Origin of the sequence: Paenibacillus sp. BSR1-1 (genome assembly GCF_030403775.1) — a bacterium.
In the GTDB taxonomy this organism is placed as follows: domain Bacteria; phylum Bacillota; class Bacilli; order Bacillales; family Cytobacillaceae; genus Neobacillus.
Map to the genome: position 1 here is coordinate 1 of NZ_JAQMWQ010000004.1, position 57,671 is coordinate 57,671.

General features: G+C 39.0%; 58 protein-coding genes, 7 tRNA genes, 1 rRNA gene, 2 other RNA genes and 1 pseudogene (1 of these 69 running past the window's edge). 8 read left to right on the top strand and 61 right to left on the bottom strand.

The features are described 5' to 3' along the window. Together PH210_RS07880 and PH210_RS07885 are read right to left on the bottom strand one after the other, a co-directional pair. Positions 1-280: ribosomal RNA gene (locus PH210_RS07880) — 16S ribosomal RNA — on the bottom strand; the annotation flags it as partial. A gap of 435 nt (positions 281-715) precedes the next feature. Further along, the gene (locus PH210_RS07885) at positions 716-889 is read right to left on the bottom strand and encodes a hypothetical protein (RefSeq protein ID WP_289984442.1); all 174 of its coding nucleotides are present in this window, start codon (positions 887-889) and stop codon (positions 716-718) included. Between the two features lie 357 nt (positions 890-1,246). On the opposite strand from PH210_RS07885, the pseudogene PH210_RS07890 reads away from it, so the two are divergent. Both PH210_RS07890 and PH210_RS07895 read left to right on the top strand, forming a co-directional pair. Next, positions 1,247-1,427: pseudogene (locus tag PH210_RS07890) on the top strand (IS1595 family transposase); the annotation flags it as partial. A 95-nt stretch (positions 1,428-1,522) separates the two neighbouring features. Continuing rightward, complete coding sequence (locus PH210_RS07895) at positions 1,523-2,134, top strand: class I SAM-dependent methyltransferase (protein WP_289984443.1); 612 nt, start codon at positions 1,523-1,525, stop codon at positions 2,132-2,134. An 83-nt stretch (positions 2,135-2,217) separates the two neighbouring features. Here PH210_RS07895 and ffs read toward each other — a convergent pair. From ffs to PH210_RS07935, 8 genes are all read right to left on the bottom strand, one after another. After that, positions 2,218-2,303, bottom strand: an RNA gene (ffs, locus tag PH210_RS07900) — signal recognition particle sRNA small type. Further along, positions 2,303-2,374, bottom strand: a tRNA-Asn gene (locus tag PH210_RS07905). The genes ffs and PH210_RS07905 overlap by 1 nt, the downstream gene beginning before the upstream one ends. A 156-nt stretch (positions 2,375-2,530) precedes the next feature. After that, positions 2,531-2,604 (bottom strand) — tRNA-Gly (locus tag PH210_RS07910). 6 nt (positions 2,605-2,610) lie between these two features. Further along, positions 2,611-2,686 (bottom strand) — tRNA-His (locus tag PH210_RS07915). A 21-nt stretch (positions 2,687-2,707) separates the two neighbouring features. Then, a tRNA-Arg gene (locus PH210_RS07920) sits at positions 2,708-2,784 on the bottom strand. A 40-nt stretch (positions 2,785-2,824) separates the two neighbouring features. Beyond that, positions 2,825-2,916: transfer RNA gene (locus PH210_RS07925), tRNA-Ser, on the bottom strand. 74 nt (positions 2,917-2,990) lie between these two features. Next, a tRNA-Leu gene (locus PH210_RS07930) sits at positions 2,991-3,075 on the bottom strand. Between the two features lie 24 nt (positions 3,076-3,099). Next, positions 3,100-3,190, bottom strand: a tRNA-Ser gene (locus tag PH210_RS07935). 398 nt (positions 3,191-3,588) lie between these two features. Here PH210_RS07935 and rnpB point away from each other — a divergent pair. Continuing rightward, positions 3,589-3,972, top strand: an RNA gene (gene rnpB, locus PH210_RS07940) — RNase P RNA component class B. A gap of 116 nt (positions 3,973-4,088) precedes the next feature. Here the strand turns inward: rnpB and PH210_RS07945 are convergent. The 3 genes from PH210_RS07945 to PH210_RS07955 all read right to left on the bottom strand — a co-directional run bounded on the left by PH210_RS07945 (position 4,089) and on the right by PH210_RS07955 (position 4,969). Beyond that, positions 4,089-4,445, bottom strand: a complete 357-nt coding sequence (locus tag PH210_RS07945) for a globin domain-containing protein (RefSeq protein ID WP_289984444.1) — start codon at positions 4,443-4,445, stop codon at positions 4,089-4,091. A gap of 139 nt (positions 4,446-4,584) precedes the next feature. Further along, entirely contained in the window at positions 4,585-4,728 is a 144-nt protein-coding gene (locus PH210_RS07950; protein WP_289984445.1) for a hypothetical protein, read from the bottom strand. 70 nt (positions 4,729-4,798) lie between these two features. Continuing rightward, complete coding sequence (locus PH210_RS07955; protein WP_289984446.1) at positions 4,799-4,969, bottom strand: hypothetical protein; 171 nt, start codon at positions 4,967-4,969, stop codon at positions 4,799-4,801. 121 nt (positions 4,970-5,090) lie between these two features. On the opposite strand from PH210_RS07955, the gene PH210_RS07960 reads away from it, so the two are divergent. After that, the gene (locus PH210_RS07960) at positions 5,091-5,270 is read left to right on the top strand and encodes an H-type small acid-soluble spore protein (protein ID WP_223596576.1); all 180 of its coding nucleotides are present in this window, start codon (positions 5,091-5,093) and stop codon (positions 5,268-5,270) included. 121 nt (positions 5,271-5,391) lie between these two features. Here the strand turns inward: PH210_RS07960 and PH210_RS07965 are convergent, their stop codons facing one another. From PH210_RS07965 to PH210_RS08070, 22 genes are all read right to left on the bottom strand, one after another. After that, positions 5,392-5,661 carry a hypothetical protein gene (locus PH210_RS07965; protein WP_289984447.1) on the bottom strand — a complete coding sequence of 90 codons (270 nt, stop codon included), beginning with the start codon at positions 5,659-5,661 and terminating at the stop codon, positions 5,392-5,394. Between the two features lie 139 nt (positions 5,662-5,800). Further along, complete coding sequence (locus PH210_RS07970; protein WP_289984450.1) at positions 5,801-6,130, bottom strand: DUF1904 family protein; 330 nt, start codon at positions 6,128-6,130, stop codon at positions 5,801-5,803. A gap of 30 nt (positions 6,131-6,160) precedes the next feature. Beyond that, complete coding sequence (locus PH210_RS07975; protein WP_289984453.1) at positions 6,161-7,237, bottom strand: NAD(P)/FAD-dependent oxidoreductase; 1,077 nt, start codon at positions 7,235-7,237, stop codon at positions 6,161-6,163. Beyond that, positions 7,238-7,576, bottom strand: a complete 339-nt coding sequence (locus PH210_RS07980) for a (2Fe-2S)-binding protein (RefSeq protein WP_483312090.1) — start codon at positions 7,574-7,576, stop codon at positions 7,238-7,240. 24 nt (positions 7,577-7,600) lie between these two features. Then, positions 7,601-8,689: an NAD(P)/FAD-dependent oxidoreductase gene (locus PH210_RS07985; RefSeq protein ID WP_289984455.1), complete on the bottom strand. Its 1,089-nt coding sequence runs from the start codon at positions 8,687-8,689 to the stop codon at positions 7,601-7,603. Next, positions 8,679-9,002, bottom strand: coding sequence for a (2Fe-2S)-binding protein (locus tag PH210_RS07990; protein ID WP_289984456.1), 324 nt, complete (start codon positions 9,000-9,002; stop codon positions 8,679-8,681). Before PH210_RS07990 ends, PH210_RS07985 begins: the two co-directional genes overlap by 11 nt. A 16-nt stretch (positions 9,003-9,018) precedes the next feature. After that, positions 9,019-9,819: an ABC transporter permease gene (locus PH210_RS07995; protein ID WP_289984458.1), complete on the bottom strand. Its 801-nt coding sequence runs from the start codon at positions 9,817-9,819 to the stop codon at positions 9,019-9,021. Beyond that, a complete protein-coding gene (locus PH210_RS08000; protein ID WP_289984460.1) occupies positions 9,816-10,739 on the bottom strand; it encodes an ABC transporter permease in 924 nt (307 codons plus the stop codon). Before PH210_RS08000 ends, PH210_RS07995 begins: the two co-directional genes overlap by 4 nt. A gap of 11 nt (positions 10,740-10,750) precedes the next feature. Then, positions 10,751-11,809 (bottom strand): ABC transporter ATP-binding protein, encoded by a 1,059-nt coding sequence (locus tag PH210_RS08005; RefSeq protein ID WP_289984463.1) that lies wholly within the window; start codon positions 11,807-11,809, stop codon positions 10,751-10,753. Positions 11,810-11,824: 15 nt separating this feature from the next. Continuing rightward, positions 11,825-12,907, bottom strand: coding sequence for an ABC transporter substrate-binding protein (locus tag PH210_RS08010; RefSeq protein ID WP_289984465.1), 1,083 nt, complete (start codon positions 12,905-12,907; stop codon positions 11,825-11,827). Positions 12,908-13,125: 218 nt separating this feature from the next. Continuing rightward, positions 13,126-13,842, bottom strand: coding sequence for a GntR family transcriptional regulator (locus PH210_RS08015; protein WP_289984467.1), 717 nt, complete (start codon positions 13,840-13,842; stop codon positions 13,126-13,128). Positions 13,843-13,971: 129 nt separating this feature from the next. After that, on the bottom strand, positions 13,972-14,850 hold the full coding sequence (locus PH210_RS08020) for an aldose 1-epimerase family protein (RefSeq protein WP_289984469.1): 879 nt from the start codon (positions 14,848-14,850) through the stop codon (positions 13,972-13,974). Positions 14,851-15,008: 158 nt separating this feature from the next. After that, entirely contained in the window at positions 15,009-15,581 is a 573-nt protein-coding gene (locus PH210_RS08025) for a hypothetical protein (protein WP_289984471.1), read from the bottom strand. Between the two features lie 243 nt (positions 15,582-15,824). Beyond that, a complete protein-coding gene (locus PH210_RS08030) occupies positions 15,825-16,562 on the bottom strand; it encodes a DUF2161 domain-containing phosphodiesterase (RefSeq protein WP_289984472.1) in 738 nt (245 codons plus the stop codon). Between the two features lie 167 nt (positions 16,563-16,729). Then, positions 16,730-17,926, bottom strand: coding sequence for a methyltransferase domain-containing protein (locus PH210_RS08035; RefSeq protein ID WP_289984474.1), 1,197 nt, complete (start codon positions 17,924-17,926; stop codon positions 16,730-16,732). Between the two features lie 184 nt (positions 17,927-18,110). Beyond that, positions 18,111-19,028 carry an RCC1 domain-containing protein gene (locus PH210_RS08040; protein ID WP_289984476.1) on the bottom strand — a complete coding sequence of 306 codons (918 nt, stop codon included), beginning with the start codon at positions 19,026-19,028 and terminating at the stop codon, positions 18,111-18,113. Between the two features lie 169 nt (positions 19,029-19,197). Further along, positions 19,198-19,926, bottom strand: a complete 729-nt coding sequence (locus PH210_RS08045; protein WP_289984478.1) for a CBS domain-containing protein — start codon at positions 19,924-19,926, stop codon at positions 19,198-19,200. A 36-nt stretch (positions 19,927-19,962) separates the two neighbouring features. Further along, a complete protein-coding gene (locus PH210_RS08050; protein ID WP_289984480.1) occupies positions 19,963-21,489 on the bottom strand; it encodes a hypothetical protein in 1,527 nt (508 codons plus the stop codon). Positions 21,490-21,677: 188 nt separating this feature from the next. After that, entirely contained in the window at positions 21,678-21,992 is a 315-nt protein-coding gene (locus PH210_RS08055; protein WP_289984481.1) for a Zn-ribbon domain-containing OB-fold protein, read from the bottom strand. Between the two features lie 2 nt (positions 21,993-21,994). Further along, on the bottom strand, positions 21,995-23,131 hold the full coding sequence (locus tag PH210_RS08060) for a thiolase C-terminal domain-containing protein (protein WP_289984483.1): 1,137 nt from the start codon (positions 23,129-23,131) through the stop codon (positions 21,995-21,997). Positions 23,132-23,225: 94 nt separating this feature from the next. Next, the gene (locus tag PH210_RS08065; protein ID WP_289984485.1) at positions 23,226-24,533 is read right to left on the bottom strand and encodes an MFS transporter; all 1,308 of its coding nucleotides are present in this window, start codon (positions 24,531-24,533) and stop codon (positions 23,226-23,228) included. A gap of 93 nt (positions 24,534-24,626) precedes the next feature. Next, entirely contained in the window at positions 24,627-26,201 is a 1,575-nt protein-coding gene (locus PH210_RS08070) for an AMP-binding protein (RefSeq protein WP_289984487.1), read from the bottom strand. Between the two features lie 298 nt (positions 26,202-26,499). Between PH210_RS08070 and PH210_RS08075 the strand changes: the two genes are divergently transcribed. Then, positions 26,500-27,108: a TetR/AcrR family transcriptional regulator gene (locus PH210_RS08075; RefSeq protein ID WP_289984490.1), complete on the top strand. Its 609-nt coding sequence runs from the start codon at positions 26,500-26,502 to the stop codon at positions 27,106-27,108. A gap of 63 nt (positions 27,109-27,171) precedes the next feature. Here the strand turns inward: PH210_RS08075 and lipP1 are convergent, their stop codons facing one another. The 4 genes from lipP1 to PH210_RS08095 form a co-directional block, all read right to left on the bottom strand. After that, positions 27,172-29,778 carry a LipP1 family hormone-sensitive lipase gene (lipP1, locus tag PH210_RS08080; RefSeq protein WP_289984492.1) on the bottom strand — a complete coding sequence of 869 codons (2,607 nt, stop codon included), beginning with the start codon at positions 29,776-29,778 and terminating at the stop codon, positions 27,172-27,174. Between the two features lie 206 nt (positions 29,779-29,984). Continuing rightward, entirely contained in the window at positions 29,985-30,164 is a 180-nt protein-coding gene (locus PH210_RS08085) for a transposase (protein ID WP_289984493.1), read from the bottom strand. Positions 30,165-30,314: 150 nt separating this feature from the next. Next, on the bottom strand, positions 30,315-31,283 hold the full coding sequence (locus tag PH210_RS08090) for an NAD(P)-dependent alcohol dehydrogenase (protein ID WP_289984495.1): 969 nt from the start codon (positions 31,281-31,283) through the stop codon (positions 30,315-30,317). A gap of 143 nt (positions 31,284-31,426) precedes the next feature. After that, complete coding sequence (locus PH210_RS08095; RefSeq protein ID WP_289984496.1) at positions 31,427-32,014, bottom strand: Crp/Fnr family transcriptional regulator; 588 nt, start codon at positions 32,012-32,014, stop codon at positions 31,427-31,429. Positions 32,015-32,435: 421 nt separating this feature from the next. On the opposite strand from PH210_RS08095, the gene PH210_RS08100 reads away from it, so the two are divergent. Beyond that, on the top strand, positions 32,436-33,143 hold the full coding sequence (locus PH210_RS08100; protein WP_289984498.1) for a DNA alkylation repair protein: 708 nt from the start codon (positions 32,436-32,438) through the stop codon (positions 33,141-33,143). Positions 33,144-33,187: 44 nt separating this feature from the next. After that, a complete protein-coding gene (locus PH210_RS08105) occupies positions 33,188-33,493 on the top strand; it encodes a DUF3870 domain-containing protein (RefSeq protein ID WP_289984499.1) in 306 nt (101 codons plus the stop codon). Positions 33,494-33,693: 200 nt separating this feature from the next. Here PH210_RS08105 and PH210_RS08110 read toward each other — a convergent pair whose 3' ends face one another. The 4 genes from PH210_RS08110 to PH210_RS08125 form a co-directional block, all read right to left on the bottom strand. After that, complete coding sequence (locus PH210_RS08110) at positions 33,694-34,362, bottom strand: lysoplasmalogenase (protein WP_354669969.1); 669 nt, start codon at positions 34,360-34,362, stop codon at positions 33,694-33,696. 121 nt (positions 34,363-34,483) lie between these two features. After that, a complete protein-coding gene (locus tag PH210_RS08115; protein WP_289984503.1) occupies positions 34,484-35,314 on the bottom strand; it encodes a hypothetical protein in 831 nt (276 codons plus the stop codon). A gap of 206 nt (positions 35,315-35,520) precedes the next feature. Next, on the bottom strand, positions 35,521-36,732 hold the full coding sequence (locus PH210_RS08120) for an acyl-CoA dehydrogenase family protein (RefSeq protein ID WP_289984505.1): 1,212 nt from the start codon (positions 36,730-36,732) through the stop codon (positions 35,521-35,523). Between the two features lie 27 nt (positions 36,733-36,759). Next, positions 36,760-37,947 (bottom strand): CaiB/BaiF CoA transferase family protein, encoded by a 1,188-nt coding sequence (locus PH210_RS08125; protein WP_289984506.1) that lies wholly within the window; start codon positions 37,945-37,947, stop codon positions 36,760-36,762. A 385-nt stretch (positions 37,948-38,332) separates the two neighbouring features. Between PH210_RS08125 and PH210_RS08130 the strand changes: the two genes are divergently transcribed. After that, positions 38,333-38,695 (top strand): hypothetical protein, encoded by a 363-nt coding sequence (locus PH210_RS08130; protein WP_289984508.1) that lies wholly within the window; start codon positions 38,333-38,335, stop codon positions 38,693-38,695. 213 nt (positions 38,696-38,908) lie between these two features. On the opposite strand, the gene PH210_RS08135 is transcribed toward PH210_RS08130, so the two are convergent. The 18 genes from PH210_RS08135 to PH210_RS08220 form a co-directional block, all read right to left on the bottom strand. Then, positions 38,909-39,892 (bottom strand): MBL fold metallo-hydrolase, encoded by a 984-nt coding sequence (locus PH210_RS08135; protein ID WP_289984510.1) that lies wholly within the window; start codon positions 39,890-39,892, stop codon positions 38,909-38,911. A gap of 144 nt (positions 39,893-40,036) precedes the next feature. Next, entirely contained in the window at positions 40,037-40,489 is a 453-nt protein-coding gene (locus PH210_RS08140) for a MaoC/PaaZ C-terminal domain-containing protein (protein WP_289984511.1), read from the bottom strand. Between the two features lie 35 nt (positions 40,490-40,524). Continuing rightward, the gene (locus tag PH210_RS08145; protein WP_289984513.1) at positions 40,525-41,523 is read right to left on the bottom strand and encodes an NAD(P)H-dependent flavin oxidoreductase; all 999 of its coding nucleotides are present in this window, start codon (positions 41,521-41,523) and stop codon (positions 40,525-40,527) included. A gap of 164 nt (positions 41,524-41,687) precedes the next feature. After that, on the bottom strand, positions 41,688-43,382 hold the full coding sequence (locus PH210_RS08150; RefSeq protein WP_289984514.1) for an AMP-binding protein: 1,695 nt from the start codon (positions 43,380-43,382) through the stop codon (positions 41,688-41,690). Positions 43,383-43,471: 89 nt separating this feature from the next. After that, complete coding sequence (locus PH210_RS08155; RefSeq protein WP_289984515.1) at positions 43,472-45,055, bottom strand: class I adenylate-forming enzyme family protein; 1,584 nt, start codon at positions 45,053-45,055, stop codon at positions 43,472-43,474. Positions 45,056-45,229: 174 nt separating this feature from the next. Next, entirely contained in the window at positions 45,230-46,417 is a 1,188-nt protein-coding gene (locus PH210_RS08160) for a thiolase C-terminal domain-containing protein (protein ID WP_289984517.1), read from the bottom strand. Then, positions 46,410-46,823 carry a Zn-ribbon domain-containing OB-fold protein gene (locus PH210_RS08165; RefSeq protein WP_289984518.1) on the bottom strand — a complete coding sequence of 138 codons (414 nt, stop codon included), beginning with the start codon at positions 46,821-46,823 and terminating at the stop codon, positions 46,410-46,412. Before PH210_RS08165 ends, PH210_RS08160 begins: the two co-directional genes overlap by 8 nt. 23 nt (positions 46,824-46,846) lie before the next feature. Continuing rightward, on the bottom strand, positions 46,847-48,004 hold the full coding sequence (locus tag PH210_RS08170; protein ID WP_289984519.1) for an acyl-CoA dehydrogenase family protein: 1,158 nt from the start codon (positions 48,002-48,004) through the stop codon (positions 46,847-46,849). Positions 48,005-48,021: 17 nt separating this feature from the next. Further along, on the bottom strand, positions 48,022-49,572 hold the full coding sequence (locus tag PH210_RS08175; RefSeq protein ID WP_289984520.1) for a class I adenylate-forming enzyme family protein: 1,551 nt from the start codon (positions 49,570-49,572) through the stop codon (positions 48,022-48,024). A gap of 88 nt (positions 49,573-49,660) precedes the next feature. Then, entirely contained in the window at positions 49,661-50,446 is a 786-nt protein-coding gene (locus PH210_RS08180; RefSeq protein WP_289984521.1) for an enoyl-CoA hydratase/isomerase family protein, read from the bottom strand. Between the two features lie 54 nt (positions 50,447-50,500). Then, positions 50,501-51,301, bottom strand: coding sequence for an SDR family NAD(P)-dependent oxidoreductase (locus PH210_RS08185; RefSeq protein WP_289984522.1), 801 nt, complete (start codon positions 51,299-51,301; stop codon positions 50,501-50,503). Between the two features lie 31 nt (positions 51,302-51,332). Next, complete coding sequence (locus PH210_RS08190; RefSeq protein ID WP_289984523.1) at positions 51,333-52,496, bottom strand: CaiB/BaiF CoA transferase family protein; 1,164 nt, start codon at positions 52,494-52,496, stop codon at positions 51,333-51,335. A 26-nt stretch (positions 52,497-52,522) separates the two neighbouring features. After that, entirely contained in the window at positions 52,523-53,278 is a 756-nt protein-coding gene (locus tag PH210_RS08195; RefSeq protein WP_289984524.1) for an SDR family NAD(P)-dependent oxidoreductase, read from the bottom strand. After that, positions 53,278-54,423, bottom strand: coding sequence for an acyl-CoA dehydrogenase family protein (locus PH210_RS08200; RefSeq protein ID WP_289984525.1), 1,146 nt, complete (start codon positions 54,421-54,423; stop codon positions 53,278-53,280). The genes PH210_RS08195 and PH210_RS08200 overlap by 1 nt, the downstream gene beginning before the upstream one ends. Before the next feature lie 97 nt (positions 54,424-54,520). Further along, complete coding sequence (locus tag PH210_RS08205) at positions 54,521-55,666, bottom strand: acyl-CoA dehydrogenase family protein (protein ID WP_289984526.1); 1,146 nt, start codon at positions 55,664-55,666, stop codon at positions 54,521-54,523. A 285-nt stretch (positions 55,667-55,951) separates the two neighbouring features. Next, positions 55,952-56,653, bottom strand: a complete 702-nt coding sequence (locus tag PH210_RS08210; protein WP_289984527.1) for an ABC transporter ATP-binding protein — start codon at positions 56,651-56,653, stop codon at positions 55,952-55,954. Continuing rightward, positions 56,637-57,413: an ABC transporter ATP-binding protein gene (locus tag PH210_RS08215; protein ID WP_289984528.1), complete on the bottom strand. Its 777-nt coding sequence runs from the start codon at positions 57,411-57,413 to the stop codon at positions 56,637-56,639. The genes PH210_RS08210 and PH210_RS08215 overlap by 17 nt, the downstream gene beginning before the upstream one ends. After that, positions 57,400-57,671: the end of a branched-chain amino acid ABC transporter permease gene (locus tag PH210_RS08220; protein ID WP_289984529.1), read on the bottom strand. It continues 718 nt past the right edge of the window; 272 of the gene's 990 nt are visible here — the last part of the coding sequence; its start codon lies off the right edge, out of view; the stop codon is at positions 57,400-57,402. The genes PH210_RS08215 and PH210_RS08220 overlap by 14 nt, the downstream gene beginning before the upstream one ends.

Consider the following 57,671-nt stretch of genomic DNA (forward strand, 5'->3'; position numbering starts at 1 on the left):
CGCATCGTCGCCTTGGTGAGCCGTTACCTCACCAACTAGCTAATGCGCCGCGGGCCCATCTGTAAGTGTCAGCCGAAACCGACTTTCAGCTTTTCCTCATGAGAGGAAAAGGATTATCCGGTATTAGCACCGGTTTCCCGGTGTTATCCCAGTCTTACAGGCAGGTTGCCCACGTGTTACTCACCCGTCCGCCGCTAGACTCCGAAGAGTCTCGCTCGACTTGCATGTATTAGGCACGCCGCCAGCGTTCGTCCTGAGCCAGGATCAAACTCTCCAAGAAAGTTGATTAGCTCATAAAATAAAACGTTGGCTCGTTTCCAAAAGAAACGAATATTATTGTTTGTTGACGTTTTTGTTTGTTTAGTTTTCAAAGAACAATCTTCTGCACTCATTTGAGCGACAGGAAATATATTTTATCATCTTTCTACTAAAATAACAATTATAAATTATTACCAATTTTGAAAGGAATAATAAAATTTGATACTTTTTCAAAAGCGACTTTTATATCATACCACCAGAATGGTTATCGTACAAGTGAGACATTTTTCCAATTTCTCAGTATGAGAAACAAACCATTGTGTTATAAATTGGATGTTTTTGGTCACTCGTTAATGTGACAGGAATAATAATATATCTCGTTTTAATTTTATTTTCAACAGGAAAGTATTCCCACTATCAAACTAAAAGCCCGATTTGGGCCTTTAGTTAAATTTATTTATAATCCTCCACAAGTAGGATTAATATTTTTTTGTTGAAGGTTGTGTTTACCTTCTTCAGATTCTTCAGTTACTGATTCTAATCCATATCCTGTTGAGCTAATTTCTAAAGATTCTTTACTCCCTTTATTAATTATAGAAAAATTATCTTCTTCCTTATTTATAGTTGACATAGGATCACCTCATTGTAAATTTTCATTGGTATCATGTTTTTTGTTCCTGGGTATTTCATACTTGTCACTTTTCCCACATTTACCGCTTAAAGATCCAAGTGTATAATAGTTTACCTTTTTAAATAAAGACTATGTTAAAGGTAACTGTTTATTTTTGATACTTGCCAAATTCTTGATAAAATCATGCAAGAACGAATGTTCTTGAGGTAATCAAGGTGAACACAGTGTTCAGTAACTTGTTAAGGTATATCGACAAATTACCCCCATACCAAAATGAACAAGTTCTATCAATGGGGTAAACGCTATAATGAACCTTCCTCCTCTGCTGGTGTTCGTTTAATCAATGAAATGTCCAATGAAAAAGTGCTTGTAACCGATGCATGGAGGGCATACAAAACCTATGCAAAAGAAAAGGGTTTGGCATTATTGGATAAAATCAGACGATTGTAAACACGTTACTAAGGGCTTGTATCACATTAAAAATGTTAATGGTCTCCATTCTCGTTTAAAACGATGGATAGGGCGCTTTAAAGGTGTATTAGTTGAATTGTGATATGCAGAATCGCATCCTAAATAATGACAAGTTTTTTTAGTGTATAGGTTTGTTTATTAAGCCTGATTGGAGAGATAATAATGGGAAATACTGATAAGTTTGAAATGATAGCTAATAAATATGACACTCCTGAAAGAATCCAAATTGCAAAGATTTCATCAGATGCCATCCGTAATTATTTAGTTGACGCTAAAAGTAAGAATGCTATTGATTTTGGGTGTGGAACTGGACTTGTCGGAATGAACTTGTTAAACGAGTTTAATTCTATGCTTTTTCTGGATACGTCACAAAACATGATTAATCAAATAAAGCAAAAAATAAATAATTTTAATATTCATAATATAGGTACATTATGCTTTGATATTGAAAAGGAAAGTCTATCGGATTTACATGCCGATTATATTTTTATGGCTCAGGTTCTTCTCCATATTCATGATGTTGAATTAGTTTTATCAAGATTATTTGATGTTCTTGATGAAGGAGGACATCTACTGGTCGTAGATTTTAATAAAAATGAAAAAATAATTTCAGATATTGTTCATAACGGATTTAATCCAGAAGAGCTAACCGGCATTATGACTAAAATAGGGTATAGGGATATTCAATTCAAAACTTTTTATACAGGAAATAAAATATTCATGGGACAAGATGCGTCTATGTTTATTCTTGATTCAAAAAAGGGGCATAGGTAAAGGTGTGACATGGAAATTTCTTATACAAAAGAAAAGCGCTAAACTCAAATAAAGATAGAGTTTAGCGCTTTTCTCTTTTTGTCTATGTAATAGTCCACACAATTTCACTAGTTATGGCTGCTGCATTCCTGCCCTGACCAAGTTCCTAGTGTCCTTGTTGGACTATGACTCCGCAGGTAGGACTCGAACCTACGACCGATCGGTTAACAGCCGATAGCTCTACCGCTGAGCTACTGCGGAATAATTATATTAATCCCTAATCCTTAACTTGTTAGAAGCATGTCCCCGCCTCAGTAAGTAACGCAGGAAGCGGCTTGGCGTGTACAACTCCCAGCCAATTCAAGATGCTTCGCTCGTCTCTACCGCTGAGCTACTGCGGAATAAAAAAATAGTGAATGGAGCGGGTGATGAGAATCGAACTCACAACATCAGCTTGGAAGGCTGAGGTTTTACCACTAAACTACACCCGCATTATATGGGGCGGCTGATGGGAATCGAACCCACGAATGTCGGAACCACAATCCGATGCGTTAACCACTTCGCCACAGCCGCCATGATTATATTATTAATTAGTGGCGCGCCCGAAAGGAGTCGAACCCATAACCTTTTGATCCGTAGTCAAACGCTCTATCCAATTGAGCTACGGGCGCATAATATTGAATGTTAACCGGTACGGTAGTCATATTTTTATGGAGGAGAGCAAGGGATTCGAACCCTTGAGACAGGGTTACCCGCCTACACGATTTCCAATCGTGCTCCTTCGGCCACTCGGACAGCTCTCCATTATTAAAATCTTGCCTTTAGGAATTCCAACGACCGATTTCTACAGCAGAACAACATCTAAAAAATAATTAATTGGTGCGGGTGAAGGGAGTCGAACCCCCACGCCCTAAGGCGCCAGATCCTAAGTCTGGTGCGTCTGCCAATTCCGCCACACCCGCAAATAAGTTGTTGTAAAACTGAAATGGCAGAGAAGAAGGGATTTGAACCCTCGCGCCGGTTTCCCGACCTACACCCTTAGCAGGGGCGCCTCTTCAGCCTCTTGAGTACTTCTCTGTATTAAAATCATGCAAAGTTCCGTTAGGAGCTTATGTAAGAAATATACCATCTATCCAAATTGGAAGATAGCTGTAAATTTTGGTAGTTCAAAAGTCCTGGTTTATCCCATTTATGATTCTGGTATCTAATATTCGAAGCAGTATATTAAATATCTTCTATTATTTATAAGGCACTGTATCAAATTGTTAGAACCAAAAGAAAAAAGCTAAACTCTGTTACGTTTGAGTTTAGCAACCTTATTATCTTGTTATGTATCTGGGTAGGCGTATTTTCATCCATTTTTTTCACTTCCCAACCACATGATTGGAAACGCTGGAATTAAACTACTAAAGATTTATCTTGTTAATCCTGTTATAGTATTCATTGTCGCTTCTGAACCAAATGAAACAACATGAAATGGTGAGTAGTCGCGGTTCCTTTACGGAGCTGAGGAAAGTCCAGGCTCGCACAGTGCTGAGATGCCTGTAGTGTTCGTGCCATCTGCAAGGGTGGGCAGTCGATTAATAGTTTCGGCTGACGGCGGTGAAATCATGCTAAGTCCTCCGGGATATGCTGAGATTAACCTGAAAGTGCCACAGTGACGATGCTTTTCTGGAAACGGAAAAGGTGGAACGGGTAAACCCCACGAGCGAGCAACCCAAATTTAGGTAGGGGCATCATCCTGCGGGAAATGAACCTAACGGATGAATCGGTCACTGGCCGATAGATAGATGACTACACTTCTCGTACGAGGTTTGCTGCCGATTGAAGTACGGAAGGACAGAACCTGGCTTACAGCCATTTCATGAGCATGTGATCGTTTTAGAAGCATTAAATATAAACGTAAAACTTATTAATAATCCACCTGAGTCATTAACTCGCGGGTGGATTATTTTTTTTAATCTTTTCAAAAAGCTTATTTTAATATCTTTTTTAACAAAATATCTACCTTTTCAATAAGATGCTCTTTTACATCACGATCCAAGTCCATTTCATCCATGGTCTCTTTCATTTTGCCAAACCAGACCTCGGCCCTTTCTGGACCTATTTTGAACGGATGTCTTTCCCTTACTTGTGATTCCTGCTTACTTTGTTCCTGTGCTGACTCATCAGAAACTAACCGGTTTATAAATACTCTTTGCCGATTTTTCAACAATTCAATATCCACGTTTCTTCCTTTAAACATGTTTACATAATAGGAATCCTTTAGTAACTTATCGTAAAAGCGGTCTACCAACTCATTCACTTTTGTCTGTTCTAAAATTACAGCCATGAATTATTCCCTCTTTTTCCTATAAAGTGTAGTTTCTAATATGATTATAGTGCAAACTACAGTTCTTTATTGTGATTAACATCACGTTTTAAAGGCAAGTTCAAGAGAGAATCTCAAATATATACTAGAACATACATTTTTATTTAGCTTTATTAGTATTTTGTTTATTAATTTTTTCTGTTAAATTTGATGCAGTTAAATCATTGCTTGTTATATTTTCAATTGCCTGCCCCACTGTGTTTGTGGTGTTCAATTTATGCTCTGGAATTCGTTGGTTTTTCATGGATAATTTGTTGTCCTTTCAATATCTTTTTTTATATACGTAAATAGTTTTATTAACTTTAAGGTCAACACTACTGCCCTTCTTCCCCCACTACGGTATTACCAATCCTCGGTTTTTGAGCCTGCTCCTTGTCGTCAGAATTCCAATTAAAACCTGCTTCAGTAGAACCAGTTGAAAGTAGTGGCTGCTCCATACCGCTCGGGTCCGGAGAATTTTCGGGTTTATTGTCCTCATTTAACATTTGAATCCTCCATTTAACACAAATTTATCATATTTTGTGTTAAATACTGTTCCTTATACGGAATATGATTTTACTTATATTGTTGAAACAAATTTGGAAAAATAACTTTGAGGTGAAAATAATGAACCTAAATAGAGTGAAAGAGATTTTTGCAGCAGATGAAGAGATTTCCGTTAAATATCATGGCATTCCAGTATGGATCGAAAGCATTCAAGATACAACTGGCATGGCATTGGTCACTCAAAGAGGAACCCACGATGAGAAACGTCTCGTCCCAATAGATGGTTTGGAAGAAGAGTAAATCAGCCAAATTCATATATGAGTCAACCAAGCGGCGATGAATTCGATGCACTAATGCTTGAAAAGGGAACCTGCAATGGGCTCCCTCTTTTCATCACTTATATAGTAGTCCTTTTTTTCCATTAAATAATTTTTCCTTGAAATTGGTCATATTTTTTCATTTCATCGAGGGTCTCTTCTATTTCCGTGATAAAATGATCAAATAGTCGATGATTCCCTGATTCGATAAAGTTTTGTTTATCAATGGAATTAAGTAAAGCAATTACCCCTTTAAACTTTAAATCATCAAAAAATGGGATTTGGCTTTCCCCTATAATATCACCTTTTACTTCTAACTTCCCAAGGTCATTTTCTAGCTGAAATGTGACTTTTTGAGTATTTTCAATGTTCAATTTCAGTTGCCCCTTTTTTTGTTCTTCGTTACAAATATTATCGTGCCTTAAATATATTAACTGATTCAAAAAGTAGGAACTAAAAAAACCGAACATGCAGCAACATGGCTCGGTCCATACATAACGGTTCCTTTTAGTTTCAGTTAAAACTCTTCCCATTCAAATAATAAGCTGACTCCTTAAATGTACTAAAGGCAACTTCTACCTCTGGAATATCAAGCGATTGGACTTGTTTCGTGACAATCCCCGCAAATTGGTCTCGAACTTCCTGGCCTCTTTCAAACCATTTAACTTCAATAAACGGAAATCCAGGTACCTCGTCATTATTAAAGACAAAGGTAGAGTTAACCACCTCTAACGTAAAATTGTCTGTTCCACAATCACAAAGTTCAGCTAATTCCTTTACTAATGGTCGGCTGACTGTTTTAACCTGTTCTACGGAAAGCCCTCTCATAAATAAATGCGGCACTCTATTTTCCTCCTATGCTTTTAAATAAATCTATTTTGCAAATCTGCTGATTGAATAACGGTCTATCGGAATCGAGGTTTCTCCCTCCAAAATCAACTCCGTCATAAGTGTTCCAATGAGTGGAGAAAGCGTTACGCCACTATGCGTTGCGGCGACATAAAGATTTTCCACTCCTGGGATTTTCCCGAGAATCGGAAACCCATCTTCTGGCATGGCCCGGATCCCTGAAAAAGCTCGAACCACCTTCGCTTTTTTCAAGGAAGGGACATAATGGACAGCCATATTGGCTGTTTCTTGAATCACATCAAGTGTGGTTGCCCTATTAAACCCTTCTTGTTCCATGGAATAACCAATTAACACCTCACCGTTAAAAGCCTGTCTTAATCCACTAATCGTATAATTTAAAAAAGGCTTCAAAGGTTCCGTCACAAGAATTTGCCCTCTTAATTGGTTGATCGGAATATTGACATCCACCAGCTTCCCTAATTCCCTGGACCATGTTCCGCCAGCAAGAATTAGGTTTTTACAGGAGAACTCCCCCTTTTCTGACACCACAATGAATTTCCCAGGCATCTTTTGAATTTCGGTTACTTTATTATAGGTAGAGTATTGAACGCCGTTTTTCTTTGCCGCTCTCATATAACGATCCACTAACCGAAAAGGATTCACATTGCCGTCGATGGCACTATAGGTCGCACCGACAACATCTGGATTGAGAAATGGCTCTTTTTCAAGTGCCTCTTCCCGAGATAAAACTTTAATCTTTATCCCAATCTGCTCGTACGCCTCAGCCAGCCGTACAGCCTTTTCACGGTCTGCCTCATTGAAAAACGGTGAAAGACCCCCTGTTCGTTTAAACTCCACATCGCCGATTTTTTTGGAGAGATACGAGTAAAGCTCGGCGCTATACATACTAAATTCAGCATACCAGGAAGGGGTTTTGTTGTGAACCCATACCCAGGCTTGGGTGGATCCAGAGGTGCCTGACAATGGGAATTTTTGATCCAGAACAAGAACGGCTTCTTTGGTTTGTTCAGAGAGGTGATAGGCAATACTGCTGCCCACCACCCCGCCGCCAATAATGATTGTTTCATAACTTCTATCCAATTATCTCACCTTCCCATCCTCTAATTCCACCTCATCCATAACTGATTTTACAGATGAAAAGGAAGTGCTATTCGTAGCTAATGTCTCAAGTTTAATAGGACTTAGCGGCATCCTCATTCGAGGCAGCGGTATCTGGAAATAAGGGGTGTTTGTTTTTTCGTGGATCATGGAAGCGACGAGAGAATGGCATATTTTTGATTGGCATGGCCCCATGCCGCACCGTGTTAACCGTTTAATATCATCAAAAGTTGTTGCCCCATTGGTCAGGACTTCTTCAATTTCTTCGTAACTAATTTCTTCACATCGACAAATTATCGTGCTTTTATCCAATTCATTCACCTTCTGTCTCTTTATCTTTTTGAATTAAGAGAGGAATTGTTCCTTTATCACCGGATGAGCGAAGTTTTCCATATGCCGGTTTCTTGCCTCCCAGATGTTTGGGTTGTACTTCGTTTCAAGAATCTCCAGCTCTTTCCAAAGGAAGTCCTTTTCTTCATCTGCAATGGTCTTAGTTATGGCCCCAACGGCTTCACATACGTTAATGCCTGCCAGCATACCCGTTACTAATAGGACTCCCTGTGTACTAATTCCAGCGGCATTCCCTGCTAAAAAAATATCTTGACGGTCGGTTTGAAATTGGTGATTGTATTGTGGAACCCAGCCTCCGAGTTCTTTTTGATATCCAAAGGAACAACCCAGCTGGTAAAAGATATCAAGGATTGGAGATCTTCCCCCATCAACACAAACCAAATCCACTTTTTCGGTTAAAACTCGTGTCCCAATCTCGATTTCAATTTCTTCTACAGCACCCATTCCCCTAGCTTCCTTGATAAAAGAATCTAAATAGATGGGAATGCCCATTTTTTTTACCTGCTCTATTTTTTCTAAATCCCTAGAAAGAATGCCGGCATTCTTTTCGATAAAGCCCTTGACGTGAACTCCTACTTCAGAAAGCTGCAGGGCAGCATCCAAGGCAAAATCACTGGATCCTACGATTACTGCCTCCTTGCCTGGCTGAACAAAATCCCTATTAATCATAGTTTGCGCCGCTCCGATGGTCATCACCCCTGGGAGCGTCCATTTTGGAAAAGCGACCGCATTTTCTGCCGCTCCAGTAGCCACAATGATTTTCTTCGCTTTAACTGCAAATACGTCTTGCTCATCTGTAATGCCTACACTGCCATCCTTGTAAAAACCAATGACCCGGTGGCCTAGCAAATAACGAATATCGTATTCTTCTAACTGTTTGGTTAAATGGGCTGCCAATTCAAACCCTCGCATCGACTGAAACGATGAAGGTAAGGAAGGAATCACTTGCGTTTGCTGGTTTAATTGTCCACCCATTGTTATAGATTCATCTACAATGGTTACGTCTAATCCCTTCGAAGCCATTTCAAAGGCAGCCGCAAGACCAGCCGGACCGGCACCAATTATTAGAATATCAGTCTCCACAGAACTCCCTCCTTACGTCCGGATCTTCATCATTCAGATAGATTTTCATTCCTTCTTCCACTTTGACCATGCAGGTTCGGACATGATCTTCCCCATTTACCGTCATATAGCAGCTGCAGCATCTCCCCCTTGTGCAAAAAAGACCTCTGGGCTGGACCAAATTTCTACTTAACCCCAGCCTTTTAATATCATTAGCCATTAAGGCCGCCGCAACGGTTTGCTGTTCATAAGCTTTATAGGGCTGATCATTAAAATAGATTGTCACTGGTTTATGAAGCTGCCCGCCTAATATAGGATGATGTTGAATATGCATTACAAACACCTTCTTCTTAATTTTTCGACGAAAACACTTTTCCAACACCAAGGATTCTTTCAATTACCACCATTAAGATAACGGTTAGTAAAATCATGATGCTGGATACCGATGTAATGATCGGATCATATTGGTATTGCATATAGGTATATATACGTACCGGCAGGGTGACGACATCAGTGCTGACAATGAACAAAGCGACAGTTAAATCGTCAAATGAGGTAATAAAGGCAAAAATAGCCCCTGCAATTACGCCTGATTTTATGACAGGGAGAGTAATTTGAAAAAAAACTCTAAGTCTTCCAGCCCCCAAATTCTTGGCGGCCAGTTCAATCGACCGGTCGAAACCTACCAGGCTTGCCACAACCAATCTCATCACAAATGGGATCGTCAAGATAAAATGCCCGATCACTAACGCAACGGGACTTGCTGCCAAGCCAATCCAGGAAAAAAACTGCAGTAAAGCTACCCCAAATACGACAGATGGAATCAATAAGGGAGACCCAATTAATTGGGTAACGGCTGTTTTTCCTCTAAACTCATACCGAACAACAGCGATCGAAGCCATTGTTCCGATGATTGTCGAAATAACCGAAGTTCCTAATGCGACCATGATACTTAGGGTGAAGGACTGCATAAACTCTGGATGATTAATCAGCTCTGCATACCACCGGAGCGTAATCCCTTTGGGAGGAAAGACGATGTACTCCGTTGTGGTTAGGGATGATAATAGAACCACTACAATTGGGGCAGCCAGAAAAATGTAGACAAGGATACAAAAGAAATTCAAGCAGGCTTTTGGTAATACCTTTCTCATTGAATGGCCACTCCTTTTTCAGATTTGGTCAGTAATTTGCTATAAATAATAATGGTAATCGTAGCAATAAAGATGAGCAGGAAGCCGATAGCTGAACCAAAAGGCCAATTCAAAATGGTCGAAACCTGTTCATATGTAAGGAACGACATCACCTTCACCTGAGGCCCTCCAAGAATGGCCGGAGTAACAAAGGAACTCACTGCTAGGCTGAAAACCATGACCGAACCAGCAAAGATACCTGGCAAGGTCAGCGGCAAAATAACGGAAAAGAAAGTTCGAATAGGTCCTGCACCAAGATTTTGCGAAGCTCTGATGATACTAGGATCAATTCTTTCAAGTGATCCCATAATGCTTAACACCATGTATGGAAATAAAACGTGAACCATACCAATCACAACGCTGAACTCTGTATACAGTAAGGTAAGCGGCTTATCAATCAAGCCCAACTTCATCAGGGCGTTATTCACAACCCCATTATTGGATAACAAAATGACCCAGCCATAACAACGGATAACCATGCTAATTAACAACGGTGACAAGACGAGGAGAGTTAAATAATTTTTCATTCTTCCTCTAACTTTCGTAATCTGATAGGCTACTGGATAAGAAATGACAACCGCAGCCAATGTTGTGATTAAGGCGATTTTAACTGTTCTCCATAAGACTCCGAGATAAAATTGATCGGTAATAAACTTCGCATAGTTCTGAAGGGTCCAGTCATGACCAATTCCTGTGGCTGCATCGAAGTTCTTAAAGCTTGTGATAAAAAGAAAAACCAATGGAAGCAGAAAGAAAAAAAGAAAAATACTGAGCGCTGGAAGTAATAATAACCACGAATCAAGCCTTTTCTTCGACTTTTTCTTTTTCATTTGCTTGAATTGAATATCTTGTTCCTGATTCATTTCCAGTTCAGCCTGCATTCGAAATCACCTCACTTTTTAGTTGCTAATAGTTCCTCTGGATTCCACACTGCCAATACGTCCTGCCCTTCAATTATTTGATCGGGGTTTAGAACAGTATTGGAAATGTCCGCAATAAACTGTTGATCTTTTAGTTGTAATATATATCGCGTTTTTGCACCTAAAAACATTTTTCTTTCCACCCGAACACGAAGTCCCTCGCTATGTTCTTGATAGATTTGGATTTTTTCAGGTCTCAGATAAAAGTCAATCAAAGTATCTTTCGTACCAGGACAAGATAGGACCTGGTGATAGCCATCAAAAGAGACCTTGCATTGGTTCCCGCTGAACGTTTCTACCACATGGCCTTGAATCTGATTCACTTCTCCAATAAACCTCGAAACAAAATCGGTTTGAGGGTGGTTATAAATGGCCACTGGGGTGTCAACCTGCTCAATTCTCCCCTCATACATAACCGCGATCCGGTCTGAAATAGCCAGTGCTTCTTCCTGGTCATGGGTAACAAATATGGTGGTAATGCCCACCTTTTTTTGAATATCCACGATTTCTTCACGCATTTCCTGCCGCAGCTTGGCATCCAGGTTACTTAATGGTTCATCAAGGAGCAGCACTTTTGGTTTGATGACTAAGGCTCTAGCCAAAGAAACGCGCTGTTGCTGTCCGCCGGAAAGCTCTTTCGGGTACCGTTTTTCATACCCGGATAATCGGACCATTTCTAGCGCTTCCAACACACGTTGATTGATTTCACTTTTAGGGACTTTGCGAAGTTTAAGTCCATAGGCCACATTGTCAAACACGGTCATGTGGGGAAAAAGAGCATAGTTTTGAAAAACCATGCCCATTTCTCTTTTGTTGGGAGGAAGCAGGTGAACAGGTTTCCCGTCCACCACAATACTTCCTCCATCAACATCCAAAAAGCCTGCAATCATATTTAGCGTCGTAGTCTTGCCGCATCCTGAAGGACCAAGAAAGGAAACAAGCTCACCCTTCTTGATTTCCAGGTTCATCTTTTTGACGACTTCTGTTTTATTAAACGTCTTCACTACATTTTCAAGGCATAAATAGCTCATCATATCACCCCTTCATTAATGGGCCACTTCAATTTCTTTGTTTGCTCTCTCTGTCCACTCGGATCGTTTTTGATTTACATATTCCCAATCTACCTTCACGAGCTTCGAAATTTCATCTTGTCCATAAATAATTTTGTCTAAAATATCGCCACTTAGTTTCACGTTCTTATTTACCGGACCATCAAACAAGGAATTAGCAAATTCTGTTTGTACACCTTCACTTAAAACATAATTAACAAATTTCTGTGCAAGTTCTTGATGCGGAGCATTTTTAACGACACTAACAGTCGACATCAATGCAGGTGCGCCTTCTTTCGGAATGACAAACTCAATAGGGAATCCTGACTGTTTTAACGTGAATACCCTGCTGCTTCCCCATGCGCTGGCAACCGTCTGTCCCTGCAAAAAGTAATTGGATACATCTGCTGTTTTATCAAAGGTCACGGCATTTTTAGCAATCTCTTTTAGTTTGTCAAATCCAGGTTCAATATTTTTTTCATCACCGCCATTTGCTTTGGCAGCCATAAGAAGCATGTGGACTCCGTAAGTATTAGAGATGGATGGTAAGACAAGTTTTCCTTTGTACTTAGGATCTGCTAAATCATTCCAAGATGTGACGGGGTCCCACTTGTTATCCTCGAAAACCTTTTTATTAAAAGCAAGTCCTGTGGTAATAATCCCAAAACCAACACCGACATTGTCCTTATCCTTGGCAATATCATAGACATTGGCTAAGTTCGTAACAATTTTTTCATCTAATGGTGCAAGCAGGCCGAAGGATTTTGCCTGTGCTTGAGGGCCGTCGTCGATGAAGGCTACATCAATTTGCGGTTTAGCCTTTTGTGCTTGCAGCTTGGATACGGTATCAACAGAGCTTCCGGTAATATACTGGACCTTGACACCAAATTCCTTTTCAAATTTAGGGATAACGGTTTCCTTCATTTTTTTCTCATAGCTACCACCGTATGCCGCCAATACCAAAGTTTTGTCAGCTTTTCCCGCAGTTTCTTTGGAGGTGCTGCCTGTTTCACTACTACATGCAGATACAACAACTAGCAATAAACAAATGAACCCAAAAAGCAACGTTTTTCTCTTCATCCTAATTCCTCCTCATTTCATTTCATTTTTTTTGGCTTTGTGAGCTTGAAGGGTATTTATAACTGTTTCACTCCCCCTTTTCAACGTAGGACAACATTTTTATATCAATATAATATTGCCAATTTTCAGAAATTAACTATTAAAAAAATATAATATTATAATCTTTTAAGATATAATATTATAACTTTATAGTTTAAAAAATTTTCGTTTATCTATGTTTAAAAATTGATTTCTGTGTAGTAAGTGGTTTTATCCTGGCGGTCATAAAATTTCGAGTACTCAATGATCTCTCCTTGTTTCGTGTAGGTTAACCTCTCCCATTTAAAAACGGGTGTACCGGATGCAATTTGGAGCCTTTCTGCTTTTTCCCCTTCGGCAATATATGGTTTCACAATTAATTTGGCCCTGCCTAAGGAAACATGAAATTTTTTTCTTAGAATATTGTAAATAAGTTCATTATTAATATCATCAGGTGTGAGACCGGGACAAATTTCGTATGGAAGATAGGTATATTCAAGGGTTACTGGTTCATGTTTATCGATCTTTACTCGCTTGATCTTAAAGATTTTTGTTTTTGGATTCAAACCCAGCTTTTCGGCCACCTCATTATCTGAATCTTCAATAGAAAAACTGATTAATTCATGAGGATGTTCCTCTTCATCCGTTGTTAATGAAAATATGGCGTTGATGTCTTGTTCATTTGTGGAGCCAGCAACAAAAGTCCCTTTGCCTCTCTGTCTATATAGATATCCTTTATTTACTAGTTCAATTACTGCTCGTTTCACTGTAATCGTACTTACATCAAAAAGCTCAGCTAATTCATTCTCTGTCGGCAGCTGGTAGCCTACATCCCATTGCTTGGACATGATTTTCTCTTCAAGCACCTGTTCCACCTGTCGATAAAGAGGTGCGTGATTATTTTTATCAATTTTCATGATTTAGTCACCTTTTTTATAATATTATAACTTTATAATCTTATACTATTTACATTAATTATATATAATTTACCTCCCTTTCAAATAGTTGTCAATATTTTTTGAATATTTTGTATTAAAACGTTTTCATTAAGTGAATTTCATTTTATACTCAGCCTTGAAGGTTTCTCCTGTGTGAAGCTTATTTATTCCAAACTTTTCCTTCAAATTCCCGGTTGTATGATGGGTATCGGCAATGCCGTACCACGGCTCAATGCAAACAAACGGCGCCATCGTACCATCCGTTTCATTAAATTTCGACCAAATCCCAACAAATGGGAAATCCACGAACATGACCTCCACTCCGTGATTAGATCTATTAGAAATCAGGGAAATTTGATTGATATTACTGTAAACAAGAGCATCATGGGCAAATATAGAAGCTTTTAGCTGCATCGATGAGATATCATTAGCCGTTCCTTTCTCATGTAAAAGGGAATTCTTAAGCTCATATTCCATCACATTCTTATTAGCAGCAGGAGTAAAGTGCAAACTATAGTCCTCTATCACTTCATTTTCTACAAGCGGAAGCCTAAAGGCAGGATGGGCACCTATGGAAAAAAACATCTCTTCTCGGTTTTCATTGGCGATTTCCCATTGAACACTAAGGGAGTCCTCTTTAAGCAAATAGCGAATAATCGCTTTAAATTCGTAAGGATAAATTTCAACGAAGCGTCCAGCTGATTCAAACACAAAAGAAACGGTAGTTGTTGTTTGCGTTTCCACATTGAATTCAACATCACGCAAAAATCCATGCTGTGACATCTTGTAGGTTTGACCATTCAGATGATAGTGATCCTCCTTTAACCGGCCAACAATCGGAAATAGGACCGGAGAAACACGCCCCCAGTAGGCGCTGTCCCCTGTCCACATATAGTCCAGTCCATTTTTCTTATGCTTCACTTTTCGTACTTCTGCTCCATTCCTTGCCATATCTACCTGCAGCCAATCATTTTCAATGATGATCATCATATATCCCTCATCTCGTAAAGAGTGTCTCTATATGAATGTTTACCAATGAAGTTAGCGATATTCCTTAGACCTTGTATTTTCGGAAAGAATGTTGGTGAAAATTTTTAATAATTAAGTTTTTTCATGTATACTCCGATGTAAAATAAAAGCCTCCTTTATGGAAGGCTAATTTTTTCTCTTTTTGGTGAGTTTTTAATCAGCTTAATCTCTCCGTGTTTAGGGACTAGTTCACTGATGTTTTCATACCCTTCATCACTTTTGTCTTCCACTGAATATTCCTTATAAGAGAAGCAAAAAAGTTTACGTTCAACTCTTCCTTTCTCACCAATTAGATTGAACCAGTTTTGGGCTACGTAAAAAGGATTCATCAGCAATCGATCAATAATAAAAGAGATTCGGTCCTTTTCTTCCCCTGGATTAAATTTTATTTTAGAAGATAAGGCCAGAATGAAATAGTTTTTAAACTTATCTAATTCTAATAATTGAAGATGATAGTTCTCATGCTGTTTTTGATTGAAATCCGTCAGGACTGTTTTAATGCTTTTTTCAATATCAATATCAAATTTACTTGCATCTCTCCAAGTCGATAAACGCGAATCAAAAATAGACAGAGTCAGGATATAATAGGCTGCAAAATTTTTGGGGTCAAATACTTTATTCACCAATTGCTTTTCATCTTCCGGTACAACAATAAACTTTTTATAGTCAGCAAAGAAATTTTCAATCATTCGTATACCTTCTTTCGAACCTTGATAGAATTGATGAAAAATATTGCACTACTTTTTATCTATTATTTGTATTTAATATATTCCTTTATAAAAACCAAAAATCCTGCTTATTCTTCCAAAAATCCACATTTTTCACAACATTTAATCAAAAAGTCCTATTACAGTAAAATAAATGTCGTGACGGATCAACAATTTCGACATTGCCTGGCTCACAATAAACGATTGTGCGTCTTATGTCTTTCTCTATAGTGACTTTTCCTCACTTAAATTATCATCCAAGTAATATTTTAAAAGATCAGGATATTCCTTTATTTCTTCACGGCCCTTCTCACTTATGACATAGGTCCCTCTCTTGATCCGTTCGAACCAGCCGTAATAGTTTTGAATGAGAATGGATGAAGTTTTGTCTCTAGTGCCCATTTTGATTAAATTTTTCGGGGATAAGGGACCAAATTGCTGTAGGTAACAAGCAATTTGGATACAGTTTTCTTTATAAGCTGTCATGATTTTGGTCCGATTGCTTCCACCAACATTGAAATCGGCACTTCGCCCATTGATTTCCTTCAAAACAGATTCTCGCTTTAACTTGCTTTGCCCCATACTTTTACGCCGGTCAAACGCAGCTGGGTGAAGGATGACTTCAGCTTTTGCCCGTTTTCCGGAGCTCGAAACCACAATTAATCCCAACTCCAGCCTTCTAATTAAATGGCACTTTTCTGCCCAGCGTTTAGAATTTAACCGATGCTTTGGTTTTGGAATGGCGATGTAAACTTTATCTGTTAACCGTTGACGTTTAGCGGCCTGGATAAGTAAATCAACACTTAACGTAAGCTTTAATTCGATAATTACTAACTCTTCGTCTTTAACTGCAACCATATCACAATCTTTTACTTCTCCGTAAACCTCATAGCCTTCCTTTACAAAAAAAGTCTGAATTGGTTTATACAAATCTTTTTCTTGGAGCTTTTTTGTTTCCTTCATACACGAACACCTTCCAATTCAAACCGTATTTCCTATTAATAATAAATTTAACTTAAATATTGTTGTTGGAAAAGGATTTATCTTTTTGCGTTTAATAAAAATACCCGGTATCTCCTCCAAAAATGATTGGATCATACCGAGTAGATGACTTTAAATCTTAAATGCGGTTAATCAGTTAACATAATATATTTATTGTCTTCTAGATTATTATACTGAACCATTGGTCCCAAGTGACTAAACTGCCTCATTACTTCCTCTATCAGCGATTGGGCATCTTCGTATGCCCCGGCAGGAAGAATATCCAAATGACGATACCCCATGTTCCCATAACTATAGACAAGCAGAAAACTCTTAGTCTCCCAAATTTCAAAGCGAAACACATGCCAGTGGTTGGGCACATCCAGATAATAGCCTGATTGAAATGTTTTCTTCCCCAACCGATGGTAGGCAATCTCAGCTTTTGCCCCGCTGTAAGATTCCCCGGCCTCTAATACTATTGAATGATCTTTCGTATAAAAGCACTCTATACCTTCTTGGGTTGCTAAGCCTGTCTCGCTTTTTGACACCACAACTATCGGAGAACACTTATCCGTTCCAAACTCATTATAATCGATAATGTCGCATTTATCCCATTGGACATGAAGGTTTACTTGGTTCAGTGAATTTGCCCACTTCCCAAGATCTGCGGGATTTTCCAATCGCTCAAAAGAGAGATAGGTGCCATCCTCAGTTAGCAAATCATCAACTATTTGTAAATATCTCCAGTTTCTATACGTGGGATTTTTCTTCAAGTAATCTTGCAGGGACCAATACTTTGGGAAGAATATAGGCCCCATAATCTCATGAAAGGTTCGCACAGAAATAATAAGATCAATAGAATTCATCAAAAAACGTTCCCTTAAATCCAAAAATTCGATTCTATAAAAGCTCACATTTGCAAGTCCGAGCTGCTTAGCCAACTCGTTGGCACACTGGATTCCATTCTCTGACTGATCAATTCCAATAATCTCCGCATCTGGAAAACGAGTAGCGTACCAGCATGCCAATACCCCATTATCACAACCGATTTCCAAAATTCGCTTAGGCTTCAGTTTTTTTTGCTGGTTAATCCAAGACAGGATAGACTTATGATAAGACATCGTCCATGATTCGACTGCCAAACTGAAAGGCAGTGAAGCATTCTTTACATCATAAAAGTTCCCCTGCTTCTCACGGCAAAGTAACGGTTCCAGTTCCTCGGCCAAGACTGAATCTACTCCCCTAACGTGCTTCCAATAGCTGCGCTTGCTTTTACAGTCCTTGATTCTCAGTGTCTTATAATAGGATGATATACTTGGTTTCCTTTGTTTCGTCTCGATTGGCATGCTTTATCTCCAGTTTTGTAAAATTATTACTACATATTAGGACTTGGTCTTAAAAATAGATAGTTTTATTATAATTGGTATTTGTTAATTTTTCAAAAAATTTCTTTATTAATATCAGTTGCTGAAAGTTTATTAATAGGATAAGCCCATTTGATCATAAAAAAAGACTGAACGGAAATACCGTTCAGTCCATTAAAAATATCTTACACAATGCCGGCAGTTTAATGCCGCGCCAGCCGCTTACATCACATTGGCCATATTCGTTATCGCCCACAGCAAGCACTGTTCCGTCCGATTTAAGCCCGACGGTATGGGCACAACCCGCCGTTATCGCCACAATATCGTGCCAATCACTAACATTGCATTGGCCATACTCATTCCAACCCGCAGCAGCCACCGTTCCATCCGATTTAAGTCCGATGGTATGATTACTACCCGCCGCTATCGCCACAATACTGCGCCAGCCGCTTACATTGCATTGGTCATGTTTATTCAAACCAACGGCCGTCACCGTTCCGTCCGATTTAAGCCCGATGGTATGAAGATAACCCGCCCCAACCGCCACAATACCGCACCAGCCGCTCACATTGCATTGGCGGTACCGATTATTACCCACAGCCGTCACCGTTCCGTCCGATTTAAGCCCGATGGTATGCCAGTCACCCGCCGCGACCGCGACAATATCATGCCAGCCGCTTACATTGCATTCACCTTCATTATTTCGGCCCACTGCTACAACCGTGCCATCTGATTTAAGCCCTATGGTATGACACCAACCCGCCGCAACCGCTGCAATATCGCGCCAGTCGTATACCTCGCATTGGTCATGCTTATTCCAACCCACAGCCGCCATAGTGCTGTCAGATTTAAGACCGATTGTAAGAACATTACCCGTGTTTTTCGCCATATGAACATTACCCGCCGCGACCGCCACAATATCGCGCCAGCCGCTTACATCACATTGGCCATATTTATTATCACCCACAGCCATCACCGTGCCGTCCGATTTAAGCCCAACGGTATGACGACGCCCCGCCGCTATGGTATCTTTAGTCCATCGTTTCACCTTTAACATTGCTTCTTTCGGTGAAATGTAATCCATGTCTTACCTCCTTGAAAATATGTAACTGTATGATTTTATGATAATGGAATCATATCTTACTGTCCTTTTAGTTTAGTCCATTATTGTAATTTATTGAGATAGATAAGGTGAACTAAAAAGCCGTTTCCGACTGGAAACGGCTTTAAAGCTTCCGTGATAAACCTTAATTTTAATTATCAACCGTATAATCAATCTCGATTAAATCCCAAGCAGTAACCATACCAAGAGGTTTTTCATCTGATTTTCCATTTTCAGTGATGATAACCACTTCTAATTCCACTTTTTCCTTATGCTTTCTTTCGTAGATATCCTCAATCGAAAAAATGTCTATTGATTTTGGGACGAACTCGATGGGATGGTTTTTGACATCTCTTAATATGTCCCCAACCTTAATATCCGTTAAATCCACTACTGTATTAATGATATTACCAGCCATCCAATTGACAATATCTCCTGTTTTCAATAAACCAACACATCTGTTATCTTGATAAACAGGATATTGAGAATATCCGTGCTCTTTTATGGCCTGCAGAATAAATAAAATACTATCTTCAAAATCACAGAAAATAACTTCTTTTGTTGCAATAGAAAGGGCGTAATTCGGTTTGTTAAAAATGGTTGAAATCCATTCAATATGTTTTACTACATCGTCGTGGGGTTCAGCAATATAAAAACCGAGTTCTTTCTTATCATGAACAAGTGAGTTTCTAAGTTTAGCATATTGTTTAAGATCGTCGTAATATTTGTTTATTATTTGATGTTTTCTCGCACCCATATCAAGCAGTACCTTAAACCGATCATCATTCAATTTTACGATCGATTTTAATGATTCGTGAATTTGGTTAAAGGCAACCTCAAAACGCTCTGATAAATGATGTTCTTGTTTAATCAAGCTCATAAACCTTGTAATCTCCTCATTCAAAATATCAATATATTACATTTCATTATTAGAACTTTCTATAGTCTTCCACTTCTTTTTCACACTTACAAAAGCTCCAATTCCTAAAAGAATTAAACCAATCGAGATGTACAGCATAGCTTTGTTGGCTGAGTAATGAAAATACGGTACATTTGATTTGATAAACAAATCAGCAAGTACAGACCAGGTTCCAGTAATGGCGGAAAAAACAACAAAAACAGTCGACCAGAGTAAAAAAGTATCCGCATGTTTTTCCTTACGCAGGACTTCCAAATTTGCTTTTCGTTCCTGTTCATCCTTATCCTTCTGTCTCTGCAGCTCTTGCTGCAGCTCAGCAACGGAGGATAAAGCATCCAACTCCAGATGGAGGTCCTGCTTCAACTCCTCTATCTGCAGACATTTTTCGATTCGTTCATATAAAGCCTGCTGATGCGTGATGCTGGATACATGCTTAAAAAAGCTCCTAAGGATAAAATAATTGATTTCTTTACGCAGCTTTTGAATTTTTTCACATTCCGTTGTACTCAATTGTTCAGATTGCGGCATATCTTGCGCTCTTGAATTTAATGCCAAAAGAGCATAACGTTGATGCAAGGCAATGATATAAATATAAAAGTAAGATTGTTCCAGGTTGGACTGATAATTTCCATTAAAAAATTCATTCGTCACATCATCCTTTGTCAAATGGACAACATTCGTCAATCCTTCCAAAGAAACGCCCCAATAACTGTTGTCAAACAACTGGATGATTTGTGGGTTATCATTAAGCATTAGCTCTTTAGAAGCGGGTTTATAAGATTCCTTAAAGGATCTTCTTAACTTAAATAAATACTCTCCTAATAACTTTTCCTTATCTTCCACTTTTTCAAACGTTTTTTCAAGCATGATAGAATTGTAAACGATGGCACCTTCTGGCTCATTTTTTTCAGAAGAAAAATAGCGGTCTACCTTAATCGGTTCCAATAGATTCATGGCGATACTGGACATGGTACGTTGAGAATCTTCCGGATTTTCAGAGGAAATCTCAGCACTTTTTCTGGTTATGTAATATTCCTTTTGATCCAATAATTGCGATTTATAAAGGTGGTGCAGGTGTTTAATATAATAATTGGTGCTGATAATTTGATCCAAATTATTATTTGTGTGCGTGACTTCAAATGTCAAAAAGCCGACTTTCGTTTCAAACAGAAATAAGGAAACCTTCGGAACCTTGAATATGTATTCACCTTTTTTCGTTAACAAATAGAACTTGTGAGATGCATTTTGAGGAAGATTATATTTTTCTCTTGATTCATCTTTTAGAATGTATTCTCTTCCAATTGTACCGTTTCCGAAACTAGCATCATCAAACTGAATGAGATTTTTAACATGATCTAAGATATTTTTCCTTGCAACCTTTTTAGGAACATCCCAGTCACTATTGATAAGCGTTTCATGAAGAAGTTTATAATCTTCTTTTAACGTGAACGGAATGATAAATACGGTTTTACTTTTATTTAAATTTACATTTAAAACTGTTTCATTTTGAACTTCATAGGACATTAACAAAACAAAGCCACCTCTGGAAAATAGATAAAAAAACCCAGAACTATTATACTACAAATATACTTAAATTTTGGAACATTTGGTACTATTTAAATTGATTCAAATGATCCCAAATTTAAAATAAAAAGGATACTGTAAATAACAGTATCCTTAAAAACATATGATCAAACCAATTGCAATTAAAGTTAAACAAATTTTTCAAATACAAATGTATTGTCAAAATATGAAATGCATTTTACTTTATCATCGATCACAACTTGATCTGTTACTCGGCCAGTCACTCGAAGTCCTTCTGATAATTCGATTAAAGCGACTGAATAAGGGGTGAGATGAGAAAACTCTTTTGAAGAAACATGGATCGTAGTATGTGAAAAAACCTTTCCTTCACCACTAATATTCTTTTGAAGTAATTCGTTATTTTTACAGTTTGGACAAATCCATTTACGTTGGACAAACTTTTTTTCGCACTGGGTACATTCATATACTTGAATCATTTCCATGTCTAGTTCACCCCTTCGAATATATGGACGGTGGAATAGGCCCCCGTACCACCTAGGTTCTGAGCCAATCCAATGTTTGCCCCTTCTACCTGATTGCAGCTTGTACCGCGAAGCTGGGAAACAATTTGATAGATTTGAGCAAGACCGGTCGCCCCTATCGGATGCCCTTTAGACAGCAGACCACCGCTTGTATTCACAGGTACTTTTCCTCCGTGCTTTGTTAGTCCCTGCTCTACCGCTTGCCAGCCAGAACCTTTTTTAAATAAGCCCAGTTCTTCAATGGCTATTATTTCAGTCATCGAGAAACAGTCGTGCAACTCTACTACATCAATATCCTCAGGACCAAGTCCTGCGATGTGATAGGCACGATTCGCTGACTCTTTTATCGCCGGAAAACTTAATATATCCTCTGCCTCCTGCAACTGGGTACTACCAGAAGCCTGTGCGGATGCGCGGACTATTACCCCTTTTTCTCCTTTTGAAAGGACAATAGCAACAGCACCATCTGTTGTGGGGGAGCAATCAAACAGGCCTAGAGGATCAGTAATAATCCTGGCATTCATAATTTCTTCCAAACTCGTCGTTTTTTTAAATTGTGCAATAGGATTGTTCATGGCGTACTCTCGATTTTTCAAAGCAACCATTGCTAAGTGCTTCTTAGATGCACCCGTTTCATAAAAATATCGATTGGCCAGCATGCCAAAAAATCCCGGAAAGGTCAATCCGGCATGTTTTTCATTCGAGTCATTATCCATTGCTGCATTTATCGCCCTTGTCGATTCCTCTGTTGTGGCATGTTTCATTTTCTCCACACCAGCTATTAAAACATTCTCATATTCACCACTTTGAATCATTAAGAATGCCTGTCGAAAAGCAATGCCACCTGATGCACATGCACCTTCTACTTTTACAGCCGGGATAGGCCCTAATCCTAAATCATTCACTGTGATAGCCCCTAAAATTTCTTGATTGCTTAAAGAACCGGACATGAAATTTCCAATATAAACTGCATCTATTTTAGGAAAGTTCGCCTCTCTCAATGCATCCAGACAAGCGTCCAGGAGTAAGGTTTTTAATGAGGTGTTTTCATGTTTTCCGAATGGGGTAATCCCCAATCCAGATACTGCGACTTTATTCATTTGGTACTCTCCCTCAGGGAATTGTCCCCTTTATTTGTTTATTAAAATTCCATCAGCGGATAAACACTGATGGAATTTTCTCTAACCTAACTTATTAGATTGATATTTTCTTATTATTAATTGGTTTTACATTGCTATCCTCATACTTCGAAATCTTTCTCGTATCAGGCACAAAGAAAGATAGGATAAGAGAAAAAGCAAACCCTGCCATCATCAATCCCCCAAAGGCCATTGGTGAAGGTCCAAACTTTTCTAGCATTGGTGTCCAAAGCATTGGTCCAAATCCGGCAAGGGCGGCGGAAACCTGGTAACCGAAGGATAACCCCGTATAGCGGACTTTCGCAGGAAACAGTTCTGAAAAGATGGTTCCCTGTGTAGAAAAGATCGCCGCCCAGACAATTCCCAGGAGAATAACCTGCATAAAATAGAAAGAAACAGGTCCCTTTGAAATATTGCTAAAGTATGGAATCGCAAGTACCAGGAACAAAACTAATGAACTGATATATATAATCTTCCTGCCAATAAAATCGGAAAGATAACCAATTAACGGGATGGTAATTATCATGGTGGCACAGCCGATTGTGACACCGGTTAGGGCAACTTCTCTAGAGTAACCTAAATGAGTAGTGGCGTAGACAAGAATAAAAGACATAGAAAAGACATTGAACATTCCGTCACCAAGCTTCAAACCAATTAAGTGAAAGACGCTTTTCGCATTGTTGCGAAAGGTTTCGACCACTGGAACTTTTGCTAGTTCTCCACTTTCTTTTTGCTTCTTAAAGGCAGGCGTCTCTTCAATACCGTTTCGAATCCAAAGCGCTAAAACAATGAGTACTGCACTAAAAAGGAACGGAACCCTCCAGCCCCATGCCAAAAATTGAGCATCTGTCGTTAAGGAACTAATAAAGGTAAAACTAAACGTCCCAAGCACTAACCCTAATGGGACACCGAGTTGAGGAATGGAGCCATACAGTCCGCGAAGTCCTTTTGGGGCATATTCGGTGGCCAACAACACGGCTCCTCCCCATTCCCCGCCAAGGGCAATTCCCTGGATCAGACGAAGGAGAACCAAAATAATAGGGGCTAGGAGACCAACCTGTTCATAGGTCGGGACGAGACCAATAAGCAAGGAGCTGCCTCCCATTCCTAGCAGTGTTAACATGAGACTGGCTTTTCTTCCTAAACGGTCGCCATAATGGCCAAAAATCAGACTGCCGATTGGCCTCGCTGCATAACCCACTCCGAATGTCGCAAAAGCTAAAAGAAGTGCGATGGCAGGATCTGCATTTGGAAAAAAGAGTTTGGAAAATACTAATCCTGTAGCAGTACCATACAAATAAAAATCATACCATTCAATGACTGAACCAGAAACGCTTGCAAATAGAACACGAGCTTTGTTCATAAAGCTACCCCTTTCAGCAATAACTGCTTTGAATAAGATTCAATGTTTTCAATAGATAAATAGGAATAATAGCTGTAATAGATATAATTATGGCTATTTGGAAGTTTGAGCTGCCTCAAGGTGTCTTTTTCTTATAATGTGCTTTTGAATTTTACCGACTGAGGTGCGAGGAAACTCATCAATGAATTCAATCGTATCAGGTACTTTGAATTTGGCTAATCTTTCACGGCAATAAAGAATCATTTCTTCTTTTGAAATGGAAGAGTTCTCTCTTAAAATCACATAGGCGATAATGGCTTCATCACGCATCTCATCAGGGATACCAATGACAGCTGCTTCGTATACTTCCGGATGATCAGCAAGAACACTTTCAACCTCGTTAGCCGCAACATTTTCTCCGGCACGCTTAATCATATCCTTAATACGGTCCACAAAATAAAAGTAACCGTCATCTCCTACTCTTGCATTATCACCGGTGTACAGCCACCCGTCCTTTAAGGTCTCTGCCGTTGCATTCGGGTTTTTAAAATACCCTTTCATCAAGGTACGTCCTGGAACTCCTTTTACGGTGATTTGTCCCGTTTCCCCATTTTGAACTTCATAACCGTCATCATCGACGATTTTTACTTCATATCCAATGGTTGGTTTGCCAATGCTCATGTTTTTACGTGCTCCATCGATTGGGTTCATCAAAGGGACACCTACAGTCTCTGTCATTCCATACATCTGCAATAATTTGACTTGATAATTTTCTTCAAACCTCTTTACTTGCTCTTCCGTAACAGATTGAGCAAACCAAATAGTCCTTAAAGAGTTTTGACGATCTGCAGGGTCAAATTCTTTTGCAAGAATCATTCGGATTGGAGCAGCAAACAGGGAGCCAACCGTTGCTCCGAAACCTATAGCCTGTTTAAAATACCTTGATGCACTAAATTTTTCGGTAATGGCAATACTTGCTCCGACCACAAGGGCTGACATCGTAGAATAATACTGTGCATTTCCATGGAACAATGGCAGAACGATGAATTGCCGGTCATCTGGAGTCAATCGAATGGATTTCGACATTAGCTCACCAGTATAAATATAATTTGCATGAGTTATTTGGACGCCCTTTGGCTTTGAAGTTGTACCAGAAGTATAAAGCATTGCCGTAACATTTTCTGAATCTAGAGGAATAGTAGGAGTCTCTGAGCTGGCATTGGCAATCAAGCGGTTTAAATTTTGCTTGTCACGTTCTTCTTTTTCGTAGCGCGCTAATAAAATCTCTTTTAGATACGGTAGATTTTTTCGATTACTGATAAACTTGTCCAAATACTCTTCTTCTGTAATAAGAAGAACAGACTCTGAATGGTTCAGGATATATTCCATTTCATCTCCAGAGGACAAAATATTTGTCGGAACCATGATTGCTCCAATATTGGCAAGTGCAAACCAGGAAGTCATAAACTCGAGGCAGTTAGGCAGATGCAAGGTAACATGTTGGCCTTTCACTACACCCAATTGAAGAAACACATTACTTAGACGATTCACTTGTTCAGCAAATTCACCGTAGGTTAGCTCGAACTTTTTTTGTTTTTGATCCTCAAACAGAAGAAACGTTTTATCACGATTCATTTCTACTTTTTCTATTAATAAATCTCGTAACGTCCTGCTGCCGACAATATCCATGGACTTTTCCCCCTTCTCGTTTCTAAATTTTCGTCTCTTAATCACGTATGAAGCGGTTACATTTTACCTAAAAAATGAATTTCACAGACTATAGTCTGTAATTTATTTTATATAACCGATTTAGTAGCGTCAATACATTTTTTAAATATTCAAAATTATAATAAAATTAGATATATTAAACTGATGTTATGAATCTTTATTTCTGAACTTTTTTACCTAATGGTATTGAATTTTATTGGTTTTCATTTTTTAATAATAAGTAAGCCCTTACATTGTTTAATTAAAAAGGAGAGCTCGAATGTCACTTTCTCTAAGACAACAAAAAGCGCTGCAAACTAAGCAGCGGATCGTGGCGGCAGCTTTGGATCTCTTTAGCAAAAAAGGATTCGATCATGTCACAGTGGATGAAATTGTACAGGTTAGTAACACCTCCAAAGGTGCATTTTATGTACACTTTAATTCGAAATATGAAATCTTTCTTGAAAAATTCAAAGAAATCGACGAGTTTTATGAAAATTTCACAGAAACACTCCCAAAGGAAATGAGTTCCTATGAAAAAATTCTTCTTTTAACTAAATCCCAAATGATTTATTTAAAAGACTGCCTAGGAATCGATTTAATACGTACCGTTTATATGAGTGCTTTAATTCCCAATCAGCCTAAATTTCTTTCTAATACTGATCGGACTCTTTTTAAAATTGTTCACTCATTTGTTTACGAAGGTCAAGACAATGGGGAGTTTAAGAAATATTTATCTTCCCAGGAAATTACGATGCTGATCACACGCTGTATGAGAGGCACCCTATACGATTGGGCATTATTCGGCGAGGAATTCGATCTTGTAGAAGAAAGTCAAAAGTTCATTCGGACGATTTTAAGTGGGATGTTAACAAAAGTAGATAACTGAGAAGAGTGAAAAAACCCCTTGCTAACTCAAGGGGTTAAATCATTTTATTTAACTTACAATCTATCAAATCGTTTTTACAACATGAAAAGCTTGGTTAAGAGCATTTGCTGCCTGTTTAATGGCCGCACTCCCCTGCTCTAACACCCCTGGCATCCAGAAGAATCCGTGGATCATGCCGTCATAGCGGGTCGCTTCAACGGGTACTCCCGTTGCTTTTAAACGTTCGGCATAGGCCTCTCCTTCATCCCGCAAAGGATCAAACCCGGCGGTGATCACGAGCGCTGGCGGAAGTCCGCTTAAGTCTTCAGCCAATAATGGCGAAGCATACGGATTTTTACCATCCTGCTCATCACGCAGATAATGATTCCAGAACCATACCATCGTATTCTTTGTTAAAAAGTAACCATTTGCATTTTCACGATAGGATTCCGTTTCATATGAATGATTGGTTACCGGATAAATGAGCATTTGATACGCAATAGATGGTCCACCTTGATCACGAGCCATCAAGGCCACAACAGCTGCAAGGTTTCCGCCTGCACTGTCACCACCGACGGCAATCCGTTCAGGATCTACCTGGATGGATGCAGCTTGTTCCGCTACCCACTTAACTACAGCATATGAATCTTCAGCAGCAGTCGGGAATTTATGCTCCGGAGCCAAGCGGTAATCTACAGATACCACTACACAGCCAGCCCTGTTGGCTAACATACGGCAAGGTACATCAACGGTGTCCAAATTGCCGATCACCCAGCCTCCGCCATGATAGTAAACCAATGCTGGGAATGGCCCTTCACCAGAAGGCGTGTAGATCCGGACAGGAATTTCTCCTCCCGGCACCGGAATAGTCCTGTTTTCCACCTTCGCTACCTGTTCCGGAACTCCTGCTAAAAGGCGGAAATCAGCACCCAGCCTCGCTTGATCTGGTGTCAGCAACTCTAATGGCGGCGCCCCTGCAGATTCTAATTGTTTTAAAATAAACCACGCTTGCGGATCAATATTCGACCTAAAAAATCCTTCCTTCACAAAGCTTTCATCCGTACCTTCGGAAGACAAAACGGAAGTAAACCCTTCATAGCCCCTAGCCGCTACATCAGCACAAATGATACGATACAATCCGACCCCGCCGGCAAAGGCAAGGAATCCTCGCGGCTTGCCTTCAATATTGGCACCCATATACCATGAATCCGTTTTGGTTAACAGCGACATGTCGGCAATGGCCCGGCATTGCTGGCTCCAAAATTCTTCCGCCTCTTCTGTTGCCTCAAAGGCTTCCAATTGGTGTTTACGAAGATAATCAATACAATCCGCAACCCAGTCCACATGCTGCTCAATGGAAACCATCATGTTGCTTAGGACCGATGGGCTCTGCGGACCTGTCAGCATAAACATGTTCGGGAATCCTGAGGTTCCGAGTCCCAGGTATGTCTTCAACTCGGCACCGTCTGCCCACTTCTCTTTTAGCGAAAGATCATTCTTTCCGCGAATATCTATGTTAAACAATGGACCTGTCATGGCATCGAAGCCGGTTGCAAACACAAGAGCATCCAGATCGTACTCCGCATCTGTCGTCTTAATTCCATTCGGGGTAATTTCCATAATAGGCGCAGCTTTAATATCAACAAGTGATACATTTTCTCGGTTATAGGTTTCAAAATAGTTGGTATCAATGATTGGTCGTTTGGTAGCGTAGTAATAGGTTGGCAATAGCTTTTGAGCTGCTTCGGGGTCTTTAACAATTTGCTTGATCTTGGTGCGGATAAAGGATGCGGCGGTTTCATTCGCTTCAGGCAGTATACCGATGTCATTGTAGTTGTAAGTCAGAGAAAATAATCCACCCTCCTGCCAGGCCTTTTCATATAGGCGCTCCCTTTCCTCTGGAGAATCCTCCAGCGCGGATCGCATCCGTGGTCCGGACGGGACACCATGCATGGAGTAACGCATGAGCTTTTTCAGTTCTCCATAGTTTTTACGTGTTTGTTCGATTGTTTCTGAGTCAAGCGAATGATTTTGCGCAGGACAACTGTACTGTGGGGTCCGCTGAAAGACGGTGAGGTGGCCAGCTTCTTTGGCAATCGCTGGGATCGCTTGAATTCCGCTTGAGCCTGTTCCAATCACTCCTACACGCTTGCCATTAAAGTCGACTTTTTCATGCGGCCATCTTCCCGTATGGTACATTTCGCCTTTGAAAGAATCTAATCCCTTTATCTTAGGTATATTGGATGAAGAGAGGCAGCCTAAAGCGGTGATAAAGTATTCAGCGATGACTCTGTTGCCATCTTCCATGCGAATCTCCCAGTTACGGTTTTGTTCATTGTAACGGGCAGAGGTAATCCTTGTTTGGAATTGAATGTCCCGTTTTAGATCCAGTTTATCTGCCACAAAATTTATGTAGCTTAATATTTCCGGCTGCTCAGCGTATCTGGACGACCATGTCCATTCCTTCAAAATCTCTTCTGAAAAAGTATAATTATAGTAGATACTTTCAATGTCACAACGCGCACCAGGGTATCGGTTCCAATACCAAGTGCCTCCGACATCTTCCCCTGCTTCATAAACGCGAACCGAATAACCGGCCTCCCGCAGTTTATGCAGCATATACAATCCAGAAAAACCAGCCCCAACTACAACAGCATCCAACACTTGAACGTTTTGTTGATTTAATGCCATTCTCAAATCACTCCCTTAAAATAAAATGGTTCATTGGAGTTATCAATTGTAAGCGCTATCAATATTATTCTGCCTAGATGATCAAAACTCCTTTTGTCCTGGTAATTTTTCCAAAACTTTCTAAAATGAAGACTACCAAATATCTCTATGCTTGTTTCATTTTAAATATTCCCTGTATGATTATTGACCTTCCCTTCTCTACGTTCTTAATGACTGTTGTGTACTTTAGGTAAAGACTCCAAATTTTTCTCGTAGGTTTTAACCCATCTAAAAATCGGGGTACTATCTTTCATTCCATGTTTCTCTGCCAAATGTTTATGACTCAATTTTCCCTCTTGATAATCTTTTACAAGTTTTAATTTAAATTGTTCACTATATTTAGCCATAAAAATACACCCCAAAAGTTAAATTTCACTCTAACTTTTGGGGTGCAGTACAAAATCGCATTGCTTTTTCTTTATTGGTAAATCAAAATTATACCTATAATGAGAGTTTATTTTACAAAAAGTAAAGGGGGTTATAATGTCAGTTTTCAATTAAACAGTAATTACCACTTTACCTTGAGCGTGACCTTCTTGAAAATATTTATATGCTTCAGTTATTTCATTTAACTTATACCGTTTATCAATTATTGGTTTTACTTTACCAGTCTCAAGTAATTCTTTTACATAATTTAAGTCTTTTGGGTTTGCTCTCTGTAACAGGTTACTTATTTTCTTGCTTCCAGTCATTGAAATAAAAGGTCCAAGAAATAATGTTTGAAAAAATTGGGATTCAGAACCTCCTACGTGAACAAAATTCCCATTTGGTTTTAGTGCACGATTATAAGCTGAAATGGAATTAGAACCATTCACACCAAGGATCAAATCGTAACACTTCTCTTCTGGGGTGAATTCCTCTTTTGTATAATCAATGATATGGTCGGCTCCTATCGAATGCAATATCTCTACATTCCTTGTACTACATACACCTGTTACCTCAGCCCCATATGATTTGGCAATTTGGACCGCGAAAGTACCGACACCACCAGATGCTCCATAGATCAATACCTTCTGTCCCGATCTAATTTTACCTTTATCACGTAGTCCCTGTAAGGCGGTCACACCTGCCATAGGTGTTGCAGCAGCTTCCTCGAATGAGATATTGGCTGGCTTTATGGCTAAAGCAGATTCGGGGACAGTTACATATTCAGCAAAACCACCCCAGCCACATCCAGAAAGATCGCCAAATACTTCATCACCTACTTGAAATTGCTTAACGTCTTTACCAACAGCTTCAACTATGCCAGCTATGTCACCTCCTGGTATAGAGTATTTTGGTTTCGTTAGTCCGAAGGCGAAGCGGGCCAAGAAAGGTTTGCCTTTCAAAAGGACCAGGTTACCAAAGTTCAAGGATGCTGAATGCACTCTTACCAATACTTGATTCTCGGCAGGTAAGGGTTTTTTTACCTCTTTTAATTCAAGTACATCGGGTGAACCATATTTATCACAAACTATCGCTTTCATAAAAACTCCCTCCTCGTTATATTTTGATTAATAGTAACAAGAGGATTAAAACCTTTCATTGACTTAAGTTAATTTTCTAGAGACTTTGGAGTTTTTTTGTGGTGGTTGGGAGGCAGGATTGCGAAATGTGGATGACATCTTTGTTAAAAAATATTTTTTTTAATTCGTTTTTTTATTCTACTTAATGATTCAGGGGTGATCCCAAGATAACTAGCCAATTGATGCTGTGGTACACGGTCAACTAAGTGAGGGCGGTTCCTTAAGATCGATTCGTAGCGTTCTTCAGGAGAAGAATTGATAAATTCTCCGAATTGTTCTTGGATTTCACCAAGGTTTATCTCCATCATTTTGCGTATCATGGATTCCAGCTGTGGGTATTTGTTAAACATCGTTTTTTCAGTATCAACGTCGCCAACAACCAATATGCAGTCTTCGACACACACTAATGAATACTTTGATAAATCATTTTGTTTCTGTTCGTTGATAATTGGAATTGCTTGTTCTTCAGTATAAAAATTTGATGTGACCTCTTTACCAGATTCATTTACAAAAAACTGCCTGACACACCCCATTAATATGAAATAACATTTAATGGCGGAATGTTCTCCTTGTCTAAGAAGGTATTTACCTTTTTTATATTCATCAATTCGTAAACATTCAGTGATTGCCTGCTGATCTTCTTCACTAAGTGAAGTTAAATCTGACATGTACTTCAAGAGAATTTTATTCATACTACCTTCCTTTCTAATTTATATGTCCTTAATCAATTATTTTAACATTTTTATCCAAATGTTTTTCCCTTTTTAATAAAATTAATTTAACAACAATAAAAAACTGCAAGGGAAAACAATCTGGCAGTTTTCTTGGAATTCTTTATAGTTCAAGTCCGAAAAATGGTTGGTGGTATTGTTACACCCCTTAAAATTGGAGGATACTAATTCATCCTCTATGCTTGATTCATTGTAAATATTCCCTCTATGTTTATTGACCTGCCATTCTAATTTTTCTTCCTTACATGTGCAATAAATGATATATTACGAATGTACGTTCTGAATACTGTTTATGGCACAACTTTTTTTAAACTGGCAGGATTACGGAATGAATTTCAAGAAATTATGAAGATATGATTATTAATAAAGGAAGTGCAAAACGATGGATTTCGAATCGGTTATGCAGGAACTAGAAGTACTCGGTAAGGAACGACTGAAAAAAATGTACATAAGTAATGGTGCACACGAACCGCTTTTTGGAGTGGCTACAGGCGCCATGAAACCGCTAGCAAAGCAACTCAAGAAAAATCAGCCTTTGGCTGAGGAGCTTTATGCCACCGGAAATTACGATGCCATGTATTTTGCCGGAGTCATTGCGGACCCGAAGTCAATGACGGAGGCGGATTTTGACCGTTGGATCGAAGCGGCTTATTTTTATATGATTTCCGATTATGTCGTGGCAGTAACGTTGTCTGAAACCGACATTGCCCAGGACGTGGCTGATAAATGGATTGCCAGCGGTGAAGAATTGAAAATGTCGGCAGGATGGAGCTGTTACTGCTGGCTTTTGGGTAATCGCAAAGACAGTGAATTTAACCCAAGCAAGCTTGCCAGTATGCTCGATCAGGTTGAAAAGACGATTCACGATGCTCCCGATCGAACAAAGTCTGCAATGAATAATTTTATTTACACCGTCGGGGTATCCTATTTGCCGCTTCATGAGAAAGCGGTTAAAACCGCAAAGGCTGTTGGCCCAGTCGAAATCAAACGGGACAAGAAAAAGAACAGTATCCTGCTTGCTTCCGAAAATATTCAAAAAGAAATAGATAGAGGGAAATTGGGATTCAAACGTAAATATGTAAGGTGTTAGCCGAGACATCAAAAAATAAAAGTAGTTTTTAGGAGTAGGATGAAATGAATACAATATTTATTGCCGGTCATGCGAAGCTGCCCACGGGTATGGCTGCCAAAAATGTTTACGAAACATTAACTATTACTGCGGAAATTGATAAACATTATGGAGTAATTATAGATGCTTCCTGTACACTCGCTACAGAACATGGCAGGGATTATGTCTCCAGGCTCCTAAGGGGTCATAGCTTACGCAATGGAATCGAGAACCCTCTTGATCAGTTAAAAAAGGGCTATTTAGGAAAAGCAAATAGTGCCTTGATTGCTGCATTAAAAGACCTTTTTAAGCAATATGAATCTCTTACATAAAAAATATAACGTTACAAGAATAGTAACGGTTAGCTTAGCTTTTTGGTCTTCTTTCTTGTTTTAACAAACTTGCCTTGTTAGTCGAATAAGAAAAATAATACAAAAAGGATTACTTTGATGCAAGAGTTCATGATAGATTGCCGAGGCTACTGACCCATAATTTCTATAGAAAACATTAAAGGCGAGACAATAGATCTCGCCTATTTTTCACCCGAAGAACTTTTGCTAAAAGTAGGAAATAAGCGCAAGCTGTGCGCAATTAAAAATTGTGCTGCATAATAGGTTGTCATAATTAGGATATCAGAATAGGGAATCTTTGAAACAAACAAATTCCATGACAGAATTGAGTCTGAGAGGACGAATAAAATACTTCCTAATATTGCCCATATATTTTGGGACAAAAATCCAGTCCAACACATCAGAGATATAATCACTATATACATAAGTACGGGAACTACTAAAGCATCATTATGATTCTGAAGCAATGAAGTGATTATGTGATACCCCATAACAAAGCCATATAATCCAATAGGTATAATCATAAGAAGTGAAAGCTTTGTAAAACGCCAATAACGGGAAAACCCTGCTGTATAAAACAGATGCCCGATAAGGAATGCTGCTAAGCCGATAACGAACCATCTTATTAGCCCATCACCTAGCATACAGATAAATAATCCGCACCATATAATCCAATGAGGGCGTGATTTTTTATCAGCTATTTGTTTATAAGCATAGAAAAGAATTAGCCACATTGGGATTAATTTAAATAGCATTTTGATTGCTTCCGGTTTGCTGGGAATGCCAAATATGTATATAAGGCCCATAAGTAAAATGAAAATGGGTAATCGATAAGTTTTCAATATCTTCATTCACCTCTTTGTAACAGTTTTATTTCTGCTTGTTATACAGCCAACAGATTCACCAAATAGGAATTTAATAATCTATTATTTTCTTTAAACTCACTGTCTTAATAACTTTCTAATCAATTTTCTATTTATTCTTCCTAAGCCAACTAATAGCAATAAAGTAACCAATAACAGGTGATATCCCATATCCCATGATTGGCAACGGGAAATTACCAAATATAGTTACAATCATCGTCATTAAGAAATAAACCCCTAAAGAAAAAGAAATGATATTATTTTTACCGAAAAAAAAGAACGGACTTAAGAATAATATCAAAGACAAAATACCTAAAACGAACCAGACATTTCCAAGGGCTTCAACTAAAAAGATGATATCTTCTACATAAGGAACTGGTGCTAAATCATCGAGAAAACCCCAAGATATAATAACGATGGCCGCAGTAAGAATAAAACTTAAAAACTTTATCTTCCAATTACTTATCTTTTTCCACAAAATAACAGCTGTTGCACATGCAAATGCGGTTAATTGACCTGCATCTGGTTGAAATAATAATATTAATAATGTTATAAAGAAAAGTCCTATTACATACCGTTCACCATTGTTTAATGCTAATTTCCATAACTGAATAATTAATAAGGGCAATATAATACTTGCTATATATATATTAATTGGTCCAAAAGTTATCCATCGATGAACACCCTCTAAACCACTAAATAAAAATGAAAAAACTAATAAAGCTATTATAACGACGGTAGGAAGCAAATTTCCTTTACTTATATTTTTTTCCTTATTGCGAACTAAATAAAGAGAACCCAAAACTGTTCCCAATATCCAGATGATTATGTTTTGAATCCAAATGCTTGAAGCTACACCATTTGAAACCATTGCAAAAGTTCCTATTAAGATAGCAGGAAGCATAAGCAAATAAGATATGATATTTTTATAAATATTCATGGTAACATGTCCTTTTATATATATTTATCATCCTCGAAAATTTTAACACATAAATCAAATTGAGGTGCATTTTCCTATAGAAATTTTTCAAAATAATTTCGGCACAAATCGCTTTACACCAATAAAAAAAGAGTGTCAATTTCATATGCAAATTGGCACTCATTTCAGCTTACATTTTTAATGTTTTGATAAGGAGCCCTTTTTCCTTAACCGTTTTTAACCGTTTCTGTTTCAAATGGCCAGGCTGGCAGCGCATGGTTTAATACTTTGTCTTCACGGTAGCCAAGAACATATTCTGCCTGCATAATGGTATGAATTTCCCTCGTTCCTTCATAAATAACAGGTGCTTTTGAGTTTCTAAGGAAACGTTCAACGGGGTATTCACTTGAAAATCCATACGCGCCATGAATTTGAACGGCATCATCAGCCGCCTTATTGGCAAAATCACATGCCTGCCATTTGGCAAGGGAGGTTTCTCTCGTATTCCGCTTCCCTTTGTTTTTAAGCTCGCCTGCCCTATAAACCAAAAGTCGGCTCATTTGATATCCAGCCTCCATGTTGGCAATCATTTGCTGAACAAGCTGGTGTTTTCCAATTTCTTTCCCGAATGTTTTTCGTTCATGACAGTAGTTAACACTTTCCTCAATGCAAGCCATAATCTGGCCAACAGCCCCTGCAGCAACAGTGAAGCGTCCATTATCTAGTGCGGCCATTGCAATTTTAAAGCCTTCCCCCTCCTGCCCTAATAAATTTTCCTTTGGAACCCTAACCTGATCAAAGAACAATTCACCTGTATTGCCAGAACGGATTCCCAGCTTCCCTTTTATGGCTTTGGATGAAAAACCGGGCATGGTACGTTCCACGATAAAAGCGGAAATGCCGTGATGTTTTTTCTCCTTATCCGTATAAGCAAATACGATGAAATGATCCGCAATGTCACATAAAGAGATCCATGTTTTGGAACCATTTAGAATGTAATCATTACCGTCTCTTTTGGCCGTGGTCGCGAGAGATGCCACGTCTGAACCAGCTCCCGGTTCTGTTAAACCAAAGGCCCCGATTTTTTCACCTCTAGCTTGCGGCACAAGATATTTTTGTTTTTGTTCCTCTGTACCCCATTGCAATAGGGTTAAGCTATTTAAACCGATATGAACGGAAACTGCCGTACGAAAAGCGGTGTCGCCTCTTTCAAGCTCTTCACAAACAATCGCAAGTGAATTATAATCCATCCCGCTGCCGCCATATTGTTCAGGGATACATACCCCCATCAAATCTAAGTCTCTTAACCGTTTCCAGATGACAGGATCAAATTTCCCTTGTTCATCCCATTCCTTCATATTTGGGATAATTTCCTTATCTACAAAACTTCTTACCATTTTTCTTAACATCTCTTGTTCTTCTGTGAATTCAAAATTCATGACCTAATACCTCCTGGAATTTTAGTTTTAAATGATTTTGTTGTCTTTTAATCGGGATATTTCTTCTTCGGAAAAACCGGCTTGTTGAAGGATCTCACTGTTATGTTCCCCCGCAACAGGAGGGTGTCGTTCAATTTTCACCTTCGTCCTAGATAGTTTGATAGGTGATCCGACAAGGTTTACGGTCCCTGCTTCTGGGTGATCCACGCCAACAACCATTTCCCGGGCGAGTATCTGTGGGTTTTCGAACACTTGATTCATAGAATGAATGGGACCGCACGGGATGTTCCTTTCCGAGAATTGCTCCAGCCACTCATTTACTGTTTTAGCGTGAAGCAAATTTTCTAATATTCTCGTAAGTTCAGCCCTATTTTTAACTCTTGCTTCATTGGTACTAAATTTCTCATCCTCGGCTAGCTCTTTTTTTCCCACCACTTCACATAAGGTAGTAAACTGGCGGTTATTTCCGACGGCGATAATCATTTCACCATCTAGTGCTTTAAAAATCGAATAAGGAACGATATTCGGGTGGTCATTTCCCAATCTTTGCGGCACTTTTCCAGAAATCAGATAATTACTGGCGACATTTGCCAGCGAGCTGACGGCAGTATCCATAAGTGCCATGTCTATTTTTTGACCTTGACCGGACTTTTCCCTTTCATATAGTGCCGCTTCTATCGAAATGGCAGAATATAAACCTGTCAAAATATCGACCATTGCGACGCCAATTTTTATAGGCCCGCTCTCTTCACTACCGGTTATACTCATAAGTCCGCTCATTCCCTGAATGATATAGTCATAACCGGGTAAATGACGGAAAGGCCCTGTTTCCCCGAATCCAGTAATGGAGCAATACACTAACCGTGGATTTATTTTTTGCAACGAATCATAGTCTATCAGCCATTTTTCCATAGAACCTGTTTTAAAATTGTGGATTAGAACATCAGCATCCTTTGCCAATGTCCGAATAATTTCTCTTCCCTCTTCCGTTTTCAGATTGACAGTGAGGCTTCGCTTATTTCGATTGGCACAGAGATAATAGGCACTTACACCATTTTGAAATGGTGGCCCCCAGCTCCGCGTTTCATCGCTGCCGCCCGGGCCTTCTACTTTAATAACATCTGCCCCAAGGTCTGCCAAAATCATTGTGCAATAAGGTCCAGCTAGCACCCTTGTTAAATCTAATACTCTAACCCCTTTTAACGCTCCTCCCATACTGCCACCTCCTCGTTTCCTTTTAAAAACATAAAAAAGCCAGCCCAAATACACACGAATGTGGTATGGACTGGCTTTACGATCCATTGTAACCAACCTGCTACGGTTGGGAGTGGAAACTGATCAGTCAAATATTTAGATGTTTAAAAGGTTATGCTTCACTGCCCTCAGCTGTTTTTAGCGGATAGGATGAAGCTTATTTTTATCTTACATGAATATTCTGAATAGTTCAAGTTTTTTTATTCCTCTGATTGAACATTCATATTATACTTTTTCAACTTCCTTATAATCGTCGTTTGATTGACCTCAAGAGCATGTGCGGTTTTTTTCTCCAGGTTGCAAAGCATAGTAAAACATAAGAATTTCAGAACAGATGAGTCGAATAATGGGATATGATTTGATTTTCTTATCTACCTCATTAGAAAAAGAAAAAAGAACCGGCAGAGGACTTTTCTTAACCGACCGCACAATGGAGGGCAAAAATGTAACTAATGAAAATAGAAGTAAAATTTCCAGTAAGAAAAATCCACCTTCAACAGCAATACCAAACCATGTTAGCGCTTTAAATGGAGATAAATATTCCATTGGGATAATGAACGTCACAAATATAAGACCGCCAGATATCCCTAAAATCAGGTTTTTCGAGTTAAATTTTCGTTTCCATGACAATAATAAAATCGGAGAAATCAATGCTAAATCCAACATAGACGCAATAATTAATAAATTTGGATTATTAGGTAATAATTGAATGCCCCATATTGTTTGGTATAAAGAAAAATTTTTATTTCTTCCTTTGCTTTCACCCTTGTTCATTCTGTTCAAATTTTTGAAAATTATTTTTGTTTTTTGTGATAATATTATTCTTTTTTACATCATGTTTAGGTCTCATTCTTTCCTGTTAGTTTGTTTTAAATAAATAAAACCAGCATCAAGAACATGACACCGGTAATTCATAAAACGCCTAGTGGTAAAACCCGTTTCGGTAAAAGTATAAGCCTTCTTTTTTTATATCTCCTTTATTTAACAAATGTTTTATGATCGTATCTGCGCCTGCGAAATCTAGTCCGAACCTTTCAATCGATGCATTTTTACTTCCAATATAGGAAATATATAAATCCATTGCTGTTTTCGGTGAATCTGAGAGTGCGTTTAATAAACGTTCTTCCTGTCTTGAAATGAGCGATGAGACCCTGCCTAAACCACTTTCAAAAGAAAATGGATACCCGTGAGATGGATAGACTTTCTCAATAGTTAAATCCTCTACCCGCTTTATACTTTGAATAAAGGCCTCTACTTGATCGCCCATGACATGAGCCAAAGCTGGTCCGCGATGTAACATAAAATCACCAGAAAAAAAGAGCTTCTCTTGTTTTAATAGTAAACTCATGTGGTGCATGCTATGTCCTGGTGTATAAATAACTTGAAGTTCTCTTTTCCCAAGAGAAATAGTCTCACCATCGATAACCTCCTTAGTAATTTCAAGCGTGCCTCCTACTGGAAAAAAAGAATGCAGCCAATCGATACTTAGTTTACTTAAAAGGATTCCCTGTAATTCTGGATATTCAGAGGCAAATTTGTCTAACAGCCCTCTCCATCGCTTCATATAGTGGTCATATGTCCGCATTTCAGTCTGGGTACCTTTGAAAGCGTATATTTCTGGCAGAGTGGGTAAAAAGGCAACTCCGCCAAGATGATCAATATGCGGGTGTGTTAAGAGAAGTAAATTTATATCGGTCCATTGATAACCAATTCTCCGTAAAGCTTTCAAAAGGATATCCATGCAAAAGGGATCTGGAGGACCACTATCGATTAAAGTAATTTTTTCATCTTCAATTAAAAATACGTTCGCTGATTGTGTTTTCAAATGAGGCAGCTCTATTTGCCATATCCCATCCGCTAATTTTGTTATAAAATCTCCTATGGGCTTCGTCCTATAATCATTCATTATTACACCTCTTGGCAGGCAAATCATTTACGTTCGATAAGAGAAAAGCATGAGTAAGGATATACATATGGTCCGTTCATTATTGCCATTCTTATATTAATAAAAAAACACCACTCACTCTGTAATCTGATCCGTTACATCAGTTTAGTGGGGTAATAAATTAGTAGTTTTCTTTACTAGTCCCGTTATTTCTGCTTTTAAAATTAAATCCTTATTTTGGTTAAATGTTTGTAATAACACTGTAAAAAATCCTCTGTCTATTTGTTTGGGATGATCTTTTTTCTCAATGATTTTAGCTTGAACAGTTAATTGATCACCTGGAAAAACCGGCTTTAAGAACTTTACATTATTCATGGAAACACCACCGATTACATCATCACCAATGAGATTCTTTTCAATCCATAATCTCCACGTAATACTTAAGGTATGAAGACCTGATGATATAATTCCGCCAAAGATACTTTTTCCTGCTTTTTCTTCGTCAATGTGCATATACTGTGGATCAAATTCGGATGCAAAAGAATTTATTTTCTCTTTTGTAACATGATATACGTCCGTAATTATCGTACTATTAAGTGGGATTTCTTCAAATTTCATCTGTAATACCCTTCTTTCATTTTCGAATCAAAATGTCAATTTTGTAAGCTGCCATACCCTACATGAAACGGCCTTAAGATTTTTTTCGATTTATTCGCAATCTCTAGGACAACATCCGTTGCACTTATGATTCCATCTATTAAACTGGAAACTTGACCAAGAGCTGCGTATCCATTTTCAAAATCTCCATCTATTGCAGCATTTTTATTCTTTACACCCTTGATAAAGGGCAGGATTTCTTCTGTATCTGCATTATTTTTTTCAAGGTTTCTTACCATTACCGCATAATCGTTTTTATAAACTCTTAGTGGGCCTTTTATATCTCTTATTAATACTGTTGTCGAGTCTTCCCCAGAATTAACAATTAATTCTTTATAATGGTTGTGGGCTTCACACTCCGTTGTGGCTACAAAACGCGTTCCCATTTGTACTCCGTCCGCACCGAGGATGATCGAAGCAATTAGACCTTTTTCATCAGAAATTCCGCCAGCAGCAACCACAGGGACTGAAACCGCGCGTCTAACTTGTGGAATAAGTGTAAAAGTTGTAAGTTCCGCTTTCCCATTATGTCCACCTGCTTCATACCCTTCACAAATAATAATATCAGCACCGAGACGCTCTGCTTTAGACGCCTGGTTAGGTGAAGATATCACAACCATAGTAATGAATCCCATATCTTTTATTGTCTTAATATAAGGTGCAGGATTTCCTCCGCCAAAACTTACAGCTCTAATGTCGGACCGGTGCCTTTTTAGGATTTCAAAGAACGGGGTAAAATCAGTATGAGCACTGATAGGGATATTCACACCAAATGGATTCTTTGTTTTGCTTCTGGCGATTATGATTTCTCTTTCAAAATTTTCAAGAGTTCTTCCTGCAGAACCTACTTGTCCGAAGCCCCCGCCTTCTGAAACCGCTGCCGCCAAAGAGCCATTCCCCACATATGCCAATCCGCCTTGGATGATAGGTGTCTCAATTCCTAATAACTGGCAAACCCTGTTTTGTGATGGATTTAATACATTATATATGTCCATTAATAATAAGGCTCCTCTCAAATAGTTTACTTAGAGAACCATATTCTCGTAACAGAGTACAACCGATTGCAGCTAAACGGATGTACTCTATTCCTTTTGGCATCCATTCATCTGACATTTATATGAAAAAAGTTTTCCTTGAGTATATGATAGACGGATGAATATTATTGTTGTATAGGCACTAATCCTTCGCGAGTTATTTTGTAACCGGCTTTTTGGATGTCCCAGGTTTTATTCGTCACATTACCAAGTTTATATTTTTCAATTTTCCCCAGAGCCGTCAGAGGCATTTCATCCAGAATATCTATAAATCTAGGTGTCATAAAATATGGCATCCGTTCAAAACACCATTGGATAAATTCAACAAGATTGATAGGCTGTTTAGATTTCAAGGTGAGGCATACCTTCACTTCATCTTCCCCATGTTCTGCTGCAACAGGGACGGCCGCACAATGCACGACTTGTTCATGCTTAGAAATGATGTTTTCCACTTCCGCTGATGAAATATTTTCGCCCCGCCTTCTGATGGAATCCTTTTTACGATCCGTGAAAAACAGATAGTCCTCCTCATCTAAATATCCCAAATCACCCGTGTGGTACCATGCATTTCTTAAGCTGTCCAGTGTACTTTCAGGCTTATTCCAGTAACCTTTCAAGATTATTCCAGGAATCTTCGGCCTAACGACGATTTCACCTGTTTCCCCTCGAGGAAGAATATTATCATGATGATCTACAATTTTAAGCTCAAAGTAATCATTGGCACAGCCCGAAGAACCTCTTGATGCAGCATTGTCCCTAAGATCGGGTTTTGTTATATAGGTCATTTCGGTTCCTCCAAAGGGGACCGTCACTCTTGTGTTAAACCGTTTCTCGAAAGCGGCATAAACATTTGGCAAAGCAGGAACAGCCCAAACAACCTCCAAAGGATTATCCCCATCATCTTCGGACTCTTTCTCGGCGAGTATCAGCGAAGGAGTCCCGCCTACCGCTACCGTTTGAGTACATTTGTTATTTCGAATATCCTTCCAAAAATTCGACACACTGAATCTCTCTCTTAACACAATTTTCGCCTCTGAAATAAGGGCACCTCCAACGAGTTGCCGTCCAGAGACATGGAAAAATGGTAAAAAATGGTAAATAATGTCTTCCTTTTTTAAGCCAATGCTTTCAGCGTAAGTTAGACCGTAAAAGAAAAGCATATGGTGACTAATCATGACACCTTTAGACGGTCCAGTTGTCCCTGAAGTATAAATCATAGTACTTACTTCATTGAAGGCTGGATGCTGTTCTTGATAAGAGACTTTTACAAATTCTTTGTCTTGGAGTTGAGTATCAAAATAAAAATCAAAATTAAATCGGTTTGTTAACCGCTCTTTTTCCTGACATTCTTCATCTACTATTACAATCCGTTCAAGACTTGATAGATCGCTTGCAATCTCCTCCAGTCGAGAAAAGTATTTAGAATGAATGATAAGTGTTTTTGCTTTAGAATCATTTAAAACGTATTGAAGTATCTCTCCTCTATAAGCTTCATTAATACAAATTTCCACTGTCCCACACTTGGATAAGGCAAACCAATAAGCAATACTATCCGGACTTGTCGGAAGCATCCAGCATACCGTTTCATTCGGACGAACCCCAATCGACCATAACCCATTGGCAAGCTGATTGGCTGCACTATTTACATCAGCATACGTATATATCTTACCTTCTACCGTACGAAGCAATTCCTGATCCGGAGAATCAATAGCCTTACGTTCAAGAATCTTGAATAAAATTCGTTCAGATTGAGGAATCTGTTCCAATATATTTCTTTCTATTATCCTTCTCTTCTTGGATTCTCCCTTTATATTTACCATTGTTTATCCCCCCAATATATTTCACATCCTGCAATGATATTGTTTCATCACTGAATAGATTCTAAAAAATATGCAAGGCTGAACAAAACTTAATTCACCTTTCGTCCTATTTCCTTCCAATATTTATCTTTTACTTTTCTTCTTAAGATTTTCCCTACGGTGCTTAAAGGCAGTTCGCTCACAAAATGAATAGACTTTGGAACCTTATATTTTCCAATTTTATCTTTCGTAAAGGTAATTAATTCTTGCTCACTGATTTGCATGGAATTCTTTAGAATAACTTCAGCATGGACTGATTCTCCCCATTTTTCATGAGGAATGCCGACGACTACAGATTGTTGTACCGCAGGATGTGAATTTAAAGCGTTTTCAACCTCAATAGCATAGACATTAAAGCCACCAGTAATAATCATGTCCTTCTTTCTATCAACAAGGAATAGATATCCCTTTTCATCCATATACGCGATGTCACCTGATTTCCAAAAACCATCGTGGGTAAAGTTTGCATTCGTCTCTTCTTCATTTTTATAATACCCTTTAGCGACACAACCGCCGCGAATCCATATTTCGCCTGGCTCACCGGTTTTTACTTCCGTGCCATGGTCATCAACTATTTTAATTTCGACGCCTGGTAATATCTTTCCAGTTGAAGATAATCTTTTACGATCTTCTTCATTTTTTACGACGTGGTCAGATTTTCCGAGCATAACTACATTTGGCCAGGCTTCCGTTGCGCCGTATGATTGAACGAAGATATGGCCGAATTTATCTTGCAGATTTTCCAATTTTGCCGGGCTCATCGGAGAAGCACCATAAAAGACAGTATTTAAACTGCTGAGGTCATACTTTTCTTCAAGCCCAAGATCTACTAATTTATAAAGGATGGTTGGAACGACGAATGTTGAATTGATTTGATAATTTTGAATGGCCTCACTGAAGTGTTCAAGATTGGGAGCATTGATTGTATAATGGGTACCACCTTTAAAGTGAATAGGTAATACGAATAGGGAACTGGCATGTGATAGAGGAGTAACATGCAAGTGTCTGATATTACTGTCAAATAAATTTTCTTCAAAACCATGCATATGCTGCACGCCAGCCATGAAATTCCGTAAAGAATAGGCTACACATTTTCCCTTACCGGTTGTTCCGCCAGTAAAACGATATAGAACAATATGCTCATTAATATCGTATTGTACCCCGATTTCTTCGTCGCTCGCCTGTTCAACTAATTCCCAAAAGTAATGAACACCTTCAAGGTTTAGCGAAGGCTTTTCCATGCAAACGATCTCAATTCCGCGTTTTCTAAATGCATGGTAGTAATTTTCCTTCTCTAAAATCTCTTTCTCGACGAATAATAGTTTCGGATTTACATAGTCGATTTGATACATATGCTCATCAAAGGAATCCCGATAATTAAACCATAAACCGGAAGGCATCGATTTCAACATCCAGAAATTAAATAGGCTATTATTATCATTTTCCAATAAATTCCCATAAGCATCCCCGGCTTTTAAACCAAAGTGGTCTTTCATCATATTACAAATCTTATTGGTCAATAAATGCAATTCCATGAAGGTATAGCTTCTGTTTTTTTCTATATTGACAAGCGCCTTTTTATCGGAGAATTGTTTTGCTGTTTGTAATAATAACCTGCCGAAATTTACTATCATAAAAAAACCCCCTCCAATTACCTAGTTTTCAATTTATCGTCAACTAAGAATTCAGATTTAAGAATATTAACGAGAAGGGAGAATCAATATGTCTGTCTATTGATTGAAACTCCCAGTTCCGACAGAATTGCCTTTGTTTCTTTACCCGTCGATTTAAAAAATTAACAATCCGTATTAGACCCTAGATAATATATGAATACAGGATGCTGCATTATCGCCTTCAACATATCCCCCATCATTTTGCGTCAGTCCAAAACGAGGCAATTTACCATTTATATCTACTACTTGCCTTTTTCCAGCCTCTCCTCGTAATTGCCAAACAACTTCCGCAATTTGTGCCAATCCGGTTGCACCAACTGGATGGCCTCTCGAGGCTAATCCCCCACTCGGATTAACAGGGATATCGCCGGTAATTTTTGTTCTTCCTTCACGGATTAATTTAATTGCTTCTCCTTCTTCACAAAAGCCTAATTCCTCATAAATTTTCAGTTCCGCTGGTGACATCGCGTCGTGAACTTCTGCAAGATTGATATCTTCTGGACCAACCCCGGCTTGTTCATAAGCCTTAAGTGCTGTTGAATATGTAGTACTGTCTTTTGGCTTTGACTCCAGCATTGAAGCATGTCCGCTGCTTAGTTCCGAAGCAACAACTCGTACAAAGGGCTTATTTTTCAATTTTCTCGCTATTCTTTCATTACAGATTATCGCTGCTGCGGCACCATCCCCCATAGGGGAAGCCATGTATAAAGTGATAGGATCGGCTATCATTTTTGAAGCCAGCACTTCTTCTTTTGTTAACGGCTTTTTAAATTGTGCATAAGGGTTAAGTGACCCGTTGTAGGAATTTTTCTCGGCTACTAAACCAAGATCGTCCTTGGTCCAGCCATATTTATCCATTTTCTTCCTGATGTTCATGGCGTAAACGGAGGTAAACTGCAATCCCATATTTCCGCACACGTCAATGTCTGTGGCTGTCGATAGCGCTTCAATGGATTTTGCTGTATCACCTACAAACATTTTTTCCACACCCACGGCCAGGACCACATCATGCATTCCGGAAATGACACTTAACCAAGCCATGCGAAAAGCAGTTGAAGCGGTGGCGCATGCATTTTCCACGTTAACAATCGGAATGCCTTTAAAGCCGGCATGGCGAAGGATCACCTGTCCACGAACGGATTCCTGGCCTACAAGCAGCCCTCCCAGGCAATTTCCAACAAAAGCCGCTTCAATTCGGTTTGCCTCAATTCCTGCATCTTCAATAGCATTCCAAATGGCTGTATTCGCCAAATCCTTAAGATGTTTATGTTCGAACTTACCGAATGGGTGCATCCCAACACCTAAAACTGCAACCTTATGCAATTGAACCCCCTCCTTCTGGCTGGTACATCCAGCCAATAACATCCTCTCCATTCTTATTCTTTCGAATAGGAGCAATTGTAAGACTGACTGGCTGATCAAGGGAAACGCTTTCCACATCGTCTGTATTTAATATACTAAAAACAAGCGGGCCTTCCTCCAGCTTCACCATGGCTTGAATATGCGGCACGGGGAAACCAGGAGGAGCAACATACAGGATGGAATAGGAACTGATTCTCCCTTTTTGGCCTATTTTCACTTCTTCCAATGTATTGTTTTTTAAACAATTGGGACAGGCCCCTTTTGGCGGGAAGTGGGTATCCCCGCACTCTTTACATGTACTTCCGATTAAATAGGGTTTTTCATTAGCATTAGCTGGTTTATAATAAAGCCTTCCGTTATTATCCATTTATTGACCTCCTTTCTAGATTCCTACCTAAATGCAGGCATTCCAATTGCATTACGTGCTATGATTAGCTTTTGTATTTCGCTCGTGCCATCGGGGATCGTTAACATGCGGGCATCCCTAAAGTATCGTTCTAACGGGAATTCCTTTGATAATCCATATCCGCCATGGATTTGAATCGCATGTGAAGTAATTTTCACACCCGCTTCCGTAGCATAGTATTTAGCCATTGACGTTTGCGTATCACAGCGGACTCCCTTCCCGATCAAATAGAGGCCTCTATAAGCCAGCAATCTTGCTGCATCCAATTCAGTTAACATCTCGGCAAGCTTATCCTGAATCAACTGATGTTGACCGATTGGCTTACCCCACTGCTCCCTCTCTTTCACATATTGAATCGTTGCGTCCATAGAGGCTTGGGAAATTCCGGTGGAATACAGGGCAACAAAACAGCGGGCCCTCTCGAAAAGTTGCAGGGTTGACTTTAGGCCCTCACCTAATTCTCCAAGCAAATTTTCTTGCGGTACAGAAATATCGTCTAAGAAGAGTTCGGAAGTTGGCCAAGAATTTAGCCCTAATTTTTTTATATCTTTAGTGCTATAGGGGCTGAACGAACGTTCGACGATTAATCTGCTGACTGATTTTTTTCCAGCCTCTTTTTCGGTTCGGGCAAGAACAATCGCAAGATCGGATATACTGCCATTGGAAATCCAAATCTTCTGCCCATTCATTCGGTATGTGCCAGCTTCCAAGATGGCCCTCGTTTTTACTTCGGATGGATTGGAACCAACATCCGGTTCAGTTACAGCAACACAGCCTATATAGTCGCCTGATAGAAGCTTGGGGATAAAGCGTTGTATTTGTTCTTTATTTCCGTCTTGATAAAGCGTTAACGCAGTTTCCTGTGTTATAAAAACAATCCCCCCAAGACCAGGAAAGACACGAAACAACTCTTCATAGAGGATTCCTTGGGATATGGTATCCAAATTCATTCCCCCCATATCTTCAGGAAAAGAGCCGGCTACATAACCAAATGGGAGCAATTTTTTGATTAATTCATGAGCCAGCTCTTTTGGGATCAGCAGATCCGTATACTCTTCTGCATAGGGCTTTATTTCTTTCTCTAAAAATTTTCTGACTGTCTGCTTTAGCATTTGCTGCTCTTCCGTAAATTCTAAAATCATATATACACTCCCAATCCTTACGGGTTAATCTGCTGTATCTTAGTGCTCAAATCACGTAATTCCCTTTTTAGTATTTTCCCCGAAGGGTTTCTTGGAAGAGCGAGAATAAATTCAAGTTCTTTGATATTTTGATACTTTGCTAGTTTGCTGTTGCAAAATGTTATAATTTCTCCTTTATCCACCATGGAACCCTGTTTTAAAACAACATAGGCCTTTACAGATTCTCCCCACTTTTCGTCAGGAGCACCAATAACAGCCGCTTCCAAAACATCCGGGTGGGTATAGATTACCTCCTCAATATCCTTGGGATAGATATTCACTCCACCGCTGATGAGCATATCTTTTTTACGGTCGAGCAAATAGAAGAAACCGTCTTTATCCATCCGGCCCATATCACCAGTCCGATGAAATCCGTCTGGTGTTCTCACTTTATCCGTTTCCTCTTTATTTTTATAGTATTTCGTAAACATAGAAGGCCCTTTTGCTGCAAATTCTCCTTCCTCTCCTACTGCTACATCGTTTCCCTGTTCGTTAAGAAGGCGAATTTCCATAAATGCTGGGCTTTGACCGACACTGGCTGGCTTTCGTAATACATCTATAGGCCGTAAACTCGCTAAAGGGGTGATTTCTGATGTCCCGTAAAATTCTGTAAAGTTCTTACTGAACTTTTCTACTACTTGTTTTTTAGTCACTTCCGCCATAGGAGCTCCTGCTGATACAACTGATCGTAACGAGGAAAGGTCATATTGATGGAAAGATGGCAATTCAAGCATGAAGATGTATTGGGTTGGTACAAAAAAGGCATGGGTCACTTTGTAATCTTGAATCAATCTTAGTGTGTTTTCTGCATTAAAATCTCTTGTCATAATGATTTTGCATCCCAATAAGCTGATATAGAAAATGTATAAATGGCCCATTGAATGATAGATTGGAACAGTTATCAAAATTACATCCTTATAGTTAAGGTTCCATTCTATTGCAAACGAGTGATCTCTGAAGATTTCGTTCCCATGGGTAATAATAATTCCTTTAGGCAGGGAAGTCGTGCCAGATGAATAAATCATAGCTGCAACATCATCCGAATTCACTTCCACATTCGGAGATTCAATTGAACCCTTCGATAAAAAGATCTCATATGAAATGTATGGTGTCTCTATCAGACCGTTGCTTACTAAAATCGTTGTTTTTTTAGTAATTCTGTCTAAATAGGGGTAAACTTTTTCTAAAGCCGGCAATGTTTCTTCCTCAACAAAAAGATAGTGAGCATCAGAGTTATTGATCAAAGTTTGGAGACTCTCACCTTGAACCATATAGTTAATTGGAACTCCTACTGCTCCAGCGGCAGAAATCGCATAATAGATCTCAACCATTTCTAAGCGGTTCCTCATGTAAAGGGCGATATGATCACCTTTTTTTACACCAAGATCAATTAATGAGTTAGCCAGTGCGTTTACTCGTTCAAAAAGCTCCTTATATGTTCTGGACTTCTCGTAAAACACAATTGCTTCCTCATCCGGTTTATTTCTTGCATGTACAGCCAATCCGGAATGTAAATTTCCAATATTCACCCTAATTCCTCCATTTAAATTCCTTTATGCTTAGACTGCATGTAAGATCGAATAGGAACTGATTTTTCCTATTTGGTCACTTCCTGGTTCATTTTCCTTGAAATATTGGTTTTCGTTTTTGATTGAAAGCTGCAATCCCTTCTTTGGCATCATTGGAGTGATGCAAATTATTTGATAGCAGTTTTTCAATTTCCAATCCAGAATCAAGATCCGTATTTGTAGAAGATAATGCAAGATTTTTAATAGCTTTTTGCGCTAATGGGGCACCATTTAAAAAAGGTGCTGCAAACTCCTTGGCTTTGGAAAGCAATTCATCCGAGGAAACAACCTCGTGTAATAATCCCCAATCATAAAGGGTATTTATCTCGATTGGCTCCCCAGAAAGCAGCATATATTTTGCACGGGATAAACCAATTAGTCGTGGCAAGCGCTGTGTTCCTCCGCCAGCCGGCAAAACACCAATTTTTACTTCAGATAAGCAAATCCTAGCTTTTGTACTGGCTATCCGGAAATCACAAGAAAGTGCCAATTCACAGCCGCCGCCATAGGCAATTCCATCAATCGCTGCAATCACAGGCTTTGAATACCTTTCAATTTTATTAAACAATGTTTTTACCTTACCCAAAAATTCTTCAGTAGGATTTAATTTACCTAACTGCTGCATGGCTAAAAGCGATTTAAGATCGGCACCTGCACTAAATGCTCTCTCATTCCCGGTAATAATTAGTACACGAGGTTCGATTTCATCTTCCAATTTATTAAGAAGGTCGATGAACTCCTCGCACAAAGCATCATTCAAGGCATTTAATACATCAGGCCGATTCAAGCGGATAATACCGTATAAGCCTTCCTGTTCGTATGAAATCGTTTCCATAAAATCCGGTTCCCCCTCCTGTAGTTCCAATATTCTGAATCTATCAGCCAATATTTATTGGTTAAATGAGTAGCCTCCATTAACAGGATAAGTTTGCCCGGTAATCCAGCTAGACGCGTCAGATGATAAAAACAGGACAGCATTTGCAGCATCCTCAGGCTCACCAACACGTTTAATCGGATATTTTTTAAGGACTTTCTTAAGTATTTCCTCGTTATTTGTAAATTCAGCAACACCTGGAGTATTCATTGTGGATAGAGCTACACAATTTGCCGTAATATTATACCGGCTTACTTCTCTGGCAAGCCCCCTTGTGAAACCGGCAGTCCCGGCTTTTGCACCTGAGTAAACCACTAGTTTTGGTTCGCCTACACGACCGGCGTCAGATATAATGTTTACGATTTTACCATATTGGTTTTGGACCATACTTGGGAGGACTGCTCTCGAAGTATACATTGGACCGTAATAATTTACACCAATCCATTTCTCCCATTCCTCAGGTAAAGTTTCCAGAAACGTTTTTTGCATTCCCATAACATCTTGGACTGTTCCGCCTGCATTACCAGCGTTATTAACTAGAATATCAATCGTGCCAAATCTATCTAATGCTTTATCAACCATGTTTCTGACAGAGTCCCAATTCGATACATCTGCTTGAGCAGCAATTACTTCTGTATCTTTGTACTCTTCCGAGATTTGTCTAGCAGTTTCTTCTGCACGCTCACCATTAAAATCATTAATAATAATTCCCCTAGCATTATACTCTGCAAAATGTAATGCAATTTGTTTCCCTACTCCTTGACCGGCACCTGTAATGAGGGCTACTTTACCTGAAAGGTCTAAAATATTTCTCATGAATAAAACCTCCAATTCCTTTAGTTATGGCTTATTTTGATGGTTCTTCATAGCAAATCTTATTTATCAATAGATGTTCTATTTCATCCTCTGAATACCCAATAGAAGATAAAATTTCTCTCGAATTCTCGCCTAATTTGGGGGAATGTCTTTTCGGAAGGGTTTGATATCCCCTAAATTGCAGCGGCTGGCGGATATGGGTCCGTGAAGGATGGCCGCCTAATGGTGGGACTTCTACAAACATCTTTCTATGTTTTATTTGCGGATCATTAGGTACTTCATCCAAACTTAAGACAGATCCATAAGGGATCGAATTGCCGAAAATCTCCTCCCATTCTTTTTGAGTTTTAGTAGATATGGCTTGAGCTACGATTTCTTTCAACTCTGAAAATCTAGTCCGCCTTTCCTCGCCTTTAAGCATTGAAAACTGTTTAAGCCCAGCCTTATGGCAAAAATCTGCCCAAAACCAATCCTCATGTGCAATACTGAGACTTATTAATTTTCCATCTTGAGTTCGATAAATCTCAAATCCAGGTTCATCCGGCAGCCCTGGCTTTCCTAAATTATTAATCACAGCAAACAGATCAGTTGTCATCCAGGAAACTAAACCATCCGTCATGGAGATATCTACATAAGATCCTTTTCCTGCTTGATTTCTCAATAATAGGGCAGATAGGATGCCGATTACCGTAAACATACCAGAGGAAAGGTCACCTATCGTTAATTTGGAAAATAGTGAAGGAATCCCATTATCTGCTTGTTTATAAAGCATGCCGGAAATAGCTTGATAGGAAATATCATGAGCAGGGCGGCTTTTATATGGACCCTCTTGGCCAAATCCGGTAACGGAGGCATACACGATTTGCTCATTTACGGCAAAAACTTCCTCATATGAAATTCCTAGTTTTTTAGCTACCCCAGGTCTATATCCTTCAATGATGACATCTGCATTACGAGCAAGATCAAAAAATACTTTTTTCCCTTTTTCACATTTGAGATCCACCGCTAAAGAGCGTTTATTTCGATTAAGGCTCTCATAGAAAGCTTTAAATTGCCTTGATGGATCCCCGCCATTTGGGCGTTCAATATTGATGACATCTGCCCCAAGATCTGACAAAATCAGAGTCGCATATGGCCCTGGATATTGTTCAGCTAAATTCAATATCCTAAGGCCTTCCAATACTGTTTTAGACAAATTTCCCCTCCTCCTCTTAACTGATGTTACAATGAGTATCCACCGTCAACTATATATGTTTGGCCGGTAATATAGCTTGATGCTTCGGAGGATAAAAACACAATCATACTAGCAATTTCTTCCGATTTTCCATATCTGCCCAAAGGCATTTTACTTAACATCATATCATTGAGAGAGTCGTGATTTCTCATACCCTGAGTTAGATCCGTTTCTATATAGCCTGGTGCGACCCCATTTACCCGGACACCTCTATCGGCCCATTCGAGTGCTAAAGTTCTAGTCATAGAGTCCATACCGCCTTTTGTCGCTACATATGGCAAACCGCGTAGAGTTCCTTTAACAGAGGTAACAGAAGAAACAGAAACAATACTTCCATTTCCTTGTTTGAGCATATGTTTTCCAGCTGACTGAATGGCAAAAAATAAACCTCTTAAGTTAACGGACATTAAATGGTCCCAGTCTTCAGGGGTGACATGTTCCGCCCTTTTAAAGATAGGATTGATACCTGCATTTGCAACTAAAATATCAATCTTTCCATATTCCTCTACTACCTTATTGATTGCACTATTTGTTGCTTCTATATCTGCTACATCAAAAACTGAAGCGCTTACATCTATTCCTAATTTACTTGCCTCAGCAATAACTTCATTGGCATTATTTGCTGATCTGCCAGAAAAGATGACTTTTGCGCCTGCTTTAGCTAGTGATAATACTGATTCCTTCCCTATACCACGCGTACCCCCAATGACCAACGCAACTTTGCCGTCTAATTGGATGTCCATTATTCTTCCCACCTGTAGCCTTTAAGAAATTCCCGGGCTGCCACCATATACTGTATAGTCGGTGGTCCTTCTTCAAGCCAGTTTAACCTTGCATCGCGGTATAATCTTTCAATTGGATATTTCCGTGTATAGCCAATTCCGCCGAACACTAGTAGAGCTCGATCTGTGACTCTGCCAACAGCTTCTAGCCCAAATTGTTTACACATGGAGGCTTCTGCTGGAATCCGTTTTCCACTATCCCACTTTTTGGCTGCATCTTTGATCATATTCCTTAATGCATAGATATCTATTCCCATCTCCGCGATATATCTTTGAATCGCCTGTCGTTCTCCTATTGGTTTTCCAAAGGTTTTTCTTTCTTTTGCAAATTCTACAGATAAGTCAAAGGCTCTTTCTGCTGTTCCTAATGAAGTAGCAGCAATGTATAATCTGCTTATTTCCAGTGCTTCCTCTAATTGATAGACCCCTTTCCCTTCTTCTCCCAGTAAATTGGTGACTGGAACACGAACATTTTCAAAGGTTAATACACCATGTTCCCCGCCTTTACAGCCCATTGTTTCCGGTAATGCTTCAATGGTAAATCCAGGTGTATCTCTCTCTACTAAAATGGCGGATACCGAATCTTCGCTCTTATCTGCTTTTGTTTTGGCAAAAACTATAAAATGGCTGGCAAAATCGGAATTGGTGATTAAATGCTTCCTGCCATTAATAATGAAATGGTCACCTTCACGGGTGGCCGTAGTGCCAAGATCCAAGCCTGTTCCATGATCTGGTTCAGTCAAAGCAAAGGCAACGGATTTTTCTCCAACCGCACATCCTGGTAAGACCGCTCTCTTTTGCTCTTCATTTGCAATCTTTGAGAGAGCACTTGCCATCGAATTGTGGACATGGACAACTACTCGGATTCCACCTTGAATTTTCGAAAACTCGGCAATGATATCGATATATTGAGAAACCGTTAAGCCTAAACCGCCGTATTCCTCAGGAATCCTTAATCCAAAGGCGCCCATTTCCCTTAGCAGAGGGAATAGCTTATCATACGGAAGGGCTTCATTATTTTCAATTTCTTCTTCAAGAGGATCAAGATTTCTCCAAATCGAATCAAATATTCTGGCTTTTAATTCTTCGTATGCCTTCTGTTCCATTATTAATTCATCTCCTTTTTATCCTTAAAAAAGTATTCTTCTAGCAAAAAACAGTTTTATTCCGCAATCCAATCAACTACTCTAGATCCCTATGTTTCTATTCTTCCCACTTATAACCTTTAAAAAATTCCCGGGCTGCTACCATATACTGTATAGTCGGTGGTCCTTCTTCAAGCCAGTTTAACCTTGCATCGCGGTATAATCTTTCAATTGGATATTTTCGTGTATAACCAATCCCGCCGAACACCAACAGCGCTCGATCCGTTACTCTTCCGACAGCTTCCAGCCCAAATTGTTTACACATGGAGGCTTCTGCCGGAATCCGTTTTCCACTATCCCACTTTTTGGCTGCATCTTTGATCATATTCCTTAATGCATAGATATCTATGCCCATTTCCGCAATATATCTTTGAATCGCTTGGCGTTCCGCAATGGGTTTTCCAAAGGTTTTTCTTTCTTTGGCAAATTGTACGGACAAATCAAAGGCTCTTTCAGCTGTACCTAACGACGTCGCAGCAATGTATAGCCTGCTAATTTCCAGAGCTTCTTCTAATTGATAGACCCCTCTTCCTTCTTCTCCAAGTAAATTGGCCACCGGAACACGAACATTTTCAAATGTTAATATACCGTGCTCTCCACCCTTACAGCCCATTGTTTCGGGTAATGGTTCGATTGTGAATCCCGGAGTATCTCTCTCGACTAAAATCGCTGATACCGAATCTTCACTTTTTCCTGGTTTTGTTTTCGCAAATACAATAAAATGACTCGCAAAATCGGAATTAGTGATTAAATGTTTCCGGCCATTTATAATGAAATCGACTCCATCACGAGTAGCCGTAGTGCCAAGATCCAGGCCTGTTCCATGATCTGGTTCAGTTAAGGCGAAGGCTACCGATTTTTCTCCTGCCACGCATCCTGGCAAGACCGCTCTCCTTTGCTCTTCATTAGCAATCTTTGAGAAAGCACATGCCATTGAATTGTGTACATGGACGACCGCTCTAATTCCACCTTGAATTTTCGAAAACTCGGCAATAATATCGATATATTGTGAAACCGTTAAGCCTAAACCTCCGTATTCCTCTGGAAGCCTTAATCCAAAGGCGCCCATTTCCCTTAGCATGGGGAACAATTTATCGTATGGAAGGGCTTCATTATTCTCAATTTCTTCTTCTAGCGGATCAAGATCTCTCCATATTGCTTCAAACAGCCTTGTTTTAAATTCTTCATAAGCCTGTTGTTTCAATTAAATCAACTCCAGTCATTATTTTTGAAAAGATAGAATTTATGTTTCATAGAATCACAATCCTTTTTCAATCCACCTTTCTTTTATTTATAATGCAATTATCGTGCCAATAGTCTAATGAGGTAATATCACTACTGTGATAATGGTTATAGTAAAGTTAAAAATTTTGGACGGTATTGATATATGATTTATTGTAAATAAAAGTTTCATTTTTCTGTAAACTTATTTACAATTTCCAGATTGTTGTCAACAGTTGTTTACACTTTTTGTGTTTACACTTGTTGTTTAAGCACCTAAATAGAGTTTACGCACTTCGTCATCATTTTTTAGATCTTCAGAGTTACCCTCCAAGGCAACACGCCCGTTTTCCAAAATGTATGAATAGTCTGAAATCGACATTGCCATATGTGCATTTTGTTCAACAAGGAGAATAGCTGTTCCTTCATTATTTATTTCCTTAATAATTTTGAATATCTCACTTACTAAAATCGGAGCAATTCCAAGTGAAGGTTCATCAAGTAACAGTATTTTGGGCTTTCCCATTAAGGACCTCCCAATGGCAAGCATTTGTTGTTCGCCCCCACTTAATGTTCCTGCTTTTTGTATTTTTCTTTCTTTTAATCTGGGAAAGTAAGTATAAACCTTTTCCATGTCTAATTGAATATTTTTGTCTTTACGTTGGTAAGCACCAATTTTTAGATTTTCTTCCACCGTTAACAATGGAAAGACCCTTCTATTCTCTGGACATTGAATGACTCCTTGTTTAACCATGTCACTAGGTGATTTCTTCAACATGGATTGTCCATTGAGTTCAAAATTCCCCTCCTTTGGTTGAATGAGACGGGAAATAACGTTAAGGGTTGTCGACTTTCCTGCACCATTACCTCCAAGTAAGGAAATAATTTTTCCTTCTGGAACTTCAAGCGAAACTCCCCTTAAAGCATGTACACGACCATAGAAAGCATGTACGTCATTTAACTTCAGCATGTAAATTCACCTCACCTAGATATGCTTCAATAACAACAGGGTCATTTTGAATGTCCTTTGGTGTTCCTTCTGATATTTTTTTCCCAAAGTTCATAACCGTTACAGCATCTGAAACTTTCATTACGAGTGACATATCATGCTCAATTAACAAAACAGTATAGTTCATTTCATTTTTTAAATTAAGAATAAGTTGACTGATTTTCTCTGTCTCAATCGGATTCATTCCTGCTACAGGTTCATCCAATAATATTAATTTTGGATCTGCCATTATCGCCCTTCCAATATCAACCATTTTTTGAAATCCAAAGGATAAATTAGAAACTTGTTCATCTGCCAGATGAGTGATTTTTAATAACTCCATTACTTCAAAAGCCTTCTTTCTGGAATCTTCTTCAGACCTTTTTACAGTTGGAAGATTCAAAGAAATGGCAAAAATATTTTTCCTTAGTTTTGGATGTAAGCCCGTCAATAAGTTCTCGAGAACGGTCATCTTAGAAAAAAGTTCCACATTTTGAAAACTTCTAGCGATCCCTATGTTTATGATTTGATGCGGCTTATATTTTGTTATTTCATCTCCGCAGAACTTTATACTGCCTTTGGCTGGCGTATAAAAACGACTAATACAGTTAAATACAGTAGTCTTTCCTGCACCATTAGGGCCGATTATTGAATAAATACTGCCTTCAGGAACTTCAAAGGAAAGATTATCTACGGCAGTTAAACCACCAAATTGTACAGTTACATCATTAAATGTTAACACCTCTATTCCCCTCCTCCTTTAATAGCAGTTCATTCTTTTTCGTTTTTTCTGATTTATTTCGTTTGAAATTAAACATAGACACCATTCCCTTAGGCTTAAATAAAATGATGAGGACAACGGCTACTCCTATGACAATATTGGTAATTCCAACATAACTATCTGTAAAGTGAGGGATAATAGAAAACAAAAGTGCCCCAATAATGGAACCTGGTATGGAGGCCAATCCCCCTACTACGATCATGGCTAATATTAGGAAAG

What these genes read in the sequence shown, in the direction of transcription:
- PH210_RS07885 (WP_289984442.1), bottom strand. Translation starts at nt 889, where the DNA reads ATGTCAACTATAAATAAGGAAGAAGATAATTTTTCTATAATTAATAAA.
- PH210_RS07895 (WP_289984443.1), top strand. Translation starts at nt 1,523, where the DNA reads ATGGGAAATACTGATAAGTTTGAAATGATAGCTAATAAATATGACACT.
- PH210_RS07945 (WP_289984444.1), bottom strand. Translation starts at nt 4,445, where the DNA reads ATGGCTGTAATTTTAGAACAGACAAAAGTGAATGAGTTGGTAGACCGC.
- PH210_RS07950 (WP_289984445.1), bottom strand. Translation starts at nt 4,728, where the DNA reads ATGAAAAACCAACGAATTCCAGAGCATAAATTGAACACCACAAACACA.
- PH210_RS07955 (WP_289984446.1), bottom strand. Translation starts at nt 4,969, where the DNA reads ATGTTAAATGAGGACAATAAACCCGAAAATTCTCCGGACCCGAGCGGT.
- PH210_RS07960 (WP_223596576.1), top strand. Translation starts at nt 5,091, where the DNA reads ATGAACCTAAATAGAGTGAAAGAGATTTTTGCAGCAGATGAAGAGATT.
- PH210_RS07990 (WP_289984456.1), bottom strand. Translation starts at nt 9,002, where the DNA reads ATGCATATTCAACATCATCCTATATTAGGCGGGCAGCTTCATAAACCA.
- PH210_RS07995 (WP_289984458.1), bottom strand. Translation starts at nt 9,819, where the DNA reads ATGAGAAAGGTATTACCAAAAGCCTGCTTGAATTTCTTTTGTATCCTT.
- PH210_RS08000 (WP_289984460.1), bottom strand. Translation starts at nt 10,739, where the DNA reads ATGCAGGCTGAACTGGAAATGAATCAGGAACAAGATATTCAATTCAAG.
- PH210_RS08005 (WP_289984463.1), bottom strand. Translation starts at nt 11,809, where the DNA reads ATGAGCTATTTATGCCTTGAAAATGTAGTGAAGACGTTTAATAAAACA.
- PH210_RS08010 (WP_289984465.1), bottom strand. Translation starts at nt 12,907, where the DNA reads ATGAAGAGAAAAACGTTGCTTTTTGGGTTCATTTGTTTATTGCTAGTT.
- PH210_RS08015 (WP_289984467.1), bottom strand. Translation starts at nt 13,842, where the DNA reads ATGAAAATTGATAAAAATAATCACGCACCTCTTTATCGACAGGTGGAA.
- PH210_RS08020 (WP_289984469.1), bottom strand. Translation starts at nt 14,850, where the DNA reads ATGATCATCATTGAAAATGATTGGCTGCAGGTAGATATGGCAAGGAAT.
- PH210_RS08025 (WP_289984471.1), bottom strand. Translation starts at nt 15,581, where the DNA reads ATGATTGAAAATTTCTTTGCTGACTATAAAAAGTTTATTGTTGTACCG.
- PH210_RS08030 (WP_289984472.1), bottom strand. Translation starts at nt 16,562, where the DNA reads ATGAAGGAAACAAAAAAGCTCCAAGAAAAAGATTTGTATAAACCAATT.
- PH210_RS08035 (WP_289984474.1), bottom strand. Translation starts at nt 17,926, where the DNA reads ATGCCAATCGAGACGAAACAAAGGAAACCAAGTATATCATCCTATTAT.
- PH210_RS08040 (WP_289984476.1), bottom strand. Translation starts at nt 19,028, where the DNA reads ATGGATTACATTTCACCGAAAGAAGCAATGTTAAAGGTGAAACGATGG.
- PH210_RS08045 (WP_289984478.1), bottom strand. Translation starts at nt 19,926, where the DNA reads ATGAGCTTGATTAAACAAGAACATCATTTATCAGAGCGTTTTGAGGTT.
- PH210_RS08050 (WP_289984480.1), bottom strand. Translation starts at nt 21,489, where the DNA reads ATGTCCTATGAAGTTCAAAATGAAACAGTTTTAAATGTAAATTTAAAT.
- PH210_RS08055 (WP_289984481.1), bottom strand. Translation starts at nt 21,992, where the DNA reads ATGGAAATGATTCAAGTATATGAATGTACCCAGTGCGAAAAAAAGTTT.
- PH210_RS08060 (WP_289984483.1), bottom strand. Translation starts at nt 23,131, where the DNA reads ATGAATAAAGTCGCAGTATCTGGATTGGGGATTACCCCATTCGGAAAA.
- PH210_RS08065 (WP_289984485.1), bottom strand. Translation starts at nt 24,533, where the DNA reads ATGAACAAAGCTCGTGTTCTATTTGCAAGCGTTTCTGGTTCAGTCATT.
- PH210_RS08070 (WP_289984487.1), bottom strand. Translation starts at nt 26,201, where the DNA reads ATGGATATTGTCGGCAGCAGGACGTTACGAGATTTATTAATAGAAAAA.
- PH210_RS08075 (WP_289984490.1), top strand. Translation starts at nt 26,500, where the DNA reads ATGTCACTTTCTCTAAGACAACAAAAAGCGCTGCAAACTAAGCAGCGG.
- lipP1 (WP_289984492.1), bottom strand. Translation starts at nt 29,778, where the DNA reads ATGGCATTAAATCAACAAAACGTTCAAGTGTTGGATGCTGTTGTAGTT.
- PH210_RS08085 (WP_289984493.1), bottom strand. Translation starts at nt 30,164, where the DNA reads ATGGCTAAATATAGTGAACAATTTAAATTAAAACTTGTAAAAGATTAT.
- PH210_RS08090 (WP_289984495.1), bottom strand. Translation starts at nt 31,283, where the DNA reads ATGAAAGCGATAGTTTGTGATAAATATGGTTCACCCGATGTACTTGAA.
- PH210_RS08095 (WP_289984496.1), bottom strand. Translation starts at nt 32,014, where the DNA reads ATGAATAAAATTCTCTTGAAGTACATGTCAGATTTAACTTCACTTAGT.
- PH210_RS08100 (WP_289984498.1), top strand. Translation starts at nt 32,436, where the DNA reads ATGGATTTCGAATCGGTTATGCAGGAACTAGAAGTACTCGGTAAGGAA.
- PH210_RS08105 (WP_289984499.1), top strand. Translation starts at nt 33,188, where the DNA reads ATGAATACAATATTTATTGCCGGTCATGCGAAGCTGCCCACGGGTATG.
- PH210_RS08110 (WP_354669969.1), bottom strand. Translation starts at nt 34,362, where the DNA reads ATGAAGATATTGAAAACTTATCGATTACCCATTTTCATTTTACTTATG.
- PH210_RS08115 (WP_289984503.1), bottom strand. Translation starts at nt 35,314, where the DNA reads ATGAATATTTATAAAAATATCATATCTTATTTGCTTATGCTTCCTGCT.
- PH210_RS08120 (WP_289984505.1), bottom strand. Translation starts at nt 36,732, where the DNA reads ATGAATTTTGAATTCACAGAAGAACAAGAGATGTTAAGAAAAATGGTA.
- PH210_RS08125 (WP_289984506.1), bottom strand. Translation starts at nt 37,947, where the DNA reads ATGGGAGGAGCGTTAAAAGGGGTTAGAGTATTAGATTTAACAAGGGTG.
- PH210_RS08130 (WP_289984508.1), top strand. Translation starts at nt 38,333, where the DNA reads ATGGGATATGATTTGATTTTCTTATCTACCTCATTAGAAAAAGAAAAA.
- PH210_RS08135 (WP_289984510.1), bottom strand. Translation starts at nt 39,892, where the DNA reads ATGAATGATTATAGGACGAAGCCCATAGGAGATTTTATAACAAAATTA.
- PH210_RS08140 (WP_289984511.1), bottom strand. Translation starts at nt 40,489, where the DNA reads ATGAAATTTGAAGAAATCCCACTTAATAGTACGATAATTACGGACGTA.
- PH210_RS08145 (WP_289984513.1), bottom strand. Translation starts at nt 41,523, where the DNA reads ATGGACATATATAATGTATTAAATCCATCACAAAACAGGGTTTGCCAG.
- PH210_RS08150 (WP_289984514.1), bottom strand. Translation starts at nt 43,382, where the DNA reads ATGGTAAATATAAAGGGAGAATCCAAGAAGAGAAGGATAATAGAAAGA.
- PH210_RS08155 (WP_289984515.1), bottom strand. Translation starts at nt 45,055, where the DNA reads ATGATAGTAAATTTCGGCAGGTTATTATTACAAACAGCAAAACAATTC.
- PH210_RS08165 (WP_289984518.1), bottom strand. Translation starts at nt 46,823, where the DNA reads ATGGATAATAACGGAAGGCTTTATTATAAACCAGCTAATGCTAATGAA.
- PH210_RS08170 (WP_289984519.1), bottom strand. Translation starts at nt 48,004, where the DNA reads ATGATTTTAGAATTTACGGAAGAGCAGCAAATGCTAAAGCAGACAGTC.
- PH210_RS08180 (WP_289984521.1), bottom strand. Translation starts at nt 50,446, where the DNA reads ATGGAAACGATTTCATACGAACAGGAAGGCTTATACGGTATTATCCGC.
- PH210_RS08185 (WP_289984522.1), bottom strand. Translation starts at nt 51,301, where the DNA reads ATGAGAAATATTTTAGACCTTTCAGGTAAAGTAGCCCTCATTACAGGT.
- PH210_RS08195 (WP_289984524.1), bottom strand. Translation starts at nt 53,278, where the DNA reads ATGGACATCCAATTAGACGGCAAAGTTGCGTTGGTCATTGGGGGTACG.
- PH210_RS08200 (WP_289984525.1), bottom strand. Translation starts at nt 54,423, where the DNA reads ATGGAACAGAAGGCATACGAAGAATTAAAAGCCAGAATATTTGATTCG.
- PH210_RS08210 (WP_289984527.1), bottom strand. Translation starts at nt 56,653, where the DNA reads ATGCTGAAGTTAAATGACGTACATGCTTTCTATGGTCGTGTACATGCT.